Annotated in this window: 41 protein-coding genes and 5 pseudogenes; 25 read left to right on the plus strand and 21 right to left on the minus strand. The window is 66.6% G+C overall.

Features of this window, described 5'->3' with window-relative positions:
* Positions 1-157: 157 nt before the first annotated feature.
* The gene (locus tag AB0C16_RS35760; protein ID WP_357689812.1) at positions 158-466 is read right to left on the minus strand and encodes a hypothetical protein; all 309 of its coding nucleotides are present in this window, start codon (positions 464-466) and stop codon (positions 158-160) included.
* On the minus strand, positions 463-7,911 hold the full coding sequence (locus AB0C16_RS35765) for a LamG-like jellyroll fold domain-containing protein (protein WP_357689814.1): 7,449 nt from the start codon (positions 7,909-7,911) through the stop codon (positions 463-465). Before AB0C16_RS35765 ends, AB0C16_RS35760 begins: the two co-directional genes overlap by 4 nt.
* A gap of 517 nt (positions 7,912-8,428) precedes the next feature.
* Here AB0C16_RS35765 and AB0C16_RS35770 point away from each other — a divergent pair.
* Positions 8,429-9,073, plus strand: coding sequence for a recombinase family protein (locus AB0C16_RS35770; RefSeq protein ID WP_357689816.1), 645 nt, complete (start codon positions 8,429-8,431; stop codon positions 9,071-9,073).
* 88 nt (positions 9,074-9,161) lie between these two features.
* Here the strand turns inward: AB0C16_RS35770 and ltrA are convergent, their stop codons facing one another.
* Positions 9,162-10,502 (minus strand): group II intron reverse transcriptase/maturase, encoded by a 1,341-nt coding sequence (ltrA, locus tag AB0C16_RS35775; protein WP_357689818.1) that lies wholly within the window; start codon positions 10,500-10,502, stop codon positions 9,162-9,164.
* Positions 10,503-11,231: 729 nt separating this feature from the next.
* On the opposite strand from ltrA, the gene AB0C16_RS35780 reads away from it, so the two are divergent.
* The 3 genes from AB0C16_RS35780 to AB0C16_RS35790 all read left to right on the plus strand — a co-directional run bounded on the left by AB0C16_RS35780 (position 11,232) and on the right by AB0C16_RS35790 (position 14,094).
* Positions 11,232-12,371: a hypothetical protein gene (locus AB0C16_RS35780; RefSeq protein ID WP_357689820.1), complete on the plus strand. Its 1,140-nt coding sequence runs from the start codon at positions 11,232-11,234 to the stop codon at positions 12,369-12,371.
* Positions 12,372-12,584: 213 nt separating this feature from the next.
* The gene (locus AB0C16_RS35785; RefSeq protein ID WP_357689822.1) at positions 12,585-13,706 is read left to right on the plus strand and encodes a hypothetical protein; all 1,122 of its coding nucleotides are present in this window, start codon (positions 12,585-12,587) and stop codon (positions 13,704-13,706) included.
* 178 nt (positions 13,707-13,884) lie between these two features.
* A complete protein-coding gene (locus AB0C16_RS35790) occupies positions 13,885-14,094 on the plus strand; it encodes a hypothetical protein (RefSeq protein ID WP_357689824.1) in 210 nt (69 codons plus the stop codon).
* Here the strand turns inward: AB0C16_RS35790 and AB0C16_RS35795 are convergent, their stop codons facing one another.
* Positions 14,095-15,036: a tyrosine-type recombinase/integrase gene (locus AB0C16_RS35795; protein ID WP_357689826.1), complete on the minus strand. Its 942-nt coding sequence runs from the start codon at positions 15,034-15,036 to the stop codon at positions 14,095-14,097.
* A gap of 259 nt (positions 15,037-15,295) precedes the next feature.
* Here AB0C16_RS35795 and AB0C16_RS35800 point away from each other — a divergent pair, with 259 nt between their 5' ends.
* Positions 15,296-16,555, plus strand: a complete 1,260-nt coding sequence (locus AB0C16_RS35800) for a hypothetical protein (RefSeq protein WP_357689828.1) — start codon at positions 15,296-15,298, stop codon at positions 16,553-16,555.
* Positions 16,556-17,318: 763 nt separating this feature from the next.
* The gene (locus AB0C16_RS35805; protein WP_357689830.1) at positions 17,319-17,702 is read left to right on the plus strand and encodes a hypothetical protein; all 384 of its coding nucleotides are present in this window, start codon (positions 17,319-17,321) and stop codon (positions 17,700-17,702) included.
* 240 nt (positions 17,703-17,942) lie between these two features.
* Here the strand turns inward: AB0C16_RS35805 and AB0C16_RS35810 are convergent, their stop codons facing one another.
* The gene (locus tag AB0C16_RS35810; RefSeq protein ID WP_357689832.1) at positions 17,943-18,221 is read right to left on the minus strand and encodes a hypothetical protein; all 279 of its coding nucleotides are present in this window, start codon (positions 18,219-18,221) and stop codon (positions 17,943-17,945) included.
* 514 nt (positions 18,222-18,735) lie between these two features.
* Between AB0C16_RS35810 and AB0C16_RS35815 the strand changes: the two genes are divergently transcribed.
* Together AB0C16_RS35815 and AB0C16_RS35820 are read left to right on the plus strand one after the other, a co-directional pair.
* Positions 18,736-18,936 (plus strand): hypothetical protein, encoded by a 201-nt coding sequence (locus tag AB0C16_RS35815; RefSeq protein ID WP_357689834.1) that lies wholly within the window; start codon positions 18,736-18,738, stop codon positions 18,934-18,936.
* A 38-nt stretch (positions 18,937-18,974) separates the two neighbouring features.
* Positions 18,975-19,679, plus strand: coding sequence for a hypothetical protein (locus AB0C16_RS35820; RefSeq protein ID WP_357689890.1), 705 nt, complete (start codon positions 18,975-18,977; stop codon positions 19,677-19,679).
* Between the two features lie 200 nt (positions 19,680-19,879).
* Here AB0C16_RS35820 and AB0C16_RS35825 read toward each other — a convergent pair.
* The 4 genes and pseudogenes from AB0C16_RS35825 to AB0C16_RS35840 all read right to left on the minus strand — a co-directional run.
* A pseudogene (locus tag AB0C16_RS35825) lies at positions 19,880-20,197 on the minus strand (plasmid pRiA4b ORF-3 family protein); the annotation flags it as partial.
* A gap of 242 nt (positions 20,198-20,439) precedes the next feature.
* Positions 20,440-21,699 (minus strand): hypothetical protein, encoded by a 1,260-nt coding sequence (locus tag AB0C16_RS35830; RefSeq protein WP_357689836.1) that lies wholly within the window; start codon positions 21,697-21,699, stop codon positions 20,440-20,442.
* A gap of 299 nt (positions 21,700-21,998) precedes the next feature.
* A complete protein-coding gene (locus AB0C16_RS35835; protein WP_357689838.1) occupies positions 21,999-22,820 on the minus strand; it encodes a hypothetical protein in 822 nt (273 codons plus the stop codon).
* 77 nt (positions 22,821-22,897) lie between these two features.
* Complete coding sequence (locus AB0C16_RS35840) at positions 22,898-23,149, minus strand: hypothetical protein (RefSeq protein ID WP_357689840.1); 252 nt, start codon at positions 23,147-23,149, stop codon at positions 22,898-22,900.
* Between the two features lie 292 nt (positions 23,150-23,441).
* Between AB0C16_RS35840 and AB0C16_RS35845 the strand changes: the two are divergent.
* The 6 genes and pseudogenes from AB0C16_RS35845 to AB0C16_RS35870 form a co-directional block, all read left to right on the plus strand.
* Positions 23,442-24,842 (plus strand): annotated as a pseudogene (locus tag AB0C16_RS35845) (IS30 family transposase).
* Positions 24,843-25,025: 183 nt separating this feature from the next.
* Positions 25,026-25,262, plus strand: coding sequence for a site-specific integrase (locus AB0C16_RS35850; RefSeq protein WP_357689842.1), 237 nt, complete (start codon positions 25,026-25,028; stop codon positions 25,260-25,262).
* A complete protein-coding gene (locus tag AB0C16_RS35855; RefSeq protein WP_357689844.1) occupies positions 25,210-26,100 on the plus strand; it encodes a tyrosine-type recombinase/integrase in 891 nt (296 codons plus the stop codon). Before AB0C16_RS35850 ends, AB0C16_RS35855 begins: the two co-directional genes overlap by 53 nt.
* 25 nt (positions 26,101-26,125) lie before the next feature.
* Positions 26,126-27,970, plus strand: coding sequence for a tyrosine-type recombinase/integrase (locus tag AB0C16_RS35860; protein ID WP_357689846.1), 1,845 nt, complete (start codon positions 26,126-26,128; stop codon positions 27,968-27,970).
* Positions 27,967-28,266, plus strand: coding sequence for a hypothetical protein (locus tag AB0C16_RS35865; RefSeq protein WP_357689848.1), 300 nt, complete (start codon positions 27,967-27,969; stop codon positions 28,264-28,266). Before AB0C16_RS35860 ends, AB0C16_RS35865 begins: the two co-directional genes overlap by 4 nt.
* Before the next feature lie 59 nt (positions 28,267-28,325).
* Positions 28,326-28,667: pseudogene (locus AB0C16_RS35870) on the plus strand (IS3 family transposase); the annotation flags it as partial.
* A 139-nt stretch (positions 28,668-28,806) separates the two neighbouring features.
* On the opposite strand, the gene AB0C16_RS35875 reads toward AB0C16_RS35870, so the two are convergent.
* Positions 28,807-29,007 carry a hypothetical protein gene (locus tag AB0C16_RS35875; RefSeq protein WP_357689850.1) on the minus strand — a complete coding sequence of 67 codons (201 nt, stop codon included), beginning with the start codon at positions 29,005-29,007 and terminating at the stop codon, positions 28,807-28,809.
* Positions 29,008-29,217: 210 nt separating this feature from the next.
* On the opposite strand from AB0C16_RS35875, the gene AB0C16_RS35880 reads away from it, so the two are divergent.
* The 3 genes from AB0C16_RS35880 to AB0C16_RS35890 all read left to right on the plus strand — a co-directional run bounded on the left by AB0C16_RS35880 (position 29,218) and on the right by AB0C16_RS35890 (position 31,297).
* A complete protein-coding gene (locus AB0C16_RS35880) occupies positions 29,218-29,442 on the plus strand; it encodes a hypothetical protein (protein ID WP_357689851.1) in 225 nt (74 codons plus the stop codon).
* 119 nt (positions 29,443-29,561) lie between these two features.
* Entirely contained in the window at positions 29,562-30,047 is a 486-nt protein-coding gene (locus AB0C16_RS35885) for a sigma factor-like helix-turn-helix DNA-binding protein (RefSeq protein WP_357689853.1), read from the plus strand.
* Entirely contained in the window at positions 30,044-31,297 is a 1,254-nt protein-coding gene (locus tag AB0C16_RS35890; protein WP_357689855.1) for a CBS domain-containing protein, read from the plus strand. The genes AB0C16_RS35885 and AB0C16_RS35890 overlap by 4 nt, the downstream gene beginning before the upstream one ends.
* A gap of 139 nt (positions 31,298-31,436) precedes the next feature.
* Here AB0C16_RS35890 and AB0C16_RS35895 read toward each other — a convergent pair whose 3' ends face one another.
* The 3 genes from AB0C16_RS35895 to AB0C16_RS35905 are packed head-to-tail and all read right to left on the minus strand — an operon-like array spanning position 31,437 to position 32,874.
* On the minus strand, positions 31,437-32,270 hold the full coding sequence (locus AB0C16_RS35895) for an integrase core domain-containing protein (protein WP_357689857.1): 834 nt from the start codon (positions 32,268-32,270) through the stop codon (positions 31,437-31,439).
* Positions 32,267-32,518: a hypothetical protein gene (locus AB0C16_RS35900; protein WP_357689859.1), complete on the minus strand. Its 252-nt coding sequence runs from the start codon at positions 32,516-32,518 to the stop codon at positions 32,267-32,269. The genes AB0C16_RS35895 and AB0C16_RS35900 overlap by 4 nt, the downstream gene beginning before the upstream one ends.
* A complete protein-coding gene (locus AB0C16_RS35905; protein ID WP_357689861.1) occupies positions 32,509-32,874 on the minus strand; it encodes a hypothetical protein in 366 nt (121 codons plus the stop codon). Before AB0C16_RS35905 ends, AB0C16_RS35900 begins: the two co-directional genes overlap by 10 nt.
* Positions 32,875-32,968: 94 nt before the next feature.
* Here AB0C16_RS35905 and AB0C16_RS35910 point away from each other — a divergent pair.
* Positions 32,969-33,280 (plus strand): annotated as a pseudogene (locus AB0C16_RS35910) (transposase); the annotation flags it as partial.
* Between the two features lie 422 nt (positions 33,281-33,702).
* Positions 33,703-34,335, plus strand: a complete 633-nt coding sequence (locus AB0C16_RS35915) for an NYN domain-containing protein (protein ID WP_357689863.1) — start codon at positions 33,703-33,705, stop codon at positions 34,333-34,335.
* Positions 34,336-34,514: 179 nt separating this feature from the next.
* On the opposite strand, the gene AB0C16_RS35920 is transcribed toward AB0C16_RS35915, so the two are convergent.
* From AB0C16_RS35920 to AB0C16_RS35930, 3 genes are all read right to left on the minus strand, one after another.
* Entirely contained in the window at positions 34,515-34,895 is a 381-nt protein-coding gene (locus AB0C16_RS35920; protein ID WP_357689865.1) for a hypothetical protein, read from the minus strand.
* A gap of 21 nt (positions 34,896-34,916) precedes the next feature.
* Positions 34,917-35,270 carry a hypothetical protein gene (locus AB0C16_RS35925; RefSeq protein WP_357689867.1) on the minus strand — a complete coding sequence of 118 codons (354 nt, stop codon included), beginning with the start codon at positions 35,268-35,270 and terminating at the stop codon, positions 34,917-34,919.
* A gap of 683 nt (positions 35,271-35,953) precedes the next feature.
* On the minus strand, positions 35,954-36,124 hold the full coding sequence (locus AB0C16_RS35930) for a hypothetical protein (RefSeq protein WP_357689869.1): 171 nt from the start codon (positions 36,122-36,124) through the stop codon (positions 35,954-35,956).
* 374 nt (positions 36,125-36,498) lie between these two features.
* Between AB0C16_RS35930 and AB0C16_RS35935 the strand changes: the two genes are divergently transcribed.
* The 4 genes from AB0C16_RS35935 to AB0C16_RS35950 all read left to right on the plus strand — a co-directional run bounded on the left by AB0C16_RS35935 (position 36,499) and on the right by AB0C16_RS35950 (position 40,136).
* On the plus strand, positions 36,499-36,969 hold the full coding sequence (locus AB0C16_RS35935) for a recombinase family protein (RefSeq protein ID WP_357689871.1): 471 nt from the start codon (positions 36,499-36,501) through the stop codon (positions 36,967-36,969).
* A gap of 205 nt (positions 36,970-37,174) precedes the next feature.
* Positions 37,175-37,975 carry a hypothetical protein gene (locus AB0C16_RS35940; RefSeq protein ID WP_357689873.1) on the plus strand — a complete coding sequence of 267 codons (801 nt, stop codon included), beginning with the start codon at positions 37,175-37,177 and terminating at the stop codon, positions 37,973-37,975.
* A gap of 409 nt (positions 37,976-38,384) precedes the next feature.
* A complete protein-coding gene (locus tag AB0C16_RS35945; RefSeq protein ID WP_357689875.1) occupies positions 38,385-39,173 on the plus strand; it encodes a hypothetical protein in 789 nt (262 codons plus the stop codon).
* Positions 39,174-39,293: 120 nt separating this feature from the next.
* The gene (locus tag AB0C16_RS35950; RefSeq protein WP_357689877.1) at positions 39,294-40,136 is read left to right on the plus strand and encodes an HNH endonuclease; all 843 of its coding nucleotides are present in this window, start codon (positions 39,294-39,296) and stop codon (positions 40,134-40,136) included.
* A 75-nt stretch (positions 40,137-40,211) separates the two neighbouring features.
* Here AB0C16_RS35950 and AB0C16_RS35955 read toward each other — a convergent pair whose 3' ends face one another.
* The 3 genes and pseudogenes from AB0C16_RS35955 to AB0C16_RS35965 all read right to left on the minus strand — a co-directional run.
* Positions 40,212-40,544, minus strand: a complete 333-nt coding sequence (locus tag AB0C16_RS35955) for a metalloregulator ArsR/SmtB family transcription factor (RefSeq protein WP_357689879.1) — start codon at positions 40,542-40,544, stop codon at positions 40,212-40,214.
* A 167-nt stretch (positions 40,545-40,711) separates the two neighbouring features.
* Positions 40,712-41,839 (minus strand): MFS transporter, encoded by a 1,128-nt coding sequence (locus AB0C16_RS35960; protein ID WP_357689881.1) that lies wholly within the window; start codon positions 41,837-41,839, stop codon positions 40,712-40,714.
* A gap of 181 nt (positions 41,840-42,020) precedes the next feature.
* A pseudogene (locus AB0C16_RS35965) lies at positions 42,021-42,146 on the minus strand (NAD(P)-binding protein); the annotation flags it as partial.
* Between the two features lie 79 nt (positions 42,147-42,225).
* Here AB0C16_RS35965 and AB0C16_RS35970 point away from each other — a divergent pair.
* The gene (locus AB0C16_RS35970) at positions 42,226-42,573 is read left to right on the plus strand and encodes a metalloregulator ArsR/SmtB family transcription factor (RefSeq protein ID WP_357689883.1); all 348 of its coding nucleotides are present in this window, start codon (positions 42,226-42,228) and stop codon (positions 42,571-42,573) included.
* Between the two features lie 255 nt (positions 42,574-42,828).
* On the opposite strand, the gene AB0C16_RS35975 is transcribed toward AB0C16_RS35970, so the two are convergent.
* Both AB0C16_RS35975 and AB0C16_RS35980 read right to left on the minus strand, forming a co-directional pair.
* Positions 42,829-43,623 carry a DUF5677 domain-containing protein gene (locus tag AB0C16_RS35975; protein ID WP_357689885.1) on the minus strand — a complete coding sequence of 265 codons (795 nt, stop codon included), beginning with the start codon at positions 43,621-43,623 and terminating at the stop codon, positions 42,829-42,831.
* A 214-nt stretch (positions 43,624-43,837) separates the two neighbouring features.
* Positions 43,838-45,241, minus strand: coding sequence for a transposase (locus AB0C16_RS35980; protein ID WP_357689887.1), 1,404 nt, complete (start codon positions 45,239-45,241; stop codon positions 43,838-43,840).
* Positions 45,242-45,664: 423 nt separating this feature from the next.
* Here AB0C16_RS35980 and AB0C16_RS35985 point away from each other — a divergent pair, with 423 nt between their 5' ends.
* The gene (locus AB0C16_RS35985; RefSeq protein ID WP_357689888.1) at positions 45,665-46,246 is read left to right on the plus strand and encodes a hypothetical protein; all 582 of its coding nucleotides are present in this window, start codon (positions 45,665-45,667) and stop codon (positions 46,244-46,246) included.
* The last annotated feature ends 147 nt before the right edge of the window (positions 46,247-46,393 follow it).

Genomic DNA, 46,393 nt, shown 5'->3' on the forward strand with positions numbered 1-46,393 from the left:
ATCGCGGCCCGTGGAACCGCCGCCCACCCGAGCGTCCCGGGCAGGCTGCCACGCCACCTATCCGCAGCGAACAGGACGACCAGGCAGAAATCTCCATCAGCCGAAATCGATCAAGAGGGACAGCCACCCCGTGAGTCATCGAGGCCAGTCGATGTTCTTACAATAAGGCCAGCCAAATAAGTCTAGACACGGCGATTGCGACGATGCCTGCGGCGAGCACTCGGAGAACCCACGATTTTACAGGCAAAAAAATGGCTATTGCCGCTGGGGCGCACGCCAGTCGCATCAAGAAGCTTGCCGCTTCTACCGCATCAGCATTAACTTGCGGTGGCACCACCAACGCCCATTCGAGTTTATAGACGTTGATGATAAAGCTCGCCCCAGCAAGGACTACTGCAATCATCATGCATAATACCCAAAGGGCAACAGCCCAAGTTTTCACGGATTCTCCGACTGCGGCGTTCATGCACACATCTGTCCATATAGGGGCCTGCATTTTAGGCCCAGAAAATCTTTCATTCGATCTTTATTGGCAAGCATAACCTTACCGTATGCCTGGGCATCCGGTAAGCGCCAACCTTGCGAGCCGCCATTATACCAGGCTCCGACGCGCTGCACCTCTTGATCGGTCCATTGGCCGCCAACGGCGTTGTGCGTCTCCCTCAAGTAATACGCCACAACAAACAAATTTGATGCCGGGTTTTGCAGCACATCTAGCACGTTGTTAATCACTTCCCTGACTGTCATTCCCTTCTTATTGGGGTATCCGAGTAGCTTAGCAGCTAAACCGATCTGCATCTGCACTTCTCCGAAGGATGTTTCAAGCGCGGCTTTGATGTCTCCTTTGCCCAGCCTCTTATAGAGTGCTGCGGTGTCGGCCCACGCTGGATCGCCTCCAACCTCGTTGTAGGCCACCGCGGCGAGAACCCAACTAGGAATTGCCCAGTAAGCCGCCGCAGCAGCAATGACATCCTTGTAGGCTATGACCCACCGATCTTTGAAGTCAAAAATTTGCTTTTGAGCTTGCGTCGGGTTTAGCAACTTATTCGTTGCATACTCGGCAGCATCTTTAGTTGTCCACTTTGGGCCCTTTACCTTCGCCCAGTGGCGTGCAAATTCGTTTGCTGCTCGGTGCATTGCCGTTTTATTGTCTTTGATCGGCGGACCCTCGGCGCAGGTGATATAGCAGCCATCCGGGTTCATTCCCGGATACTGGTTGTGATACGCAGCGGTAACGGCCCATAAAATTGAAAGCGCTTTATCGCTGAGGCTGGGATCATACTTCATCATGAAGTCGAGCTGAGCTTCCCAGCTTGCCTCCCAGAAGTCGATGACCTGGCCATCCGCCCTCTTCGGCACGGGCCGTCCGTTCTGCATCGTGCCGTTTCGTTTCGCATCTTCATCGTCGCTCCAGAAGAACTTCATCTCCCACTCCAACTGGAGCATTCGGAGATACTCCGGGTCGACGACGGCTCCGGCGCATCCCCAGATGTCGCAGGCGATGGGACCGCCGAATTCGCTCCTGCCGCAGGGTCCGACGCAGTAGCCGCCTTCGCCGCCGCTGTCTCCGATCACGATGCCGTGTTGGGTGTAGGTGTCGGTGACGGTCTGCTGGTCGTAACCACCGGCAGATGAGCCCCAGTTGTCGAGTTGGGTGGTGTAGTGGCCGGTGGGGTCGATGCCGGTCAGCGGTGAGGCGTTGGCGTAGGTGTAGCGGTTGGCCTGGACCGACGGGTTGGGGGTGAGATCTGCGGTGTCGCGGCTGGTAAAGGCGCCGGTGCCGGGCTGGTACCAGCGGGCGTGCATGTTGACCTTGCCGGTGTCCGGGTCGGTGTATTCACCCTGGTAGCCGAGGTTGGTCGGGGTTCCGGTCTGCGCGGTGACGGCGCCGAAGGGGTCGTAGGCGGTGGTGGTGGCCAGCGCGGTGGAGCTGAAGGTGGCGACCAGGTCGCCGTGCAGGTCGGTCATCGCGGCGAGGGCGGGGTTGGCGCCTTCCTGCTGGCCGAGCAGGCCACCGAACGGGTCGCGGCCGTACCTTGCTTGGACGCCGGCGCTGGTGTCGCTGATGGCGGCCAGGTCGTTGCCGAGCCCGGAGTAGGCGAAGGTCTGGTGGCTGGTGCCGCGGATGCGGGAGGTGAGGCGGTCGAGGGCGTCGTAGCTGTAGAGGCTGTCGCCGTCGGAGATCAGCCGGTCAAAGGCGTCGAAGGTGAGCTGGGTGGTGGTGCCGTTCTTGGTCTCGCTGGCCAGGGTGCCTCGCGCGGTGTAGGCGTAGGTGCTGCCGTCGCCTGAGGTGAGGCGGTTGCGTTCGTCGTAGGTGTAGGTGTTGGCGCCGGCTTTGGTGCGGTTGCCGGATGCGTCCCATTCGTAGGCGGTGACCGCTCCGCCGGGGGCGGTCCAGGAGGTGAGGCGGCCTGCGTGGTCGTAGGCGTAGGTGTTGGTGCCGGCTCCGGCGGTGCCGGCGGTGGTCTTGGTGGTGAGGTTGTCGTCCTTGTCCCACCCGTAGGTGATCTTCGCCAGCTGGGCGCCGGTGTTGCGCTTGAGGGTGTGGGTTTCCAGCCGGTCCATCGCGTCGTAGGTGAAGGCCTGGCTGTCGGTGGCGGTGGCGCCGACGGCGGCGTTCATGGAGGTGAGGCGGCTGGCGGCGTCGTAGCCGTAGGTGAGTTTGCGGCCGGTGACCGGGTCGGTGGCGGTGGCGAGGCGGTTGGCGTTGTCCCAGGTGAACGCGGCGGTGCCGGCGGCGTCGATGCGCTGGGTGGGGTTGCCGAGCTCGTCGTAGGCGTAGCTGGTCTGCACCGCGCTGCCGCGGGTGATGCTGAGGGGCAGGCTGCGGTCGTTGTAGTCGACCGCCAGGTCACCGATCACGGTCTGACGGCCGGCCAGGTCGTAGCCGAAGCTGCGTTCCGCGTTGGTGGCTCCGCCTCCGGCGCCGGATTCGGCGGTGAGGCGGCCGAGGTGGTCGAAGGTGCGGTCGATGCGCACCCCGCCGGGCTGCAGTTCGGCGACCGGGTTGCCGGCCGGGTCGTAGACGGCGGTCCAGGTGCGGTCGGCGGCGTTGGGGTGGGCGGTGGTGGTCGGTTCGGTCACCGTCTCGGCCAGGCCGAGGCTGTTGTAGCCGGTCCAGGTGGCATTGCCGCGGCCGTCGGTCAAGCGGGTGCGGGCGCCGCTGGCGTCATAGCCGAACCCGGTGGTGATCGACTCGCTCGCCGAGACCGGCTCGACCAGCGAGGTGACCCGGCTCAGCGCGTCGAAGGTCTGAGTGGTGACGCGGCCTTCGGGCGAGGTCGCGCTAATCGGGTTGCCAGCCGGGTCGTAGCTCGTGCTGGATGTGCGCAGCACAGTGCCGGAGGCGTTCAGGTCCTTGACGGCGGTCTTGCGTCCGGCCAGGTCGTAGTCGGCGGTGCTGGCGTTGCCGAGCGGGTCGGTGGTCTTGACGAGGCGTCCGGCCAGGTCGTAGTCCAGCGTGGTGGTGTTGGTGGCAGGGTCGGTCTGCGCGATGACCTCACCGGCGGCGTTGACCGTGTAGTTGGTGGTCTTGTTGCCCGGCGCCACCGTCTTGGTCAGATACCCGGCATCGTTGTAGGTCAGCGTCGTGGTGTAGGCGGCCGTGCTCGGCTTGCGCTCGACCACCGTCTCGGTGATCTTCCGGCCGAGATCGTCGAAGGTGGCCTCGGCCCGCGCACCGGTCGGATCCACACCCGCCAACTGCTCACCGGCCAAGTCGAACTCGGCCACCCAACGACCGGCCGTCTGACCGGATGGGGCCGGGTCGCTGACGCGCACCTGACGGCCGAGCCGGTCGTACTCGAACGTTCTGGTGCTACCGCGCGGGTTGGTGGTCGAGATCAACTGCCCGGCCGGATCGTAGGCGTGCGTGGTGGCAGGGGTGACGGCGGTGCCGCCGGGCGGGGTGTAACTGGGCGCGCTCTTGCTGGTCAGCCGCCCGGCCTTGTCGAAGACCGAGGTGAGCGTGCGGCCCTCAGCGTCGGTCTCATGGGTTGTGGCGCCAAAGGTGTCGTAGCCGTAGCGGGCCGACGGTCGTGCCGTGTTCGCCGTGCCGGCCTTGTCGATCTGCACCTCGGGTGCGGTCACCTGCACCAGGCGGCCGAGCAGGTCGTAACGCATGGTGGCGGTGAAGTCCGCCGGGTCCGCCCCGTTGGTGTTACCGCGTGGGTCGGTGGAGGCGGTGACCAGGCCACGGTCGTCGTAGGTGGAGGTGGAGACGAGATCCTCGGCGCCGTTCTCCACTGTGGTCCGGGTGACCTGGTTGACCTTGTTGTAGACGTACTCGGTAACCTCCGTGCGCGTGGTCCCGGCGCCGGTGCGCGTGGTATTGGTGATGTTGCCGTTGGCGTCATAGACGTACGCCGTCTTGCGGTCCAGCACGCCGGGGTCGAACGTCTGGGAGGTGAGCCTGCCGGCCGCGTCGTAGACGAACGCGGTCGTCGCCGTTCCGCCACCGGTCACCAGCTTGGTCTGCTTGCCCGCCGCGTCGTAGGTGTGATCCTCCAGTACGACGTCCTTGGTGGTGGCCGAGCCGTTCAGCTTGACGTCGTCGGCGATCTTCTTGGCCGGCAGGTTGTCGGTGAAGTACATGTAGGAGGTCTGGCGGCCCATGGCGTCCACCTGGGCGACCAGCCGGCCGGCCGCGTCGTAGGCGAACGACTCCAGCAGCACATCCGTAGCCGGCTGCGGGTTCACCGGGCTGCCGGTCCAGCCTTTCAGCGTGCGCGTCGTGAGCTGGCCGCGATCGCTGTAGCCGTGCTCCACGACCGCACCCCGGGCGTCGGTCACTTTGGCCAACTGGCCGAGGCTGTTCCACTGCTGCTGAACGACTCCGCCCTCGGGACCGGTGACCGTCGCCACCCGGCCCAGGCCGTCGTAGGTATAGGCAGTGACCCGCTCGGCCTGGCCGCCCGTCAGGTCGGAGATCTTCTCGCTGAGCTTGTTGCCATCCGGGTCGTAGGCCAAGATCGTCCGCTTGGTGTGCGTGACATCGGAGATCTCGTTCTTCACGCCCGGTTCGGTCTCGGTCAGCAAGCGGCCGAGCGCATCGTAGGTGAACGTGGCCGTCACACCGGCCGGCTGCGCCTGGGAGACCTGTGCTTGGCTCGTCATGCGGCCGAGTGTGTCGTATGCCAGCCGGACGATCAGGCCTTCGGGGTTGGTCTGCTCGGCCAGGTCACCTGCCGAGGTGTAGCGGTAGGTCCACGTGTTGTTGCGGGCGTCGGTCTGCGACGCGGGCAAGCCCGCCGGGGCGGTGCCCCCGCCCACCGCCGCTTCGGTGCCATCGGTATAGGTCAGGGTGACCGAGCGGCCGTTGGGGAAATCGAGCGTGGCCGGTGTTGTCTGTTTCGTCGCCTCGCCGTGCTCGTTGTATTCCAGCGTGGTGGCGTAGGTGTTGTCCGTCCCGCTGGAGGAGCGTGCATCGCGGTAGGTGAGCTGGCGGTCGTTGCGGGGGTCGAACTCGTTGCTTGTGTTCACGTGGTATGTGGTGTACGCGGTCTGGCAGTTACCCGCCGCGCGACATGATGTGCCACTGAGTGGATTGCCGCGTTTGTCGTTGGTCCAGGTGAAGACATTGTCGTTCGGGTCGACGACCTTGGCCTGGAAGCCGCCGGTGTCGTAGTCGTAACTCGTCTCCTGGCCCAATTGGTCGGTCACCGACACGACTCGGTTACCGCGCCAGATGCTGTGCACCGTAGCGACCGTCTTGTTGTTCGGAGCGGTCACGGTGACCGACGACGTTCCGGCGGTGGTGTCGACCACCGGCGCCGGGATCTGCCAGGTGCCGCCGTGCTGGTCGGTGTGGGTCTTGATCCGGTCGGTGGCCGCGTCGTAGGTGTTGTCCGCCCACACCCGTCCCGACGGGAGCGTGATCTTGGTGAGTTTGTTCGGTGCCTCCAGACGGGCCGCGTGGTGCTCCTGCACCTCGGCCTGCGTCAACGGCCGGTCATATACCGCCGCCTCATCCAGCTGTCCCTGGAAGTGGGTGCTCTCGGCCGGCCAGCGCCACCCCAGCTGCCCGCCGGCGAACTGCGCCACCGACGTCCACGACCAGATGTCTCGCGGCGACTGCAGCGTCCCCACCAACTGCCCGTCCAGATACAGCCGGTCGGTTCCGTCATCCGCTGTCAGCACCGCGTGATGCCACTGCCCGTTGTTGACCGCACCCGAGCTGGTGATCGGGGTGTACCACTCATCATCGTCCTCGAGCGCCCGGAACTGCGCCCGCAGTTTCCCATCGGTGCCGATGTAGATGGCCGCCCCGGAACTGCCGCTCTCCCCGGCGGAGAAGACCACGCCGGGCTGGCTGGTCTTGAACCACACCTCCACCGACGCCTGCCCGGCCAGCCGCCCGATCACGTTGGGCCGCAGCGTGACGGAGCCGACGGCCAGGCCGCCACTCGCCGTTATCGCAGTGTCACCCGTACCGGCCAAAGCGCCCGGCTGCCCCCGGGTCACCGAACTGTAGGCGGCCGGGCCGGCACCCCACCCGAGATCGGCTGCCTGCGTGCCGGACGTCTCGTTCAACCGCCAGTACCCGTACGGGTCCGAGTCCAAAACGCGTGACCGATAGGCTGATCCGCTGCCATAGGCGTAGCTGGTGCAGTTCGGTTCCGCCACCGGCGAGCACGAGGCCGTCAGCCGATCCCCGTCATACTGGTAGGTCCACGTCAGCGCCGCGCCGTCCACCGGGTCGGTCGCCACGCTCGTGACGTGGTTGCCGGTCCAGGTGAAGTGCAGCGACCGGCCCGCCGAGGTCACCGACGCCAGCTTGCCGTTCGTCCCGTACACCAGATCCTGGCTACGGCCACGACCGTCGCGGACCTGCAGCAACCGGCCCGCCGCGTCGAACAGGTACGAGGTCGATGACTTGTCCATCAACCGCCAGCCACCGCCCGTCTGCACGGCCAGCGTGAAATGCATCCCCGGCGGGGACTGAAACGTCCCATCCCCGTTCGCGGCGAACCGCAGTACCCGCCCATCCGACTGCGTGACCAACAACCCACCGAGCTCGGGGACGACCTTCATGTCCCACCGCGTCGACCAGCCCGCGCCGAACATCCCATCAACCCGCGCATCCAGCGTGTTGTAGGAACGCACCACCGACAACGCCGGCCCCACCGCCGCCACCTGCGCATCGATGAACGCGGTCGTATAGTTGCCCACCAACTGGTGGAACTCCTGTCCGCTCACCCCACGCGCCGACAGTTGCGAACCCACCACCGGCTGCTTCACCCCGGTCGTGAACGAATCCGGATCCGACGTCGTCACCGCCAGCGTGCCCCGGTCCTTGGCCGTCACCTGCCAGAAGTACTGCTTGCCCCACGCCAGCTTGCCCGCCGGCACCCGCCAGGTGTTGACATCGCTCTGCACCGCCGACGAGAAACACCCCGACGACATCGAATAGTTGTTACACACCTTGAACGTGTAATCGATGCCGTTCGCACTCGTCACATACGCCAGCAACAGCGGCGTCCGCGTCCCGACCAACGCCCAATCCAGCGGGAACCTGTCCTCGACCAACGGGACACAACACGCGGCATCCAACTGCTCGGCCCGCGCCACCCCACCCGGCAACACCCGCTCCGTCGACAGCAACGCCGGCGCCTCGTCACCACGCCCACGCTCCAACGGCAACGCACCCTTGGGCCGCCCGGCATCCTCACCCGTCGCCCGACCCGCAGCCCTACCATCGTTCGAGGACGTCACGGCCGACTCCACCAGCGATGGCAAGATGCCCGCCGTGCCGGCCATCTGTTTGGGTGTGGTCACCGAAACCTGACCAGCGACCACCGCGCTCACCACGGCCGCCTGCGAGGATCCAGCGAAAAGCGTCAGCAACCCCGGAATCAAAGCGGCCAGCAGGACCGCAACCCGGAAACGAGCCCATGCCAAATAGCGGCGCATACGCCGTCACGCTCCGAACCACAACGAGGGACACCCACCATGTGGGCGCCAGACGTCGCTCCACCCCACCCGGCAGGAATCCTGACTCGTGCGGCTCTGGAGCACTTGATCAAACGGGCAAAGCGTAACTTCCGCATGATCACTCAACAAGAGCTACTTTGGCGATCAATTGGACACGGAACGCGACGTACTAGATAAGAGAGACCAAAAGCTATAAGTGGGACGCAAGTGCACAGATCGCCAAAAGCGGTCATAGCCCCTCGTTGATCGCGGCGATGTGGATCGTGGCTTCGTGACGGACGGCGAGCTTGTCGAAGCATGTGGCCACGACTCGGTGGCGTTTGAGCCGGCGACATCGTTCGACCTGCGCGGGGCTCGATCGACCTTCAAATAACGATCGTTATTTGAAGACCCATCGGACCGGGCCGCCAAAGCCCCTCAGATCCTTCAAAAACTCGTTCAACAACCTCGGCGGTTCAACAACCTCGCAACACCGTTTGTTGAGAGGATGACGGGCGTGACCGACGCCCTGCAGCCGCCCACCGACCCGCTGGCCGCCTTCCCCGCCCACCGCAGCGAGATCCGCATCGGCTACGCCCGGGTCTCCACCGCCGGGCAGAACCTCGAGCGCCAACTGGATGCGCTGAAGGCGGCCGGCTGCCGACGCGTGTTCGCCGACAAGAAGTCCGGCAAGAGCGCCGAGCGCCCAGAGCTGGCGGCCTGTCACGCGTTCCTGAACGAGGGCGACATCTTGGTCGTGCCCAGCCTGGACCGCTACGGCCGCTCCCTGGCCGACCTCATCACCATGGTCGGCGAACTACGCAGGCGCGAGATCGGCTTCACCTCGCTGCACGAGAACCTCGACACCACCACTCCCGGCGGCCGCCTGGTCTTCCACGTCTTCGCCGCCCTGGCCGAGTTCATCCGCGAACTCATCGTCGCCGGCACCCGCGACGGCCTGGCCGCCGCCAAGGCGCGCGGTCGCACCGGCGGCCGGCCCACCGTCATCACCCCCGAGCTGCTGCGCGCCGCCCGGGACATGCTGCCCAACCCCGAGAACTCGATCACCTCGATCGCCAAGCTGCTCGGCGTCAGCCCGGGAACGCTGTACAACCACATCCCCGACCTACGCCAACTCCGCATTAGCCAAACAAGCGCATAGCCTCCCCACACAGAATCGAGTAGGAGGGTGAGGTCACCTCACCCTCCTCTCACACCACCGGACATGCGGGCCCGCATCCGGCGGTTCGTCAAGCCGTGGTTCTGAGCCTGCGCCAGGTGTTCTGGAGTCCAAGCAGGCCAAGGTCGTCCCAATGAATGTTGGGCAGTGCCCGTTTCAGGACCGGTGACCCGGCGATGCGCCAGTACCCCTTGCTGCTCGCAGCCCACTCACGCGCGGCGCGGTCGGGGATGCCGAGTTGGCGGAGATTGCGACGCTTGGCCGAGTAGCGTTTCCATTCCTTCCAGCGGATCTGCCGTAAACGACTGCGTAACCACTCATCCAGATCGCGGAGCCTGCTTGCCAGGTCCGCGAGGTGGAAGTAGGCCATCCACCCCGAGATGAAAGCGTTGAGCCTGTCCATTCTGCAGATCATCGACACGCTCCACCGCCGGCGGGTCAGCTCCCGGATGCGATCCTTCAGCCGCTTGACGGCCTTGGGATCGACCCGGATCCTCACACCCGACCGGGAAAAGTAGAACCCGAACCCCAGCAGCGTCGCCTCGCGAGCGTGCCGGACCGAGGACTTGTCCCGGTTCACCTTGAGTTTCAGCCGCTGCTCGACCACGGTCGTGACCGAGTCGAGCACCCGTTGGGCGGCTCGCCTGCTGCGCACGAAGACCCGTAGGTCGTCGGCGAAGCGCACGAACCGGTGACCGCGCCGCCACAGCTCCCGGTCCAGATCGTCCAGCATGATGTTCGACAAGATCGGCGACAGCGGAGAACCCTGCGGGGTTCCCTCCACCGACGCCCGGACGATCCCATCGATCATCACCCCGGCCTCCAGATACGCCCGGATGAGCTTGAGCAGCCTGCGATCAGTGACCTTGCGCGCCACCCGCGCCATCAAGATGTCGAAATTGACCCGGTCGAAGAACCGGTCAAGATCGACATCTACGACCCAGCGGTGACCGTCCTCGATCGCCCGCCGCGCGACCCGCACCGCCTGGTGGGCGGACTTGCCGGGACGGAACCCGAAACTGGCCCCGCTGAAACACGGGTCGAAGATCGGCGTCAGGACCTGCGCGATCGCCTGCTGGATCAACCTGTCCAGCACAGTGGGCACTCCCAGCAACCTCTCCCCTGATCCTCCGGGCTTGGGGATCACCACCCGGCGGACCGGCGAAGGCCGGTACGTGCCCGCGTCCAACGCCTCCCGGACACCCGCCCAGCGCTCCCGGATCCACCCACGAAGTTCCTGCGTGGTCATTCCGTCCACACCCGGCGCGCCCCGGTTGGCCTCTACACGCCTCAACGCCCTGCCCAGATTGCCCGGCGAGAGGAATTCCTCCCACGACGACGCCTCCAGGCCCGGGATCACCGCCTCCGATAAGGGCGCCGACCGGCCGCTACGCTCCGCACTGGTACTCACCGGGATTCACCGGCCCCTCCCAGCAGCGGGCCCGCCTCACGCGGGATGGCTGCGATCACCGCGACCGGCACGAGCACCTCACCCTCGACAGTGGTACTTGACGTTCGGCCCTTCCCGGCTGATTGTCCGTTCCCCTCACCGGTACTACGGCCTCTGCTGACTTCTGCCCGGTCAGACCCGCCCTCTCAGACGAACCCGTCGGCGCGGCGACAACGACAGCACAACCGACACCCGAACAGATCTCCCCAGGTAAGAATGATCGCCTTCCCCCTGCGCCCGCCGCATTTACCTGACGATCCTGTCGGTGATGACGGGCTTCACCTTCCGTTGCAGGCTCACCCAGACCCATCCGGCCTCATACGCGGTTCGTGTCCCTCGGTGCAGGGTTTCGCCTCGGGCTTCCTCCAGACCCCGCCTCACGGCGACGCCCTTGCCTCCGGCTCGGAGTTAGCACCACCTCTTCCTCCAGGGGACTTTCACCCCCAGGCAATCGCCCATGCTGGGCGCACAACGAAGAAGGCCACCACTGGTAGTGGTGGCCTTTCGCGGATCTCCTGGTGGGCGGGCCCCGGCGGACAGAAGGGGAGAGAGTCCCCGCGCCATGTCCCGATCAAGGGAGCCGACTCTCAGCGGACATCCAGATCACGAGATTCCTGACGGCCAGGTAAATAACGATCGTTGACGTTGCCTGTTCCGTGTTCGCCCCGAACAGCAGGACGGTGTTGGAGGATGAACGCCGTGGCGGTGGACTTGAGCTCCTACGAACTGGTTTGGCCGACAGCGCTGTTCGTCGCTGAGGGAGGACGAATCGCGCGCTCTGGTGGTCCGTTGTGGGACGAGCGAGCGCGATGGCTTCTCACAGAGGCGTTGTCGGGGACGACGGCGGTGGCGGACTTCGACGACGCGGCGAATCTCAAAGAACGCCAAAACATCGATCCATGGGCAACTGCGGCACCATCGCCGTGGGATTCAGCGGGGGGCGGCCAGCGAGAATGGTTTGCCGAGCTGATCAACCGCGCGGACGAACTGCGACAGGCGTCGTCTCCTCGACCGTACTGGCCGCAGCGTCACGCCCAGGCGGTCCACGCGGGGATCGGGCCAGACACCCGACGGGAGTTCACCCGGATCGTTGACGAGTTCTACGACAACGGCTACCTCGCCGAAGCGTTCGGCAAGGAGTGTGTCGATGATGATCGTTACTCGCTGCCAGAAGACCCAGCGGGAATCATCGAACGGCGCTGCGGGATCGCCGGACTCTGGCCGCTGCGCCCGGATACATGGGACGAGGACACCTTCTATGGACTGGTGGAGGTCTTCCATGATCTGGTCAGTCGGCCCCGCCATCGCTCGTACCACTCATATAACGGGTGCGGTTGGCATTACTCAGAGTTCCATGCCGTGCCAGCACGGATGCTGTACTGCTGGAAGATCAACCCCATCCTGCGTTCCGCCGGAATCGACTACGAACTCGCCGCCGAAGGCGAGGACCGCGGGCGCCTGGTAGCGGTCACCGATGACGCACGAGCCCAGCTTGTCCACCAGGTCCTGAACACGCCCGTACCTGGCGTCAAGGAACGCATCGACCACGCGATCGCCCTGTTCCGCAGCCGCGCCACGTCCTCGGAGAGCAAGCGTTCAGCGATCGTCGCGCTGGCCGGCATTCTGGAAGAGCGCCGCCAGCTGATCCGCGACGACCTCGGCAGGCCAGACGAAGGGGCGCTGTTCGAGATCGCCAACCGCTACGACCTGCGGCACCGTAGGGCCGACCAGCACGGCGACTACGATCCACTGTTCCTGGACTGGATCTTCTGGTGGTTTCTGGCGACCGTGGAACTCACCAACCGTTTGATCACCGCCCGCCAGAAGTGACTCGAGGGTTGCCCGAGGACACGTGTGCGCCGGCGGAAACCCTCGGCTCTCATGCCCAGGCGCGGCATGCTGCGGCGGACACGGGCGGTGCCGCCAGCGTTCTCACCCGCCCTGCCAGCCCGGTGCGTTCCTCACCCGACCAGCCATGCTCCCATGACGACGCGTGGATCCCGAACAAAACCGAACGACACTCACACCCCGCGAGGCTCGTGAATGACCATGATCGATCCGGCCCGGATCCAGACTTCTCAAGATCTGACGGAGCAGTTAGCCGAGCTCTTCCACCAAGGCGGCTGGAGTATCCAGCGTCTCGCCACAGCCGCCAGCCTGAGTCCAGCCACAGTCCACGCGATGATCAACGGCACTACAGAGATTCCTCGCGCTGGTAGCCTCAGCGCCTTTGTCACCGCATGCCACCAGCCGAGCGATTTATGGCTGCAAGCCCGGGCTCGGGTGATACAGGGCGGCCGCTCGAGTCAGCCATCACAGACCGCGCTGTTGCAGGCGCAGTTGGACGAAATGCGTGAGCGCACTGAGCGCGCCGAGACAGCGTTGGCAGCCACCGGGCAATCACCGGATCAACTGATTCGGGAAGCGACCCTCGCCCGGCTCCAAGACCTTGCAGAGCGTGATCCAGTTGTGGGCGATCACGAGAACGGGCACCTCTACCTGATCGTGCACCCAGTGGCGGGGCGGGAGGATGCCCTGGCCGGCCTGTTTGATGACGACCCGGTCCGTCAACTGCACGCCGTTGTCCATCAGGTGGTGCAGGCGAGGGGAGGCGAGCCCTTTTCTCCAGACCTCACCAGCGGTGTCTGGCAGCCCTGCAGCGACGGATTCATGTCGGTGCGTGGGATAGACGACTCCGGGCAGGTACGGGAGGCGAGTCTGCTGGAGGTCTTCGTCTTTGACAACGGCGGGGTCGCTGTTCTCTGTGGAAGGGGCACCACCTACGCGCATTCAAAATGGCGTCCGCTCGGTCAGTCCGGCACGCCCCCAGTGCGTCGGGTGATCTTTCCTAGCTTGGTGCTCGGGCTGACCCATGGCGCACTCGCTCTCGCGGGTGAACTGGCTAGCAGGTACGCGAGCTACCAGGGCCAATGGCAGATCGGGCTGCGCCTCGACGGGCTTCAGGGTGCCATGGCTTACGACTATGTGGAGCATGGGGATGACGACACCGTCCGCCTCTACGATCGGCCTGCCTACGAGCGCACGGCCCTGTGCACGACCGAGCAGCTTCTTGAACAGCCCGCAGTATTCACCGAACGCCTTGTAGGTCCCCTGCTGCGGGGACTGGCCATCGCCCCTCGATACCTTCCCTACGGAGCTCGGTAGCAGACGAACTGACACCAGCCGGCTCGGCCCCCGGGCTGCTTCTGGAGTCGCGGCCGTTCGGTTTCGTTCGGCTTACCCGCACATACCACCGCCGGCGATCAGGGCAGATGCACAACTTTGTGAGCTGCGTCGAAGGTGAACAGCCGAGTACCGCACGCTCCCTCCACAGGCCCGGACCATGGGCCATGCGAAGGGAAACATCAAAATGCAGAACCTCCGTAAGCAGCAGACCCCGCCCCCTGCGGCGGCCAGAAGTCAGACCCAGCGATCGAACGGCATCCTCCGACGCCTGACGCACGCGGCCGTTTTCGCCGTGGTCCGTGGATTGGCCTACGCGCTCGGCACCGGCATCGTGAGTTTGGCCGTGTGGTGGCTGACGCACCGTTGATCAACTGCGTCGGCGCGCCGCCGGATCACGGCTCTGTTGCCAGCGGGCCAGGGCCTCAGGAGAGACGCGGGCGTAGCGAGCGAGCGAGGCAACGGAGGTGTGGCCGGAGTAGGCGAGCAGGGTGGAGGTGTTGGCGCCGTCTTCGGCGGCGTGGGTGAGCGCGCTGTGGCGCAGCTGGTGCAGCGCGTACGGGCCGCCGGGCAGCTCGGCGGTGGCGTCCTCGAACAGTTCGGCGGCGCGCCGGTAGGACAGCCGGGCCCGGCCGGAGTCGCCATCGACGTCGCCGGGCGGCAGCGGGACGCGGGCGCGTCGGTCGGTGAGGAACACCGGCCCGGTGCGACGGCCGTCGAGCAGGCGGGGCAGCAGGCGGGCGGTGGGGGTGCGCCAGACGATGACGTCGACGGCGCCGCCCTTGCGCCGTACCTTGGCCCGCCGGTTGCGCAAGTCGAGGTCGTCGACGTCGAGGGCCAGGACCTCCTCTGCCCGGGCGGCGCTCTCGTACAGCAGCCGAAACAGGGTCCGGTCACGCAGGGGCAGGTTCTGCTGGGTCAGAAGCGCCTCGACCTGGCCGCGGTCCAGAGCCTTGGTGCGGTCGGGGGTGCGGGCGCGGCGGCGCAGCCGGCGCAGCGGGTCGCCAACCAGCCAGTCCTGATCACGCCACCAGACGCCGGCGGAGCCGAGCGCGTCCATGCGGGCGTTGAAGGTGGCCGCGGCCGCGTCGCCCCAGCGGGCGGTGAACCAGTCGGCGAGGCGGGTCGCGCCGGTCTCGCCCTCCAGTTTGGACAGCGGAGCGTCGGCGCCGAGCTCGGCGGCCAGCGCGCGCAGCGCGATCGCGTACGCCTTGGCGGTGTTGGGGTTGGCGATCGTGCCCAGGAACGCCTCGACGGCCGCGCCGAGCCCCGGCACGTCCGCTCGCGGACTCAGCCGGCGGACCGTCCCCATCGCACCCCTCCGAACAGCTATCGCAGATAAGCACCCCGAGTCGGCCGACCCGGCGTGGGAGCGCTCCGTGGAGCGTCCGAGGTCGACCGGGCCGTCGTCTGCGGCGCGATCGAGTTTATCGCAGATAATGACTCACTATCTGCGATAAATGCGGCGTGATCTCGACCGAGATTGTCGTCGCGCGCTGAGAAATTTTGTCGGTTGGGCCTTCTGTCGCCGCTAGAGGGTGAAGCCTCGAACAGTCACGGAGGAGTACACAGTGGACGACGCCAGCCTCGGGCAGCAACAGAAGGTGGTGCGGATCGCAGCCGGGCGTGCGCCGGTTCGGCTCGCCTCGATCTTTCCCAGCCAACTTCACCAGACGATCGCGAGCCCGCTGCAGAACATTGTTCGTCTACGAGACACACTCGGGCGCACCGTGGCCGCAGACTTGACTCGAGGGCCGGCGGCTGCCGCGCTGCAGGCGCAAGCTGCGCTGAGGCTGGCGCAGGTCCGCAAGGACGCGCTCGCTGAAGTCCAGATGCGCCGGGCGGAAGCCCGGGTTCGGGTCAACCTGGCGAAGCTGTCCGCGGTCAGCAGCATCAACGCCAGCCTGGCGCCTGCCCACCTGCGCCTGACGGCGAGTCTCGCCAAGATCACCGGCCTCGATGCGGCACTAGGGGCCAACCTGCACCAGGCCATGGCCGGCCTCCAGGCCGCAGCAGGGGTGAGATTCGCCGAGCTCGCCGCTGAGATGCAGACGACGATCTCGACGGCCTGGCGACACCAGTTGGCCAGCGTCACGATGACCCACCTCCTGCCGGGGAGACTCTCCGCCGCCATTAACATGTCGTCGCTCGTGCCACGACTCGACGCCATCGTCAACGAGTGGGCCACCGCAATGCGCGCGCGGCTGGCCCCGCTGTTCCAGAGCTGGGGCGTGCGTGATGTGCTGACCAAGCTCGTCCGCTTCGGCAACAGCTGCTACCTCGCGGTGCTGGCAGTCAGGGCTGCTGTGCGGGAGGGAGATCTGACGCCGGTCCGGGACTTCCTCCACGATCATCTCGGCTTTCGCCACGGAGAGATCTCCGAGGACCAGATTCAGGCCCTCGCGCTGACTCTGCTGGCGGGCGACTGGCTCGACGAACTCGATGTGTTCGACGTCGCCGCCATGCGTTCTCGGCTGCGCCAGCGCGCCCGTTACGGCAGTGACCTCGTTGGCGACCACCAAGTGCAACGACGCCGCATCGGCTATCTGGACAATGCTATGGAGCCGCCCAGCCTCCGCACAGTCAGCTTGGAGGATGAGGTGTTGGCCAGGATCGAGCCCGTTGACGATCCGCGCGTTCTGCTCGTTCTGGACCGTCTTCGCCCGGCAGAGCAACGGATCGCCTGGGACTACGCCAATAACGCGCCAGAGAGCTGGGCACAGGTGGCTGCCTACAGCGGCCAGGCTCCCGAGCGAGGCGAGAGTGTCCGCCGCAAGCTCAGGCGCGAGGGCAGGGTGGTCGGCCATCGTCTTCAGGGCCGTCCCCAGTAGTTGTTCATGGCGTTCTTCACAGCGTTGTGAAGGGGTCAAGGTCATCTGCCGGATGCGGATTCACGGGCTGCACGGCTGCGCCGCAGCATGCCCGGGCGCCCCGGCATGGCGATCAGCTCAGCATGTATGCAGCAGAGGGCGATTCGAGGAGAAACGAGCGGCAAATGACTTGATGTCGGACTTAGGTGACCCTTAGTGACACGCCCGGACGTAAGGGACGGCCATGGCGTGACCTGCGGCAACGTCGGACAGCCGGTCGTCAACTTGCGTTCATGGTCTCACGTTTCTACGGTTGGATCACTACATGTAGTGGTTACAGCGATGTAGTTCACCACACCTTGTGTTTCCGGCATCCACTGGACTCTGCCGGAGAGATGGTGCACACAAATTGTGGCGAGAACGCGAGGGCCCGGAAGGCGATTGCAGCGCCTTCCGGGCCCTTGACCAGGCAATACACCGGGATCAGACACTGGATCCGGGCGCTAAGTACCTGCTACATCCACCTGCAGGGTAACCAGTGCTCGGAGTAATAAGCAAAGTATTCAGCCCAGTACGCAACCTGATCCCCGGTGCCGGACGGCAGCGTCAGACGGTCTGACCTGCCTGAACGCGAGAGGGGAACAAAAAATGGCCAACACTCGGGGGAAGAAGGAGACGGCTGCAGTCGCCTCCTGCGAAGAACGGCGCGCCGGCTGCGGCGAGGGGCCGCCCGACCCCGACACCGCAGCCGCTGGTCGGCCGGGTGGTTGGTAGAGGGCCGGGCGTGGCCGCCGTACCGGAGAGCACCGGCGACGCCGGAGCATCTCCGCTCACGAGCAAGGCGCTGTGGGCCCGGGTCGCGAGCGCAGTAGGCGTCAGCGGTACCGCCAGCGCTCTAGCACTGAGTGGCGCGCTTCTGCTGGCTGTGGCCTTCCTCGGGACACTCGCCGTGCTCGCATGCGTCGTCATTACTATCTCGCTCTTGCGTGACGATCCGCGCATGTTCGCACGGGTGGTGTGCCTCACTGGGTTGCTGCTGGGCCGCCGGGTTCAGGGCTACCTGACCGCCTTGCGTGAGGGGGACCATACCACCCCCGTCGTGATCAAGATCGAGGAGGCCAGACCGGCGCCACTGCCACCAGCCGACCCAATCGCCGAGGACAGATAGCCCAATCGCCGGGGCCCGGGAGCCCGGGGCCCGGCACCCGGCGATTCGGTTCCGTGACTGCCGTTAGGGCCAATAGGGGGCAGACCAAGTACGAGAGAAAGGGACAGTCATGTCGCTGACCAGGGCGATCACACAGCCCCCGCCCGGCGCGCCGCACGGCCACGATGGGTGTGCTCCGGAGTTGACGATGGCCCGACGCGATGCGCAGGCCATTCGTCGTGGTGGCGGGTCGATGGTGTCTCAGGCGGTGACGGGCTGGAAGAGTTCGATCTCGATGGCCAGCACACCGAGGGCTTCCTTCTCGGGGCCGTAGATGCGGCGGATGTTGGCCAGTTGCTGTTCGCGGGGGCTGTCGGGGTTGACGTTGGCCGCTCCTTCGACGTCGAGCATCTCCTCGAAGCTGGCGTAGCGGGCCACCCGCTTGACGCGGGTGAGTGCGTCGTCGCGGCCGCAGACGAACCGGATGTGGTCGCCGGCCTTCAGGTTGCGCAGGTTGGGGTACCGCCGGAACGGGTTCAAGGGCGAGTTGTCCGGCGCGATTGTCCGGGCCTGGTGAGAAGACAACGGCCTTCCCGGGGCAAATCGGGAAGGCCGTTCTGTATCTCCCTGAGCGCTCGTCCGGACCAACGAACTGACGCTTTGGGGCGGCCGACCTGGGCCGACCTCGCCGCGGGGTGTAGACCGGCGGCTGTGGGTTCCATGATGCACTGTGAGTCAGTTGTCCAACCTCACCGCCGGACCAGACCGTCCGCAGCCGATGTTTCCCGGACCACTCCGATACCTGCTACATCGGGCTCGGTCGTGGCTCACGCCAGCTGACCTGGCCGCATCATGGTGGCCAACCCGGCGCTCGGCGACGGGGTTGTCCGGCCGCCGCCTCGCGTACGGACGCGTACCCGGTCTATGCCGCATGCGGTAATGATGGGCCCAGCGACATTCATGCTCGCCTCGGCGGAGGGCAAACCGCGGGGTATCACGGGCGCGATGTCGCACCCCAACCTGCTCGTCCGGACCATCACGCTTTGGAGAGCCCATGTCGCTCATGCTCGCCCTACCGCACCGCCCCCTCGCCTGCCGGCCGTCCCGGCCGGCGGTTCGCATCGTCGTCTGGGTGCTGGTGCTGGCCTTCGTCGTCGTCCTGACCGCCCTGGGCAGCGACCCGGCGCTCGCGCTGGGCGTGGTGCTGGCCGCGCTGGCCGCGACGGTCGGCGACCTCGCCCAGTACGGCCGCTGATCTGCCCCGAACATCCCGCCGTACAGGGATCGTCCGACATGGCACGGCCGGAAAAGCCGATCACCTGGGATGGGCCGATCGCAGACCTGGCCCGTGAGCTCCGCCACCTGCGGGAGCTCACGGGCCCTCCCATCCCCACCTACGCCCAGCTCGCCGAGCGCGGAACCTTCTCCCGCTCGGTGCTCGCCGACGCCGCCGCCGGCTACCGCTGCCCGTCCTGGGAGGTAATCACACACTTCGTCACCGCCTGCGGCGGCCTGCCCGGCCAGGAACCGTGGCCGACCTTGTGGAGGCTTGCCCACGCCGCCGCCGCCGCCGACCAGGCCGGCGACGCCACGCCACGCCGCCCAGGGCGTGCAGCGCCGGCCAAGAGCCGGTCCAGCGCACGCCAGGCCACGGTCACGGCCGCGCAGCAGGGACCCGCCCCGCCGGATCCGTGGCAGGCCAAAACGCCGCAGGAGTATCGCTACCAGCTGAGCCTGCTGCGGGTATGGGCCGGTGTGAGCATCCCGGAGATCTGCCGCCACAGCGGCTACGACGACCACCGTCGCAGCGGAGTCCCGTACACCACCGTGCACGACACCCTCAACGCCAAGTTCGCCCGAATGCCGCCCCTGCGAGCCGTCCGCGCGATCGTTGCCGCCTGCGAGGCCGACCTGGACCAGTGGGTCGGAGCCTGGCGCGCCATCAGCCTCAAGCGCTTCCAGCAGAGCCATCCGCCCCCTGCCAGTCTGGCCATGTAGAACGGCTGATCGTTGACGCCCACCGTCCCGGAAACCACCATTTTCGGGACGGCTATTTCTTGAGGTGGGCACCGCCCGAGGACCGTGGCGCGGTCGTGGCGGCCGTCTTGCTGGCCTTGCTCTTGGTCGTCTTCGTGGCGGCCTTCGTCTCGGTGGGGTCCTTGTCGGCGGCCGCCGACGCTGCAGCGCGGGTAGACGGCCTTCGGCGCCGGGCGGTGGACCTTCTCCACCACCAGGTCGTGATCCCAGCAGTCGCCGAAGTCGTAGCGGTGGCCCAGCCAATCACCGGCCCGGGGGATCAGCATGGCCAGCGTCACGGCCGTCTCATCACGGGCGTTGTCGCCATACTCCTCGTCGCCTTTGCCGAACAGGTGCAGGTGATGCTGCTGCCAGCCCATCGCGAGCTGGATCACCTCGTGCAGCCGATCGAGAGTCGCCGTCGACGGCAGATGAACGCGCCTCCACACCGGCGGGTGAACCTCGCGCAGGGTGACCTTGATCTGGTGAACGGTGCCCATGGTGCCCACGACGGTCACCGTATCGACGTGATCACCACGGAACTAACTGGTCGCGGGGAACCATCCTCGCTGCAGCTTCTTCCCCGGGAACCGGGGGTCAGAGAGATTTGGAACGGAGTCCGGCGTTAACGGGGTCCCTGCTGGTCAGCAAGCCCCTGTGCCGGAGGCCGGCGGGTGGCCACCGCTGGGGTGGGCGGGCCGCTGGGGCGGGCCCTTCGGTGCGGCCTGCCCACCCCGGTTGGTCACCCGGTTGCGACGATCTCGTTCACGATCCACGCGCCGAGTTCTTCGGTCATGGTGGTGTGTCCTTCATTGCGGCCGGCGCAGGTGAAGGCGTCGAGTTCGCTGTGGTCCGGTGTGATCGGACGGTAGAGCGCCTTGGGGTCGTTGATGTCGCCGGCGGCGGCGGCGCTGATGCTGGGGATGAAGCAGGACGTGCTGATGACGTCCGGGTCCACGGTGTTGCCCAGCAGCGCCATGAGGAGGGCGGCCAGGCCGAAGCTGCCGGTGTCGCCCGTGGGGGAGGCCAGGGTGAACAGGCCTCCGGGAGCGCCGTCGATGTCGGGCAGTCCGTTGGTGCGCACCGAGGTCGGCTCTTCGCCTGTCTTCTGCAGGCGCGCGACGACCTGCTCACCCTGGGCCTGGGTCTTGAGCCATGTGTCGTTCATCGTGGCACCGTTGCACTTGACCGCGGTCGCGTCGGCCTTGACGCCGTTGCCGGTGCCGGTGTCCACGCCATTGGCGACACCGATCTTGCGGAGGTTTCGCGGCCATCCCCCGAGCTCGTCGAGCGCTTGGAGGAACGCCACCCGCTCTCGTGCCTGCTTCGGGGTGTCGCCGACCTTTTCGATGTGCCAGCGCGCCATCTGCTTGGCGGCGGGGCTGTTGAGCAGCCCGGAGAACTGGCGCAGGACGGGGCCCAGGCCGTCGGTGTCGCCCCAGTTGTCCGTCGCGAAGTGGGTGAAGGCCTGAAGGGAGATGGGCAGCCATGCGCCGCGGTGGGGGGTGTCGTAGGAGAGGTACACGGACGTCTCGTGGTCGGGAAGCTCGGGGTCTTGCTCCATCTTGGCCAGCGCGAAGCGGGTGACCAGTCCGCCCATGCTGAATCCGCCCACGGTCAGCTTCGCCCTGCCCACCCGCTCGGCGATGGCCCGCCGGATGCAGTCGATGGCGGTGTCGGCGTTGTCCGTGATCGAGGCTGTCCGGTCGTCGTAGCCGAGGATGATCACGTCGCGGCCGGTCGCGTGGAGTTCGGAGACGAAGCGGTAGTCGCCGTTTTCCTCCAGGCCGTTCCAGAGCTGGTCGAGGTTGCTCGACCCGCTGGAGAAGCCATCGGAGAGGATGACGGGCCTGACGAGCTGCCTGCGGTTCAGCGGGCTGTAGTAGACCCAGGCCGTTCCGCCGGCGAGGGACCATTCGTCATGTGGTTCTGGCGCGGGGGGAAAGGAGGCACGGGGCCCCGGGGCGACCGGGCCCCAGACGTCAACGACGGGTGCGGACATGATCAGTTGACTCCTTGAGTAGGTCGCGGAGCAACCGAACGACCGGCCCCCGCGCAAGCGCCGCGAGATCGGCACCTCCCATCAGCATAATCACATAAAGTATGCAATCAAGCACGGAGAGTAACATGATTAGAGTCATCCTCTTGACGGGCTCTACATCTGGAAGACCGCGATGACAGGGGGTTCACTGACCTGCGGGAATCCCGTTAACGCCGGATTCCGTTCCAAATCTGTCTGCCCCCGAACCGGCGGCGGTGGGTGCAGGCGAGCGGCCCAAAAGCCTGCTTTCGATCAGCTCACTAGTCAGGCACGTCGGCCAGCCAGATCTCTCTGCCGGTTGCCGGGTCTTTGAACCGGAAACCACGCGGGTCGGCAACCGGCTCTGTTCCTTCCAGCGCGGCTAGCAGGGTCCGCAGCCGGGGATAGGGTCCGCACTCGACCTTTTCCCGGAGCATGGGAAGCCGCATCATGGCGAACACGTTGGCCGCGAGGTTCTGCGCCGCTTGCCGGTACTCCTCAGCTCGGATGGTGTGGGCGGGGAGCTGCCATGCCTGTCGCTGCTGCAGAGGGGCGGGCAGATATATCACCAGGTGATCGCCTCGGTCGACCCCGATGGGCTCGTCGCCAAGGCCGTTGGGGGTGGGGAGCGGGCACAGCACCGGCAGCATCGCCTTCTCGGTGTGGGGGACCTCGGCGTACTGCTGCAGGGTCGGATCGACGAAGCGGCCTGCGGGCGGGACCACCAGGACGGTATGTCCGTTGAAGCTGCCGTCGGTGTTGTAGCGGGGGTCGGACACGTCGCCGTAACGGGTGTGGGTCCCGTTCCCCTGGAGCTGCAGGCCGACTGCTTCCACGCGCGAGTCGATCCCGTACTGGGCCAGCGCGTACCGCAGGGTCAAGCAACCGTCTACACAGTGCGCCGCGGCGGCACCGTCCTCAGCCACATTCCACAACCACACGCCCGCCAGCGCCACCAGCGGAAGCGCCTCAGGCGAAGCACCCATCATCACCTTGAAGACGGCCTGCTCATTGAGGCGGGCTCGTCGTAGCCCTCCAGGCACCTGTGACCGGCGCCGCCGCGCCGACTTGTCCTTCTTGGGATTGGGGCGCTTACGGGCCATGCCCTGACGGTAAGCGCAGCCGACCCTGTTGTCAGGCGGCAGTGACGAAAGTGTTCTCGGTCAGTGGCGCCGCAGCATCATGACGCTCCCACACTTTGTTGTTCGGCGCTGCCGGCGGCCGCGGCCGTCACGCTCATCGCCCGCTCGACGATGGTCAGCGCGGCGGCCAGGCGCTCGCGCTCGCCGTCGTCCAGGCCGTGCTCGCCGAGCTGGTGCGACAGCAGCACCAGGTGCGTGGCGAAGCGGGTGCAGGCGTCGATCGCGATGTCGACCGGGTCGCGGGCAGGCGAGGCCAGGGCAGCTGGGGGAGCGGGGCGGGTGGCGGTCATGGCGTGACCGTACGGCCGGCACCGGCGGCTTGGCCCGGCTATCGGCCGAACTTGAGCTCGGCGAGCGCGGGCTCCCAGCCGGTCGACGGGGCGCTCTCCGGGCAGCTTGCCGGGGCCGACGGCGAGCTCGGCGTGCGCCTGGCCCAGCTCGGCGGTGAGCGCCAGACTTTCATACCGTGTGTCCCATGTGAGCCTGACACAGAGGGCCGGACGCGGTCTTCCACTCCGACCGCGGCTCGAACGGTGGATTCAATCGGTGCTCGCAACACCTCGTCGTTGGAGGTGTTGGTGCATGGGCGTGGGCAAGAAACAGCAGGCGGTCCGCTTGTATCGCGGTCAGATCCCCTCGCCGGGACGGCCGACTGTCGCCTGGCGACAGGACCGTGTCCGGTTCTGGCAAGCGATCGCTCGAGGGGGGAGCTCGGAGGACGCCGCAGCGGAGATCGGCGTGTCACCAGCGGTTGGGACACGGTGGTTCCGCCAGGCTGGCGGGGTGGGACCATGCCTTGCCCCGACGGTGTCGGGCCGCTACCTGTCGTTCGCAGAGCGGGAAGAGATCGCGTTATGCCGTGCCCAGAAGCTCGGCGTGCGCGAGATCGCGCGGCGCCTGGGGCGCTCGCCGTCGACGATCTCCCGCGAGCTCCGGCGCAACGCCTCGACGCGGACGTATGACGTGGACTATCGAGCGACGGTCGCGCAATGGCACGCCGAACGCCGAGCTCGTCGGCCGAAGACCGCCAAACTGGCGGCTAACCAGCACCTGCGCGAGTACGTGCAGCAGCGGCTGGCGGGACAGGTCTGCCACCCGGACGGCACTCCGGTGGCAGGGCCGCAGACAGCGCCCTGGAAGGGACGGAACAAACCCCACCGTCAGGACCGCCGCTGGACGACATCGTGGAGCCCCGAACAGATCTCCCACCGGCTGAAGGTCGATTTCCCCGAGGACGACACCATGCGGATCTCACACGAGGCGATCTACCAGGCCCTGTTCATCCAGGGGCGTGGAGCGCTCAAACGGGAGCTGGTCGCGTGCCTGCGCACCGGGCGTGCGCTACGGGTGCCGCGGGCCCGCGCCCGGAAGAAGGCCGGCGGCCACGTGACCTCTGAGGTGCTGATCAGCGAGCGGCCCGCCGAGGCTGAGGACCGCGCGGTTCCGGGCCACTGGGAGGGTGATCTCATCATCGGCACCGGCAGGTCGGCGATCGGCACGCTGGTGGAGCGCACGACGCGGTTCACCTTGCTGTTGCACCTCCCCCGGATGGAGGGCTTCGGCACGCAGGAACGGGTGAAGAACGGCCCGGCGCTGGCCGGCCATGGCGCCGAAGCCGTGCGGGACGCGATCGCCAAAGAAATCATCGGGTTGCCCGAGCAGCTACGTCGCTCGCTGACCTGGGACCGGGGAACGGAGCTGGCGCAGCATGCTCAACTGCGCATCGACACCGGCTTGCTGATCTATTTCGCCGACCCTCATAGCCCCTGACAACGGGGCACCAACGAGAACACCAACGGCCTGCTGCGGCAGTACTTTCCCAAGGGCACCGACCTGTCACGCTGGGATGCCGAGGAGTTGGCGGCTGTTGCGTTCACGCTCAACACCAGGCCCCGAAAGACCCTCGGATGGAAGACACCGGCAGAAGCCTTCAGCGATCAACTAAACTCTCTGCTGAGCAGCAGTGTTGCGACGACTGATTGAATCCGAGAACTACACCTCGGACGAGTTCGGCCGCTTCCTGACCAGCCTGCACATCCGCCGCTCGGTCGGCCGCACCGGGATCTCCCTCTTAACCGGCTAATACCTGCGTTTCCCCAGTTCAGCGACACGCCGTGATTCGATGCCTACTGGCCGGATGGGGTCATCCCGGATACATCTGTTCTCATGATCGAACAAGGTCTTCGGCTGGAGGAGTGCGCGGGCGGCTGGACACTGGCTGGATCGTCTGCTGGGCAGTTCGTCCTGGTCGATGAGTATCTGGCGTATCTGGCCGACCGGAACTACTCGCCCAAGACCGTCCGCGCCTACGGCTATGACCTGTCGGTGGTTGTCGGCCGAGAACATGTCGATGGGCGAGGTGACGACGGAGACGCTGCTGAAGTTCCTGCGGGCCTGTCGTGAGGCAAAGGTTCCCGGGCGCCGCGGTGGTCCGAACGTGCTCACCATGTCGGGACGACGCATGGATCAGTACGCCGCCACCACGATCAACCGGCGACTGGCGGCCATCTCGGGGCTGTTCACCTTCGTTTCGATACGCGACCCGGAGGCCGTCAACCCAGTCCCCAAAGGGCGCGAGGCGCGCTGGCGGGTAGCCGGCGAGCGGTCCGGGATGCTCGCTCATACGGCGCGGCGGCCGAAGAATCGCTCGTCGTTGCGGTTGCGCGAGCCGCGACGGCTGCCCACGGCGCTATCGCAGAGCCAGGCGGCCGAGTTGCTGGCCAGCTTCCGCACCTGGCGGGATCGGGCGATCGCGGGCCTGATGTTGTATTGCGGGCTGCGCTCGGCCGAGGTGCTCACACTGAACGTCGCCGACGTGGACATCGGCGGCCGCTGGGTGAGCGTGATCGGCAAGGGTGACCGGCAGCGGCGCGTCCCGTTGGATGCCGACGTCGCCTCGGTCGTCCAGGTATATCTGCTGGCCGAGCGTCCCGAATCGAGCGAGCAGCGCTTGTTCCTGGTGGCCAAGGGCCCCAACCGGGGAGGAGGGCTGACGGCGGCTGGGCTGCGCACGATCTTCCGCTATCACCGCGGAATCACCGGGATCGTCGCGGGTCATCCCCACGCACTGCGGCACACGTTCGGCACCGCACTGGCCGAGGCCGGCGTTGACCTGGCGGTGATGCAGGCGCTGCTCGGTCATGCGCACGTCGACACGACCGCCCGCTATGTCCATTTGGCTCCTGCTCATGTGAAAGCCGAGTTCGATGCCGCACGCAGCCGCATCCGCGCCCAGCAATAACCTGCACGCCGCTTACCTGGACTACTTGCAGCAGACCGGGCGGGGAAATCGCCCCTACTGGCATGCCGCCCGGGTCTTCTTCGACCGTTGGCCCGACCCGCAGCGCTGGGCAGCCGAGCCGCTGGAAGTCCGCCTCGCGGCCGACGCGCACACCCGGCCGATCATCACCTTCCTCATGCTGCACCAGGGCCTGCGGCCAGGCTATGACTATCTGCTGGAACGCAAGCTGTCCACCTTCTGGCGAGAGCTTGCCGACTCGCCCCTCGCCGCGGGCGTGGAGCGGTTCATGACCGCGGCCGAGGAACTCGGCTTCTCCATGCGCGTGCGTCTGGCCACCGGCTCTCAGGTGCCGGCCCGGCTCCTCATCCAGGCCGGACGTCCTCTGGACCAGCTCACACTGGCCGATCTGGAGGAGTTCACCACGGCCTGCGCCGCCCGCAGCGCCCGCACCGGCAAGGACCACCGCCACTATCTGTCCGCGATCAGCAACGCCCACCGGGTCCTGTTCCACCTGGGGATCATCGACACACTGCCGAAGATGAGCGGACCTGTCCCCTTCGCCGAGCGGTTGGCCGAGGTGCCCGAGCCGATCCGCGCCACGATGATCGCCTACTTGGAGCGCAAACGGGCCACCTGCCAGCCTAAAACGGTCTCCGCTCTGGCCACCCGGCTCAAACACTTCGGCCTGTTCCTGGCCCACATCGATCCCGAGCTCACCTCGATCGCCGAGCTGGACCGGCAACGTCACATCGAGCCCTACCTCGCCTTCCTGGTCGACGCCGTCAACCCCAAGAACGGCGAGATCATCACCGTCGCCGACCGCTCCCGCCGGGTGATCGCGCTGACCGGTTTCCTCACCGACATCACCGAGTGGGGCTGGGAGCAGGCACCCGCCCGCAAGCTGATCTTCCGTGATGACAACCCCAAGCTCCCGCAGGTGCTGCCCCGCTACCTGCCCATCGATGCCGACCGCCGCCTGACCGAGGAACTGCGCGACCGCCCCGGCAACGCACTGGCCGCCTGCGCCCTGCGGCTGCAACGCGCCTGCGGGCTGCGCATCGGCGAACTGCTGGACCTGGAACTCGACTGCGTCCACGAGGTTCCCGAGCATGGCAGCTGGCTGAAGATCGGTCTCGGGAAGCTGGAGACCGAACGCATGGTCCCCCTCGATGAGGAGATCCTCGACCTGATCGACCGCATCATCCAGCTGCGCACGCACGGCAGGCCGATGCCGCATCCCCGCTACCGGCGCCCGGCTCAGTTCCTGTTCACCCACCACGGACGCCGCCTCGGTCAAGGTGCCGTCCGCGCCGAACTCGATCGCGCCGCCCGCCAGGCCGGACTCGGCCACATCACCTCCCACCAGCTCCGCCACACCTACGCCACCGCCCTGGTGAACGCCGGAGTCTCGTTGCAGGCGCTGATGGCGCTGCTCGGACACGCCTCCGCCGAGATGAGCCTGCGCTATGGACGGCTGTTCGACACCACTGTCCGCGCCGAATACGAACGAGCCCTCGACCTGGCCAAACAGCAAGCCCGCACCCCCGCTCGCGGCCGCGCCCACCTGCCTCTGGCCGACATCACCGGTGGCAAGGATTGGAAGGACACTCCGCTGATCAAATCCAGGATGGCCGGCGGCTTCTGCCTGCGCGCGCCCGCTCAGGGCGCCTGCACCTACGCCAACATCTGCGAGCACTGCCCCAGCTTCCACGCCGAACCCAGCTCGCTGCCCGTCCTGGCCGCCCAGCGTGTCGACGCCGAGGCCCTCGCCCATGACGCCGAAAATCGTGGCTGGATCGCCGAAGCCGAACGACACCGCCGACTCATCGCCCGACTCGACCACCTGATCAGCGAGGCCCAAGCCGGATGACCAGCAGTGACACGCTCCACCGCGTCGAGAACGCATGCGCTCAACTCCGCCGCGATGGCCAACCCGTCACCTTCACCTCGATCGCCCACCTCACCGGGCTGGGCCGCACCACCCTCTACCGCAGTGTCAGCCTCCGCGCCCTCATCGAGGAACACCGCCACCGCGCCGCCACCAACGGCTCCCTTACCGGCCTCCTCGAGGAGATACGCACCCTCCACACCGCTCTGGAGGCCGTCGCTGCTCGTGTCCGTCAGCACGAAGAGCAAATACGCCGACTCACCAATCGCGTGAGCTGAAAGCGTTAACCGGCCAACGCCGAACACCGACCTGATTAGCCGGATAATGCTACGACAACGCGATGGCCGAGTCATTCTTCAGCACGATCAAGAACGAATGGCTCCACCGCTTCGTCTTCACCACCCGAGCCAAGGCCAAACGGCAGGTCATCCGCTACATCGAAGGGTTCTACAACCTGCGGCGCCTGCACGCTCGACTACCGACCACCCCTCGAAGTGCTCAACGAGTCCCTTTCAACCCAAACAGCCGCATAGGCTACGCCCATAAGACGGCTGTCCGGAATCACCGTGGCCCCTCACCACGCCGCCGCCACTCCGCCAACGATCAGTTCAGCCCCGCTGAATACGAACGCCGACACGCGCTCAAAAACGCCCAAGACCTCGACTATGCTGCCGCGTAGCCGCAAGCCCTGATGTGTCTACCGAACCGGGGCAACTCCAGTCGAACACACGAGGAACATCGGTCCTGACCACCGGTTTACACAGAGCCACGAACAGACGGGAAGCTTGGCACGAGCAGCTCGTTATGGCGGGGAAGAATCACCCCGCCTGGAAGGCGGGGCGCCGCTGCGTGAGCTGCTCGGCGATCAGGCGCTGGATCTGCGGCTGGAGCGCTCGCGGGACGGGGCGGGCGGGCTTTGCATCGTGGAAGGCCAGCACGCTGGTGAAGCTGAGCGGCTGAGGTGACCGCGACTGTTCGATGCCCTGCTGATGCAGGGCTTTTCCTAATCCGCAGGTCACCGACCATCCAGCGGGTCCACATGAAAGATCACCAAGCCGGTTGGGTGACGGCGTGCACATGCTTTGTACAGGATCTTGGCGACAAGATCCGTCCCAGGCGTGCGGCCGGTGCAGGCGGGCAGTTTGAAACGATCATGAACTCACTGGGACCGATGGTGCCTATGTCGTCGTGACAGCTCGTTTTGTTCACCGACAAATGAGGAGATGCCCATGGGCCTCGGCGATGCCATGGAGGTGTTCGGCCCGCTCCTGACCATGATCGGGAGCGTGGCCATGCTGGGCAGGCAGATACTCTCCGGCCGCCCCGGGGCTCCTGTCCCCGCTCAGCTCCCGAGACGGCCCGTCGAGGGCAACGGCGCCAGCATCATGATGATCGTGCACGTCCATCTGCCGTGTGAGGGCCGTAAGTGCCAGCCCGGGGAGCCGCCCCGATGAGAACGCGCTCGCTCTCTTCGGTGCCCGCCAGGCTCGCAGGCACCGACGCCGACCGATTCGTGGCCCTCGAGTACCCCCGGGTCCGCCGCTACCTGACAAGATCCGGCTGTTCCTGGGAGATGGCCGACGAGATCGCCAACGACACCGGCAAGATCGTGCTGGAACGGTGGGACCGGCTGCGCGGTGAAGACGTCGCGAAGCCCGGCCCCCCCCGCGCCTACCTGTTCAAGACCGCGACCCACCTATGGCATCGGCGCGGCCCGCGCGAAACCATCTGGGCATCCGGGTTGGTCGACCCACACGACCCCGGAGCGGAGGCCGCGAGCGGCAGCGTGTTGGCCTCGCTCGACTTGAGCGAGGTGCTTGCCGACCGGCAGGCCGCACATGGTGTGGTCCACCGAACCCTGAACCTTCTCGACATACCGAAACGACAAGTGCTGTGGCTGCGCCACGCCGAGGAGTTCGACACCAGGGAGACCGCGGCGATTCTGCGGATCCCTTCAGGGACGGTGAAGACCCGGCTGGCCGCAGCAGTCCACCAGTTCAAGGACATTGTGCTCGCCAGCGGAGCACTCCAGGAGACCGGTTGGGGGTTGACCAGATGACCATCGAGAATATGCTCACCTTGGCGTTGCGCGAACTTGCCAAGCCGACCCCGAACGAGCGTCGCAACGCCGAAACTCGCATCGCCGCCCTGCGCGAAGAACTGCAGGACACAAGCGAACGGCAGCGCATCGCCGATCTTGGGGACCTCCTGGACGCTGAAGACGCCCTGTACGACGAGGCGGTGGCCGCGATCGAACGCGGCGACGCCGCCCTCGCGGAACGGCTGCTACGACGGTGTGCCGCGCTGGGCGATCCCTCTGCGGAGGAACTGCTGGCTGACCTGGCCACGGAGTTCAGCCCCGAATCAGAACCCGCCGAAGCGCTGAGGCGGCCCGCCGACACCCCTGGTATCACATTCCTAGCCGGCGCCAATAGTCCGCTTCGCCTCGCTGGCGCAGACCTTGTCCGTGCCCGCAACCTTATTGCCCACGGACAGTCTGAAGATCTTCGCCACCTCATCGTCGACTCCCGCGGAGGCTCGCTATCGTCACCGTCGCCCAGAGGCAAGGAGACTAGGAAGCGGCACGGCAAGGCGCCAGTCGCTGAGGTTCAGCGTCATCTCGCTAAGCTTGTGCTCTACACGGTGGTCCAAGAGGCAGCACTCGAGCGTCGTGTGTCTTCGCTGCTGCTTGAATGCAACAGGTCGATTCTGGATTGTGGCGCCGATGTAATCTGCAACACAGGCGACAAGGTCTGGGCTATCGATGTGAAGTTCTCTCGCTTCGGCGGCTGCCGGAAGGATTTGTGCGTTCCAGGAGCCTTCGTGACTTCGCCCTTCTGGCAGAGCCTCCTCACGGTATTGCAGCGGGAACCGCGTTCTGGTCGGCTGGCGGCAGATGTGCTGACCCCGTACCCGGTTCCACATGTGGACATCAACGACTACGTCGCCGATGCACTGGACCGACTCCTAGCAGGCGGCCACGAAGCCCTGCCGGTCGGCGACCATGGGACAGTCCTCGGGACCGTCACTCTGGCCGACCTCGCTGGCCAGGCTCGAAGCGACGGGCTGGCCCAGCGGGTGGTCTCCGTCATGCGGCCACCTGTCTACATCCAGGCAGACGCATCGCTCGACGAGGTCCGCGACCGACTCCTTGACAGTTCGACTGGTCTGCTCGTAGCACTTCGCGCAGACGGCACCATCGCTGGCTACGTGACGGCAGAGACTGCCTTGGCAGGTCATACTGAGGCGCCAGCGCATCAACGCAGCACCCTGCTTACAGGAGGCGATGGGAAGTTGATCCTGGCCTGAACATCGGCAAACGGCGCCTCCATCATGGTGGGCATATCCCTGATCAGAGAGATGCCCACCATGAGGCAGTGAACGATCGAGGTGTGTCAGAGAAAATGCACCAGATAGGGCCGAAAACACCTATCAGTCGCGAGAGGGGTTATAGGGGATCTTGGCGTAGTTCGCGCCGGGTCGCAACCCGGGCCTCGTGAACGGCTCTCAGCCCGGTCCGGCGGGCCTCCCGGATCGCCTCACCACGCCCGTGGTGCTCGTCGTCGGGGGTGACGTAGCCGAGGCCCTCGTGCAGCCTGACCTCGTTGTAGAACGTCCGGATCGAGTTCAACTCGGCCTCCAGCTCCCCAGGGTCGGTGATCTTGTCCAGGTGCGGAAACTCGTCCTTGACGTGCCCGAACAACGACTCGATCCACGCCTGGTCATTGGGCGTGCCGGGACGGCCGAAGTGCTGGGCGATCCGCGCCCCGGCCATGAACGTCCTGGTCGCCGAGGAGGTCATCTGCGGCCCGTTGTCCGAGACGGCCAGCAGCACCGGGAAGGCGTCGTGGTCGGGCACCTGCCCGCCGCGCAGTTCGGCCAAGAACCCCTCGTCATCGAGGAGATGCGCCTTGCCCAGCATCTCCAGGGCGCGCGTGTAGGCCACCTCGACTTGGGTGGAGGTCTCCTCCGGGGAGACCACGGTGGCCAGCCAGTAGCGCGAGACCACATCCAGGACCGCGATCGCGCACCAGGACGGCACGCCGCGAAAGTGCGTGAAGTCATAGATCGTGATCACGCCCGGCACCGGCTCGGCCCACTCGGGCCATTCGCGGCGTGGCCGTCGCTCGCGGGCGGGCCGTTCGGCAACCTTGATCTCGGCCGCCTGCAGCACCCGCAGCACGGTCGATTCCGAGGCGTAGAACGCCTCCACTCGCGAGCCGCGATGGGCCAGCTTGCGATGGCTGCGGTCGATCTCCAGCCACTCCTCGGAGATCTTCACGATCGCCTCGCGTTCCCACGGCAGCAGCGCGTGCAGCGCGATCTCCGGGCCGGCTTGGCGTCGTCCAGGCGACCGACCACGGCGCGGGCCTGCCAGCGCAGTACCCGCACGTGATCCAGCCCCAGCAGGGCGGCCGAGCGGCGGGCTGACCAGCCGCCCTTGCGGGCCGCGTGCGCGACGAGCTCCAGCAGACCGGCCTTGACGGATGCGTCGACTCGCGGCGGGACCAGGCCGGCGTTCAGCCCCAAAGCGATTTTCCCTGGTGCAGATGCAAGGCGACGGCCTGCTCGGTCACCGTCGCGCGCAGCCGCTCGATCTCCCGGCGGGCTGCCGCCAACTCGGCGACTTCGGGGCTCTTGCCCGGACGGCCGCTCGTCGAGGTGCCCGCCAGCGCGTCCAGAGCGCCCTGCTTGGCCTTCTTGCAGATGACGTTGACCGTCATCCGGTTCACGCCGTACTTCTCGGCCGCCTCGCCCTGGGTGGACTGCCCGGCGAGCACCTCGACGAACACCTGGTACTTCACCGACGGGGCGAGCAACGTACGCTTACCTGGCTTGCCTGTACGCGACGGGGACGACTTGGGGTCCTGCTGCGGTCCTGCCACCTGCTCCAACCTCTTCTACGGAGTGATCAAACTACCCGCAGCTGATGGGTGTTTCGAGACCAGGACTGGTTCATTAACTCTGACGCGGAAGGACCCTGGAGTCGAGATCGTCTGCCGCGACGGGTCGGCCGCGTACGGTGAGGCGGTTCGACGTGCTCTGCCGGATGCCGTGCAGGTCGGGGACAGGTGGCACCTGTGGGCGAATTTCTGCGACAAGACCCTTGCTGAGGTTCGGTCCCACAGCGCCCGCTGGGCCACGGTTAACCCGTCGCGGCCCGCTGGCGTCCATGAACAGAGCACCCGTGAGCGCTGGCAGCAGATCCACGACCTGCTGGACAAGGGCGTCGGCCTCTTGGAGTGCGCCCGTCGGTTGAACCTGTCCCTCAACACCATCAAGCGCTACGCCCGCACGCTCGTTCAAGGTCTGACGCGGGGGTGCACGTGCCGCTGTCCGGATCATAGCCTCACGCGCACAGTCGGCCCCGGCCGCCATCCGACCGAGGTCGACCACGAGATGCTCCCGCCCGGCGGACCGCTTGAGCCGTGATCGCGTTGATCAGCACATTGCTGAACAATGAGAGAAATCAGCCAGAGGCGTACGCTCCCCTCCACCGCTCAACCAGAAGCAAGGGATGTTCCGAGTAGCTGCATCCCGGATAAATCCGATTAATCCATCAGTGGAGATGTGCGGCAAGGCAACATTCATACGCTTTGTTTCCTAATGGCCGGAAATATTACTCGGCATGAGATTGTCATGACCAAGCCGTATCATGGTTTAACTCCCATGGCCTTATTCCTGGGCCGGAGTTGCTCTGGAGAGGAGGAGCGATGCGCGTGAACGTTTACGTAGACGGCTTCAATCTGTACTACGGCTGCCTGAAGGGCACGTCGTACAAGTGGCTGGATCTTTCTGCGCTGTGCATTAAGCTTCTGCCCCGGGATGACATCTACCGGATCAAGTACTTCACCGCTCGCATCACAGCGCGGCCGGGAGACCCTGACAGCCCGACCCGTCAGGACATGTACCTGCGCGCTTTGGGAACCATTCCGCACGTTTCAGTTCATTATGGGCATTTCCAGGAGACCAAGCCGCGCATGCCACTCGCGACGCCCGATCCCTCGGGTCCTCGCACAGTGAAGGTGATCAAGACCGAGGAAAAAGGCTCCGATGTCAATCTCGCGAGCCATCTGCTGCTGGACGCCTTCCGGGAAGACTGCGAGATGGCCGTTGTGGTCAGTAACGATTCCGACCTGAGAGAGCCGATCCGGATGTTGATCGAAGATCTCGACGTCCCGGTAGGGCTGGTAAATCCGCACAACCCTAGGTTTCGCAGTCGTGACCTGCTGGCGTTGTCTCCACGCTTCTTCAAGCAGATCAAGTCGAAGGCACTCGAAGATTCGCAGTTTCCCGACGTTCTCCAGGATGGCTCGGGAGAGATTCGCCGACCTGCCAAGTGGTGATAACGCAAAGGCCCCGCCCGGAGGCGGGGCCTGCACCTACCCACCGAAGCGGGTAGGGGAATCGCTGTTAACAGTACCAGCGAGTCTGCAGGCTCAGTCAAGTCGCCGGTCGTCACATGGCGATTACTTTACGTGAGGAGTGTCATGGGTCGATCGTGGCGCACTCGAATCGAATCTTCTTAGGGCTTGGAGTTGGCCGCGGCCGGGCACGGGGCGGGTCGGATCGGCAGCCTGCTGGATCGCTCGCCGTGGACGGTGTGTTCCTGGGGGCGGCGGGCCCGAAGCCGGGCTGAGCTCGGGACGATACGAAGACGCCCCAGGACAGCACGCAGAGCCCTCAACGCGACGGCGATCTCGACGTTGTCCAGGCGGAGGTTCTTCTGCTCGGTCCCGTAGTCCAGCAGCTCATCCCAGATCAGCCGGGACAGCGCTGATGCGGCGTCCACGTCAGCGAGGTCCACTAACGGCCCCTTGCGCAGCTGCTCCACCCGCGCCGAATCGAAGATCGTCCCGTTCGGCGTCTGGCTGAAACCCTTCAGGAAGGGATTACCGGGAAGCATTGCCTCATTATCCTGGTCGCTTCACCACTTGCGAGCGCTCTCGAGCGGAACGTCACGCGAGCCATTCACGTGCCGGTGCGGAGCTGGTCGCAGCACTGAGCCGAACGTGCCGCAGGGAATGATCCTCCAGTCCGCGGCCAGCTGCACCGCGGTGGCCGCCGCCTGCAGCATCGCTTCCTGAAGCGAAGGACTCAGCCGCTCGTACGGCTGCCAGAAGGCCAGGCCAGCCCGGAACGGCAGGTCCGCGGCGTCCCAGATCTGGTGCAGGAGGGTGGCCGAGCCGGGACCGGCCCGGGAGTCGACCATGCTGAGCTCGTCCAACAGCGTCCGCAGCAATCGCAGCCATTCCCCGGCGTGCACCGTGCGCGAGGGCAAGGTGACCGCCGCGGTGGCGATGCCTTCGAAGGTGAGCCGGTCCAGCGCGGCGATAGCGTCCGGGACCGGATCTCCAGCTCGTCCGCCGCCGCGTCCGCGGCCGCCAATCCCACCCGCGGCTCGGCAGCCAGCCGGCCGATCACCTCCGCCTGGCCTACCGCCATGTCCCACGCCTCATCCGGGGCGGTCAGCACGCCCCGCTCAATGATCTGCGCCCGCCCGCCGTCCATGCCGGGACCTCACCGTCGCGCACGCGAGTACGGAACAAGATGCACCGCAGCGCAGAGGACTACGGACAATCCGGCGCTTCACAGTCCTCTGCACAGATCCCGAAAGCCCAGGACTGAACCGCCCCGGGTTTGATGGAGACATCGAAGACCCGGAAGGATGCCGGTGGCTATGACAGTTTCAACTGGCCCCACTTGTCGGTCTGAGTTGGCCCCACCTCGTAGATCACGTGACGGTCTGAAGTGGCACCACTTCAAGCAGCATCGACAAGAAAGAACCAGGTCCAGGCCGGGGCCAGTTCTGGCCGACACGACCGATGTCCGAACGGGGTGGGGCCACTTCGGGCCGTCCCGGTGGGGCCAACTCGGACCGTCATAGCCATGCCGGTCATGGCTGCTCCCCGTATGTACCCTGACGAGTTGCGCGAACGTGCGACCCGAGGTGGCGGGGACGCGTCAGCTTCGCGTCGCCTCGAGCACGATCGCCGCCACCACCAAGATGACGATGCTGACGGCGGCGGCAATGACCGTGGCCTTCCTCAAGGCCCGGTTCACGTATCGCTTGTGTCGGCCTGCGCGCTGCACCGCCCGGCGCGCTCTCAACCGCGCGATCTCCCTACGATCCATGACTCATATCTCACTCCATCAGAAGGCCAGCGGGGACAGCGCTCCCGTAGGTGGAGCGCTGTCCTGTGATCGTCGCCCGGCTCTGCCAGGACCGTTCCGTCCTCGACGGACTTGTCGACGCTGGGAACCCTTTGGAAGACGAAAGCGACCCATTCAACAGCACGCTCGATTCCGCCGAGGGATGGGGAGGTCGACGACATCGGCCTATGGAGCTCGATCGCTCTTCGAACATGATTGACCGACACCCTGCAGCCGCCCGCTGGTCGCCTTCCCCGCCCACCGCAGCGAGATCCGCATCGGCTACGCCCGTGTCTCCACCGCGGGCAGAACCTCGAGCGCCAACTGGATGCGCTGGAGGCGTCCGCTGTCGCCGCGTGTTCGCCGGCAAGAAGTCGGGCAAGAGCGCCGAGCGGCCGGAGCTGGCGGCGTGTCACGCGTTCCTGAATGAGGGCGACACCTTGGTCGTGCCGAGCCTGGACCGCTACGGCCGTTCCCTGGCCGACCTCATCACCATGGTCGGCGAGCTACGCCGCCGCGAGGTCGGCTTCACCTCGCTGCATGAGAACCTCGACACCACGACTCCCGGCGGCCGCCTCATCTTTCACGTCTTCGCCGCCCTGGCCGCCGCCAAGGCGCGCGGCCGCACCGGCGGCCGCCCCACCGTCATCACCCCCGAGCTGCTGCGCGCGTCTCGGGACATGCTGCCCAACCCCGAGAACTCGATCGCCTCGATCGCCAAACTGCTCGGCGTAAGCCCGGGCACGCTCTATAACCACATCCGCGACCTACGGGAACTGCGTGCGACCTCCCGGACGGTCGACCCGGCAGGCAGCGACATGAGGTGATCCGGTGGCAGGTGGATTACGGGCTCAGCGGCGAGGACGTCTGGTCATCGTCGTCGTCGACGGGGGAGTGCTCGCCGCGTGTGGTAGCGGGTGGCGGAGGAGTGCTCGTCTGATCGACTTGGCGGTGACGGCTCGCTAAGGTTTGCCGCCCTCTGTTCCCCGCCGTCGCCGGAAGTGTCACGTGGTCCATCGTTACCGTCTGGGCGTGCCCGCCCTGTTCCTCACGGGTTTCTATCTCGCCGCGCTGGCGGTCGCTGCGGTGATCACGCTGACGTCCGGTGATCTCGGCACGTTGTGGCGGCTGACCCTCTTCACACCGGTGGACGAGTCCACCCCGGTGACGTTGCCGAACGTGCTCGTCATGGTGGTGGCCGGGCTGCCATTCGCCTGGGCGCTGTGGCAGTGCCTGCGTGGGCCGCTGGCGGGGCCGCCGCCGGAGCAGGATCGCGCCGTACGGTGGCTGCGGATAGCGCTGTACTTCGCGGCGGCGTACGGGCTGGTCTCTCCCTTCTTACACAACTGGCTCGGGGCTACGGTGATACTCGGCGCCGTGTCGATGGTGCCGCTCGTGGTGCTGTTTCCGCCGGTGCTGGGCTCAAGCCTGCGGCACCCGGGTCACGTCCGGGCCGTGGGCCTCCTGTCCTACGGGGGCGTCGTCGCCTATTTCGTGCTGGGCCTCTTCGGCCTGCGTATGCCCGACTGGCTGGCGCTGGTCTGCGCCGGGGCAGGCCTGCTCTGGATGATCCTGATCCTGCGGGCGCAGCGGAGGGACGACCGCTGGCAGCGGTCCACCGTCCGGTACGGCATCGCCGGCCTGCTGGTGCCCTTCGTATCGATGCCGGTGGCCTGGCTGCTCGCGGGCCTGGGAAACATCTACGCCGACGCCGCGGCGGCCCTCAACGTCCTGGCCACGATCTGGCTGGCCCGTTCGGCCCACGAACTCGCCGCCCCACGTGCCGAGCCGTCGCCGTTTCCGCCCGTCCCCGTGCAGCAGCCGTCAACCTAGAATGCCGGCGTCCCCTAAACGGGGCCGTTTTCGGGACGGCCTTCAGGTGGCTCGGATGCGGCTGTCGGGGCCGGACTCCGGCGAGGGGAGAACGTTGCGCACGTGATGAACAACTGACTCGCAAGCGCGCCGGGCGGCTGAGAAGCTGAAGAGATGACGTTGAAGGCGTGGTGCTGGCTTCTGTTCCCCCGGCTCCACTGGCATACGTACAGGCTGCTGGCGGCCTGCGGGGCGTCCGCCTTATCCGTGACGACATCCGCTCCCGCGTGGAGAAGCTGCTCAGCGAGGTGCTGCCCGGCTGAGCCGCCCGCCTGTACTGGACGACGGGCGAGGGCCGCGTCCCAGGGGGAGGCGGCTCTCGCCCGTTTCACACCAGTACGGAAGGCAGCCGTCTGGTTACGCTGTCGGGATGCAGATCCGCAGCCATGTCCTTCACCTGCTGGCAACCCCGCACGCCGAGAACCGTTTCCGCGACTCCTACCTGCCCCAGTCGATCCGAGCGGCCACCGGCTGCCGCCCCCACGAGGCGTGGGAAGCCTTATGGGGTCTGCTCGCCGACGGCCTGATCTATTTGGACCCCCAGGGGCAGCCGGGCAGCGACAACTGGCGGTGGAAACTGTCCGAGCGGGGCCGCAAGGCGGTGCAGGGCCCGTGGGAACCGTACGACCCGGAGGGCTATCTACGGCGGCTGCGCCGTCAGGTGCCGGACCTGCATCCGATCGCCTACCAGTACGTGCAAGAAGCGCTGCAGGCGTTCAACGCGGGCTGCTACCTGGCGTGCTCGGTGATGCTGGGGGTGGCCGCCGAACAGGTCTTCCTCGGGGTGGCCGAGGCCATGGTCGCCGCGTTGGATTCTTCGGCGGAGAAACTCCGCAAGGAGTTGGGCAACTCCAAGAGCTCTCAGAACGCGCGCTTCCAGGCGTTGCGTGCTCGTCTGGAGCCGATGCGCCCGACTCTGCCCGATGACCTGGGCGACAACCTGACCATGGACGCGGTGGCCGATCTGCTGCGGGTCACCCGCAACGAGGCCGGGCATCCGCAGGGTCGCGCCGTCGATGAGGACACCGCCTACACCCACCTGCAGATGGCCGCCCGCTACCTGGGCAAGATGACCGCGCTGGCCGCGCACTTCGCCCAGCAGAGCGCCCACCAGCACACCGGAAGCCAGCAGAATGACGGCCCAGCGGCCAGCAGCTGACATCGGGTGCCGGGCACATACCAGGACTCGGGCGGCATGGAGCGCGTGGCAAACGCCCATGCGCTCGCCGCTTTCTCCCCGGTACGATCCTGGATCGTGAACCGCCGAGGATTAGGCGAGATGTCCCTGGACCTGTCCGACGGACGAGTCCTTCACATGGCGAGCACGCCGCAGGAGCCATCCGGCGCGGCGAGAATCACCCTGCTCGAAGAGATCCCCCGTCGAGTCTTCGACAGCTGTCCCATCTGCGGCGACCCGGCCACCGACGAAGAGCATGTCCCGCCTGCGGCCATGGGCGGGGGCAAGATGACTCTGACGTGCGCCGGGTGCAACCACAGGTTGGGCAGTCACGTGGAGGCGGACCTCATCGACTGGTATGACAACCACATCACGCTCCCGCGCTTCACCGCGCCCGACGTGCAAGGCGCCCGGCGAACCGCCCGCATCCCGCTCAAGTGGACGCCCGAGGGTGAGTTCGTGCTCCTGCTGAGTGGAAGCATCGACCCGGCGATCGACGAGATGCTCCAGGGCGGCGAGATCACGCTGGCCGGGCTGCTTCCCGACGAGAACCGCTGTCGGCTCGCCCTGCTCAAGCACGCATACCTGGCCGCATGTCTACGGGCCGGAGCTCCCGCAGGGGCCGATGGCGATCTCGTCCGCCATGACCTCATCGCCGCACGAGATGCGACCGGCCGTTCGGAGGTGCCCTATAGCCCGCTCGCCATGGGACTGACCGTCATCCGCCATGTCGGAGCGACGCCCTTGGCATCGGCGCCGCTGGTCAGAGCGGTCGTGCACCTGAGTGAGGAACCGATTGAGGGCGTGCTTCTGGTCGGCCGGATTTTCGTCTCGTGGTCCTCGACCTTCAACCCCGGCCATAGGCCGGATCAGGACCGGCACCTGCAGGTCAGCCTCCAAGTGGGAGAGCCGATCAGCGGCACGGTGCAGTCAGTCGACCCCTGAGCCGTGCCGCCTGCGCCCGAGCCAGACCATCCTCCTCGGGGCGTGGGCTGATGGTCAAAACGGCGAGGTGATGTCTCACCCCGTGACGGCGGGTACGGCCAGCGGGGTGAACAGCGCGCCGAGCCGGGCGACCTGGTCGGGAATGATCCAGTAGTAGACCCAGGTGCCGCACCGCTCGCTGCCGATCAGGCCGGCGGTGCGCAACACCTTCAGGTGGTGGCTGATGGTGGGCGCGGTCAGGTCGAAGGCGCCGGTCAGGTCGCACACGCAGGCTTCGCCGCCGGCGTGGGAGCCGATCATGGACAGCAGGCGCAGCCGGACCGGGTCGGCCACGGCCTTAAGCAGCACGGCCAGCTCGGCCGTTTCGTCTCCGCCGAGTGGCTGGCGGGCGATCGGCGCGCAGCACACCGCGTCCTGCGCGTCCTTGCTGTTCGGGATGAGGGGCAGGGTGGCGGCGGTTATGCGGGAGCCTCCGAGACTGACGGGTGGTTCGACGTTCGTCTAAATGATAGGCGGTGGTAGCCGGCCAGCGCGGCGGCGGCGATCAGGCAGGTCAGCGTGACGGCGGCCATCACTCAGCCGTACTCGGCGGCGTGCGCGACGGCCAGGGCGGCGGCCGGGCTGGCGGCTTTGGCCACGGTGGCGGGCAGGGCCAGCCGGCCGGACAGGCTGGCGTAGGCGGTGGTGCCGTAGCGTTCGGTCAGCAGGTACGGCTTGGTGATGGTGCCCACGCCGAAGCCGAGCCCGAACAGCACCACCGCGGCGATCGCCCCGGTGGTGGTGGCGCCGATCAGCGGCAGCGCGGCGGCCACGGCCTGCAGAGCGAAGATGGCGGCGGCGATCAGCGCGGCGGGCAGGCGGCGCTGCAGCCCGGTAGTGATCAGCCGGCCGGTGACCGACAGCACGCCGAGCAGCCCGGCCACGCTCGCGGCCAGCAGCGGCGGGTGGCCGAGGTGGATCAGGTAGGTGATCAGCAGCACCGAGATGGTGGCCACACCGATGCCGTGCAAGGTGAAGACGGCCCCCAGCAGCCAGAACGCCGCCTGGCGGGTGGCGGTGCGCACCAGCGCCGCCCGCTCGCCCGCCCCGCCCCGTGCCCGGCCGGGCACGGGGGTGGCGGCCGGGGCGGGATCCGGTGCGGGCGGTAGGGTCCGGCCCGCGCGGGGCCGGCGCACGACCAGGGCGTGCAGCGGGATCGCGGCCGCGCCGTAGAGCACGGCGAGGATGACCAGGGCCTGGCGCCAGCCGTACGCCGACGTCAGCACGCCGGTCAACGGCATGAAGATGGAGGAGGCGAACCCGGCCACCACGGTGACTGCCAGCAGCGCCCTGGCGCGGGTCGGGGCGGCGAAGCGGGCGACGATGAAGGCGAAGGCCGCCTCGTACAGCACCATCGCCGAGGCGACGCCGACGGCCACGAACACCGTGTACAGCTGGGCCACGGTGCGCACCTGCGACCAGGCCAGCAGCGCCAGCGTGCCGAGCACCGAGCCCGCCGTCATCAGGACGCGCCCGCCGCGGGCATCCAGCCAGCGGCCCGCCACCGGCGCGCCCAGCGCCGCGATGAGCACCGAGGTCGTCAACGCCAGCGATACGTGGGAGGCGTCGGCGCCCAGGTCCCGGCTCATCGGCGTGAGCAGCACCGAGAAGCTGTAGTACAGCACGCCGAAACCGATGGTCTGGGTGACGGCCAGCGCCGCCACGAGCGCCGGTGCGCAGCTCGGCGCCGCGCCGGATCAGGGCGGCGGCGTAGCGTTCGAGATAGGCGACGACCTCGTCGCGGCGCGGGTAGCGCTCGGGGTCGCCGTCGAAACCCATGCCGGGCAGGCTGCTGTAGCGGGCGGGCGAGAACAGGGCGAGGCTGTCGTAGTAGCGCGGCCAGGACCCGGCGGCCCGGCCGGAGGCCTCCAGCAGCATGGGCCGCAGCCCCTGCTCCTGGGCGGCGTGGGCTGCGGCCAGGCCGGACTGCCCGGCCCCGACGATCAGGATGCGGTCGTTGTCGATCGGCATGCCGCAGAAGTACCGTCATTTTCTAATATGTCAATAAGTTGGTATGAGGGTAGGGTGCGTGGGACAGGAGGGAGCAGACATGACCGAGACCACGACCTCATCAGCCGCGACGGCGGATGCGACGGCGGGCGCGACGTGCGCGCCGCAGCTGCCGCAGGCCGCCCAGGACTTCCTCAAGGCCCTGGCCAACCCGAGCCGCCAGCAGATCATCCTGCTGTTCACCCAGGGCGCCGAACTGTCGGTCAACCAGGTCGCCGAACGCGCCGGCATCAGCCAGTCCGCCGCTTCCCAGCAACTCGCCCTGCTCCGGCGCGGCGGCATCGTCGCCTCCCGCCGCGACGGCAGGGAGGTGCTGTATCGCGGCGATCGCGACGGTGTCGCCCGCATCCTCGGCGACCTGCAGAACTATCTGAAGTTCTGCTGCTGAACCGTTGGCCCATACGGGCCAACGGGTCCCCGCGGTCCGAGACGGCTGACACGCCGCAGCAGGGCACGGGGCGTTCAGCATGATCAAGCGTGTGTCACTTCTGGCCCGCAACCATCCTGTTGTCCGCTGGTACCACCCGCTGAGACCGGCCCTTCGGAGCATCCCGGTGCTCTCCCACACGCGCGGCCACCGCGTGGCCGTTCGCCGAGACCGGGTGGTCGCCCATGTAAGGCATAACCGGGACAACAGCAGGCATTACCTGACGCGGGTAGGCAGGAGCTGGATGTTTTCGAAGCCGAGGTCCGCAAGGGCCTGGTCGATGCTGGGGCGTAGAGGGTCACCGTCGATGAGGGGACTTACCACGCTGGCAGCTTGAAGGAGCGCCACAGCCAGTTGGATGACGTCCGCATCGCCGAGTTTTGCGGCACTCTGTCGGATCTGAAGGGTGCCGTCATCCATGCGCTCGATGTACGCACTGGCGGTGGCTATGGTGGTGTGTGACAGCGAGGAGAGGTGCGAGTACACCGGGTAAACGTTGGCGACGTCGTACCGCTCGAGCATGTCGTAGAAGTTCTTCAGCTCATGCTTGAGCTTTTCATGGAGCTCCTGCTCTGACGCGGTTCGGGCGGGCAGGGCCGACCGCTGCGCGGCCGCCAGGTCCAAGGTGGCCCGCATCTCGGCGGCGCCGGGCCAGCCAGTTTCCTCCAGCTTCTTGCACAGCTTCTCGCGCTCGTCGTCGCCGCGAGCGACGAGCGCGTCCACGGCGGCATCGCCGTTGTCGACGAGCCAGTTGATGGCGTATGCGTGGTTGAAGACGTTGCGGACCAGGGGGGCGACCTCGACCGTGAAGCCTCGCTCCGTGAGCAGCAGCGCGGCCTCGGCCGTGCGGCAGGTAAGCCGCCACCAGCTATAAACCGGACCGAACACCCGCGCCTTAGCCACAGGGACGCTCACACCCGTGACGATGACGCTCTCGGCGGCCTTGAGGAGGGATGCGGCGGTTGCACGAGCGAGCTCGCCGGTCTTCTGATCATTCGTCAGGTTCGACATGGCAGGACTGTAGGGGCAGTTCCCGTAAGCCGAGAACTGCCGGAGGTGGCGGCCATTGTCCTGGAGTTCCGATGTGCCGCACGGCCTGGGAACACGGGCCTTGCTTGGCGCCACCAGCACTTGGCCGCCGAGCGCTATCAACGTGAGTCTGGGTGCGGAGACCTCCGCCAGCATGCCGGAATCAGAACCCGGGGCCACAGGGGCGGAAGCGGCGTCAGGCTGCCAGGTCGACCTCGGTGAAGTCGACCTCCTTCAGCAGGGGGGCGAACGGATCCGGCCGATGACGGAGTTCGTCGGTGGCGTACGCGCCGAAGCGGCTGATGTGGGCCCGCAGGTAGGGGGCGATCTGGCTGAGCTGGTCGGCGGTGATCTCCCATCCCTCTGCGACGAGCTGCCGCACGACGGCGGAGATGTCCAGCGCGTTGTGGAAGACGACCAGGTTGGCCAGCAGAGTGTTGAACTTGATCAGTTTCTCCTGCTCTTCGGGGTCGTTGTCGGCCAGCACCCCGCCGAAGCCGAGCCACTTGGAGAAGCCGTTGTAGGACTCGACCTTGTTGGTCGCCGCGGTGACCCGCGCCCGTAGCGCCGGGTCGGCCAGATACCGCAGCAGAGCGACGGTACGCACGCTGCGGCCCATCTCACGGAAGGCCTTGTAGATGCGGTTCTTGCGGGAGTTGGAGCGCAGCCGCCGCATCAGCGTGGCCGAGCTCAGCCGGCCCTCGCTGATGGAGATCGCCACCTGCATCAGATCGGTCCAGTGCTTGTCGATCAGCTTCCAGTCGATGACGTTGCGGCCGCTCTCGCCGAACAGCTGATCGATGTGCGGGTAGACGATCTTCTCTGAGGCGCGGAAGAAGATCAGGTCCTTGAAGTTGCGGATGCGTGGCATCAGGTCGAACCCGAACAGCGTCGCCAGGGCGAAGACCGGGAAGTTCTGGCCCTGGGTGTCGGCGTGCACGGTGGAGGGCTGGATGTCGGAGTCGTTGGCCAGCAGCCCCTCGATCAGGTGCACTGCCTCCCACACCCCGCACGGGATGAACCGGGAGAACAGCGCCACGTAGGTGTCGGAGATGTAGTGGTAGGCGATGCCGCCGAATCCTCCGTACCGGATGCTGGTCTCGGCCAGGAGATTATCGATGTAGGTGTCCACCTGGGTGCCGTCGGCGGCCACCGTGCTGCCATCGCCCCAGGCCTTGATCACGTCCAGCTCGGCGAAGGCGTTGACCACATCGGCGATCGCGGCGTTCAGCTTCTTCAGGGTGATGTGCCGGTTGCGGACCATGGACAGCTCGCGGGCGGTGACGCCGGCGATGTGCTTGGCCGCCTCGTAGGGGCCGATGTTGATGCCGCCGGTGAACACCGCCAGCGAGTACCGCCCCAGCTTGTCCTTGATCTTTGGGTCGGAGCCGGAGGCCGGGCCGAAGTGGCGATACCAGGTGAGCCAGTGGGCGGTGCGCGCGACGATCGACAGCAGTGAGCGTTCGGGCATGCGGCGTTCGATCTCGGCCGCCAGCCGTTCGGCCTCGGCATCGCTGCCCTTGCCGCGGCGGCGTTTGAGAGTGGGCACGCCATTGTCGTCGATGACCAGGTCGGCATTATCGAGGGAGCCGGCGTCCATGCTGCGGCACCACCACGACCAGCCTCGAGCTCGAGCTTTCCGCTCTGCGGTCAGGCGACCTGCCCGTGGTCGTCGTCGACGCCGGCCCCGCGGGCCTGGCGCCGTCGCCCACCTGGCCGAGCGCGGCCTCGACTTCCTGGTTCTAGCGGCCGGCGACCAGGTCGCCGTCTCCGTCACCGGGGGGAGGCCGGGTCCGCGTCTGATGTTCAGCATCGCTTTCGGCTGCGCGCCGTGCTCGGCCCTCTCGCGGGCAAGCACGGCTGGGCCTTCTCTCCGACGTCAGCGAACAGGGGCTGAGCGCCCCGAAATCGCGCACAAGTGATCACTGTGCGGTAGAAGTGACTCATGTCGCCCACATTGCGCTCACTCGCCCGTTCTGCGAGGAGGAAGGGGTGGGCTGTTGGGTCAGGATCTATCAGCCAGGTGCAGAACGAAGCAAAGTCGCTCGGATGGATTGAGGTCCCCATCCGCCGAGGCGACCCCACCGTCACCACTTTGCGCCCGACATCCCGAGACAAGGCCCGGCGGAACTCACTCAGCGCCCAGTACGGCATGGACGCCCAACCTCTCCATACTGACGGCGCCCACCTCATCCGGCCACCAGACATCGTGATTCTCATCGGTGAAACGCCAAACTCAACGCTAACACGACTGTGGCAGCCACTGCGCCTACACGACGAAGCGATCCAGGTGCCCCCTGAGAAGGTCTGTCACGGGGTCTTTCTCGTCCACGCTGGTGCGGACAGCTTCTTTGCCACCGCCTACACCGAGCGCGGCTATCGATACGACCCAGGGTGCATGACTCCCGGTGACGCACGAGCACGGCAAGCCGCAGCCTTCTTCGCCGACGGGCAGAAGAACGCTATTGATCACCATTGGGACCAGCCAGACATGATCCTCGTGATCGACAATGCGCTGGTGCTGCACGGTCGCGCCTCTGCCACGGCTGACCCCACCCGCGAACTCACACGAGTCAGCTATCACCTGGGGGAGGAGGCGCCATGACGTATCCATTCAGGCCTGTGATTGATCAGGCGTTTTGGGGTGGCATCCAAGGGTTCCCGGCCAGCGCGTCACGGAGAGCATCGAGTGGGTGGACGCCGTGGTTGCGGGCGGTGCCGAGGTAGGAGCGGATCAGGCAGTAGCGGGCAG

The sequence above is a fragment of the Nonomuraea sp. NPDC048916 genome (genome assembly GCF_040649575.1).
In the GTDB taxonomy this organism is placed as follows: domain Bacteria; phylum Actinomycetota; class Actinomycetes; order Streptosporangiales; family Streptosporangiaceae; genus Nonomuraea.

Excerpts from the sequence above, each read along its gene's own strand:
- AB0C16_RS35760 (WP_357689812.1), bottom strand. The coding sequence starts at position 466 with ATGAACGCCGCAGTCGGAGAATCCGTGAAAACTTGGGCTGTTGCCCTT.
- AB0C16_RS35765 (WP_357689814.1), bottom strand. The coding sequence starts at position 7,911 with ATGCGCCGCTATTTGGCATGGGCTCGTTTCCGGGTTGCGGTCCTGCTG.
- AB0C16_RS35780 (WP_357689820.1), top strand. The coding sequence starts at position 11,232 with ATGAACGCCGTGGCGGTGGACTTGAGCTCCTACGAACTGGTTTGGCCG.
- AB0C16_RS35785 (WP_357689822.1), top strand. The coding sequence starts at position 12,585 with ATGACCATGATCGATCCGGCCCGGATCCAGACTTCTCAAGATCTGACG.
- AB0C16_RS35790 (WP_357689824.1), top strand. The coding sequence starts at position 13,885 with ATGGGCCATGCGAAGGGAAACATCAAAATGCAGAACCTCCGTAAGCAG.
- AB0C16_RS35795 (WP_357689826.1), bottom strand. The coding sequence starts at position 15,036 with ATGGGGACGGTCCGCCGGCTGAGTCCGCGAGCGGACGTGCCGGGGCTC.
- AB0C16_RS35815 (WP_357689834.1), top strand. The coding sequence starts at position 18,736 with ATGTCGCTCATGCTCGCCCTACCGCACCGCCCCCTCGCCTGCCGGCCG.
- AB0C16_RS35820 (WP_357689890.1), top strand. The coding sequence starts at position 18,975 with ATGGCACGGCCGGAAAAGCCGATCACCTGGGATGGGCCGATCGCAGAC.
- AB0C16_RS35830 (WP_357689836.1), bottom strand. The coding sequence starts at position 21,699 with ATGTCCGCACCCGTCGTTGACGTCTGGGGCCCGGTCGCCCCGGGGCCC.
- AB0C16_RS35835 (WP_357689838.1), bottom strand. The coding sequence starts at position 22,820 with ATGGCCCGTAAGCGCCCCAATCCCAAGAAGGACAAGTCGGCGCGGCGG.
- AB0C16_RS35840 (WP_357689840.1), bottom strand. The coding sequence starts at position 23,149 with ATGACCGCCACCCGCCCCGCTCCCCCAGCTGCCCTGGCCTCGCCTGCC.
- AB0C16_RS35850 (WP_357689842.1), top strand. The coding sequence starts at position 25,026 with ATGATCGAACAAGGTCTTCGGCTGGAGGAGTGCGCGGGCGGCTGGACA.
- AB0C16_RS35855 (WP_357689844.1), top strand. The coding sequence starts at position 25,210 with ATGGGCGAGGTGACGACGGAGACGCTGCTGAAGTTCCTGCGGGCCTGT.
- AB0C16_RS35865 (WP_357689848.1), top strand. The coding sequence starts at position 27,967 with ATGACCAGCAGTGACACGCTCCACCGCGTCGAGAACGCATGCGCTCAA.
- AB0C16_RS35880 (WP_357689851.1), top strand. The coding sequence starts at position 29,218 with ATGGGCCTCGGCGATGCCATGGAGGTGTTCGGCCCGCTCCTGACCATG.
- AB0C16_RS35885 (WP_357689853.1), top strand. The coding sequence starts at position 29,562 with ATGGCCGACGAGATCGCCAACGACACCGGCAAGATCGTGCTGGAACGG.
- AB0C16_RS35890 (WP_357689855.1), top strand. The coding sequence starts at position 30,044 with ATGACCATCGAGAATATGCTCACCTTGGCGTTGCGCGAACTTGCCAAG.
- AB0C16_RS35915 (WP_357689863.1), top strand. The coding sequence starts at position 33,703 with ATGCGCGTGAACGTTTACGTAGACGGCTTCAATCTGTACTACGGCTGC.
- AB0C16_RS35920 (WP_357689865.1), bottom strand. The coding sequence starts at position 34,895 with ATGCTTCCCGGTAATCCCTTCCTGAAGGGTTTCAGCCAGACGCCGAAC.
- AB0C16_RS35930 (WP_357689869.1), bottom strand. The coding sequence starts at position 36,124 with ATGGATCGTAGGGAGATCGCGCGGTTGAGAGCGCGCCGGGCGGTGCAG.
- AB0C16_RS35945 (WP_357689875.1), top strand. The coding sequence starts at position 38,385 with ATGCAGATCCGCAGCCATGTCCTTCACCTGCTGGCAACCCCGCACGCC.
- AB0C16_RS35950 (WP_357689877.1), top strand. The coding sequence starts at position 39,294 with ATGTCCCTGGACCTGTCCGACGGACGAGTCCTTCACATGGCGAGCACG.
- AB0C16_RS35970 (WP_357689883.1), top strand. The coding sequence starts at position 42,226 with ATGACCGAGACCACGACCTCATCAGCCGCGACGGCGGATGCGACGGCG.
- AB0C16_RS35975 (WP_357689885.1), bottom strand. The coding sequence starts at position 43,623 with ATGTCGAACCTGACGAATGATCAGAAGACCGGCGAGCTCGCTCGTGCA.
- AB0C16_RS35980 (WP_357689887.1), bottom strand. The coding sequence starts at position 45,241 with ATGGACGCCGGCTCCCTCGATAATGCCGACCTGGTCATCGACGACAAT.